This is a genomic window from Nesterenkonia rhizosphaerae (assembly GCF_039544555.1).
GTDB lineage: Bacteria > Actinomycetota > Actinomycetes > Actinomycetales > Micrococcaceae > Nesterenkonia > Nesterenkonia rhizosphaerae.
In genome coordinates this window covers 1-48915 of the sequence record NZ_BAABLW010000005.1, presented here as the reverse complement: position 1 = coordinate 48915, position 48915 = coordinate 1, and the positions used below count along the sequence as shown (strand labels likewise).

The window sequence follows — 48915 nt, the reverse complement described above, 5'->3', positions numbered from 1 at the left end:
GTTCCTCTTCAACACTGGTGATTTCCACGCCTTCGGGGCCAAAGCTGTCCACCCCGGTCTGAATTGTGGTGGCGTCCAGACCTGCAAACACGGGGTCTGGGACACCATAGGAAGGCTCCAGGGTCCGTTCTCCTGTCATCGTGAGAGTGAGCACAGCTATGGACTCCTCGATAGCCTGGTCTGAGCCATACGGAGCGACGGCGGCATGTCCCTGTGGAGTGATCCGGAACGGGTGGGAGAGGGTGCCTTCAGCCATGGGGCTAAGAATGCCGCGGGGGGCGACGCTAGGTGGGGACGGGGAAACAAATGAGCCTCACCCCCGGGGTTCCCAATCCAGCCCAGGGGTGAGGCTCATGCGCGCGGCAGGCTAGAGCTGCCACTCCTCCGCTGAGGTCTCGTCGTCCTTCGGTGTGAGGTTCCGCAGCGCCAGAACGCTCAGCACCAAAGTGCTGATACCAGCAATGATGCTCTTGACCTGCTCGATAGCCAGCCCGGCAGCGCCAGCAATGCTGACCGCAAGGCCGGGGCTAAAGACTTCGGCGATGGTCAGGCCCACCACCAGCACGCCGACGACGATACCGACAACGTAGAGGGCCTTGCGGGTCGCTCGGTCCTCCAGCGACTGGGCCAGCTTGGCCTTGTTTTCAGTGCTCACTGTGCAACTCCTTAGTTGTATGCGGGGCGGATGTTGTTAAGCCACTCGACAATGGCCCACCAGGTCTGAGCGCCGGGCTGGCCGTCAATGGCCCCCTTGTAGTGCCCCTGGGATGCCAGGTAGGCCTGGAAGCTGGCCCAGATGCTGCGGGGGTTGCCGTAGGCGTTGTTGTTGCCGTAGCGGCGCACGTCGGCACGCTCGGTGAACCGGCGATGGCGGGCGCGCATCCAGGTGCGGATTTGCTCCTCCAGCCGCCATTTGGTGTTCCCCTGGGCGGGGTAGCCCGCGCGGCGCAGAGATTCAGACAGAGCTGCCTTCACCGCCACTGTTACGGTGTCGAACCAGTTATCTAATGGCAGACCGCGGGCACCAGTGAAGGGGTTGCTGCGAGCCTGGAACGGGTTGGGGTCAATCTTCCGTCGCGGCCATGAGGTCTGCCCGGAGAGGTTCACCGGCCCGCTGGTCTTGGAGCCTCCGGTGTTGCCCTTCGCTGGCGTGCTGGCCCGTCCGGGGATGGTGAGCTTCTGGCCCACCCGGATCAAGTTGATGTTAGCGATTCGGTTCACGGAAGCCAGATCGGAGATAGACACCCCGTGTGCTGCCGCGATCTGGGAGAGGGTGTCGCCAGCGCGCACCGTGTAGGTCTGGCCCGGTGCCACGGTGTTGCCTCCGCCGACAGTCACAGGAGCGGTGCCGCCGATGTCCAGCAGGCCATCTGGGATGATCCGCCGGATGGGCTGACCCGCGCAGGAGGTGGAGTTGCCAGCCAGGTTGCCGTGGTCCACCGGTCGGGTGCGCAGGTTCGGGAAGGCGTTGCGCTTCAGGTGAGCGCCCAGAGCGCGGAAGGCCGCGCGGGCCGCAGCAGAAGGCGCCTCGTTGTTGCCCACAATGAACAGCACGCCAACGGCGGTGAAGTTGTTGTTTAGGGCGTGCGCAGTCGCATGGGTGTGCCCTGAGCATTCAAAGATGCGTCCTGCCTGGTCAATCGCGTAGTCATAGCCCAGGTCAGCCCAGCCGTTCACGCTGATGTGCATGGACCGCCAGCCGCGCAGACGTGCGCAGGACTGCGCCAGGGTTTCCACACCAATGGTGATGTTGCCTACCGCAGGGTAGTGCGGGGCAATGATCACGACGTTTGCAGGATTGCGGCGCCGGTTGCTGATTCGCGTGAAGCCCTTGGGCTGATTGGTCCAAGTAGCGCGGGGGTGAATGGTTGCCATCAGTCGCCCTCACCTTCCAGCTCAGCCTCAACGCCGATGTCCTCGTTCTCCGGGATAGCGATGGTGGGGATGTCCAGAGGGTCGCCCAGACCCTGCTCAGCGTCAGCGTCGTAGTCCTCTAGCTCAGGTGCGGGGATATCTTCGTCGGTCGGGTCGCCGCCCAGCGTGTGGGTCGGCTCTAGCTGGTCCTCAGGGGGCAGTTTCGCCACGGGGGCCTCCAGGATTGGTCGGAAATGTCGTTCCGTGCCCTAGTAGGCGCTCCTCGGTTCCTCAGGTGGGGGACGTGCTAGTCGGCGGCCTCTTCGCGGGGGTCGTAGTCCCGCCACGCGGGCTTACCCGATGGTGGTTCCGGGTACGGAGGCATGGCCTCCTGTGGCACCTGGCGTTCTGCCAGCATTCCGATTAGCCGGGATGCGAACTCTTGGACCCTGCGCCGGTAGGTGGCTTCCCATTCCCGCAGGTCATAGTGGTAGCGGCGCTCAGCCTCTGCCAGATCAGTGCGACGCTTCAGGGTGTTGTTGCGCTCACGCTCTTGCTGTGCCCGCCCAGAGCGCCATTTCCGGAACTCTTGCAGCCCGACAACAGCGAACCCGCCGGCACCGAAGACGGATGCCACGGCGGGCCAAATTAGGTTCCAGTCCATTCAAGTGCCCCTCCCTCCAAGATGTGCGTGTGCGCTGTCATTTGCCGGGCTGGTACGAGTAGGGCCAGATGTAGCCCAGTCGCCCCAGGAACAGCAGAATCAGCGCGGCCACAATCAGGCTGATGGGCCACCGGTTGCCTGTGTCAGCGGCCAGCGCCAGCATGAACTGGGTCACCGCGTACACCCCTAATCCACCCAGGCATAGGATGAGGAACGGTTTCTCAACCATCCATTTCCCCTGCACGCAGGCCCGGGCGGCGAAGGTCGCGCCGACGAGACTGAACCAGCCCCAGAGATGGACCATCCAGCCGGCGGACCCCTCAATGGTGTTTGGAGGATTCAAGACCACAGTGAGCCCGGCAAGAGCAACGACGACGTAAGCCCCGGCATAGGTCACTGTCATGACCGCTGGGTTATCAAAACGCGTCCAGAATGCTCTGGGCCACCACTGGCCAGATGGGTGAGGTTGAACCATGGGGCCATGGTCCCCATCCCTTGGCTCAACGTGGGGGACGACGGAACCGACAACAAAGATTACGTCAGGTACTTTTGCCCCGGCGCGGCTGCCCATCGCCACAGCTACCGCCCGTGGAGCCGTCCACCACGCCGATATTCAGAGCGTGGTCAATGGCATGGCTTCCACTACCGCTGCTGGCGGCACGCTGGTGCAGCGCGCCAGCAACGGCCAGTTCACCGTAGGAACCCCAACCGCCTCTACCCATGTCGCCACTAAGGGGTATGTGGATTCCGAAATCGGCTCCCGAGCATTCACGTTCCAGGGACGCCGCGGCGCCAGCATGAACACCCTCACCAGCGAGGGCTTCCACTTCATTGAAGGCTCCAACTCCAACATGCCCTCAGGCGTGAGCACCTCCGGCGTGCTCCTGGTCCTTCACGGTGGAAACGAGGGGGACAGCGTGGCGCAGCTGTTCCTCAACTTCTCCCGCAACACGATCTACTACCGGTCCCGGCACAACGGAACCTGGCAGGCTTGGAACAACCTCCGCTCCTACTAGTCGGGAGGGCCTATGGCAGCAGAGCGCGCCACCCATTCCAGCCCTGGGTATGAAAGGTCCGGTAATAGAGGTTGTTGCGCGCGAAGCTCATGAAGAGCTGTGTGACGAATCCTTGGGAACCTTCGCCGGTGAGGACCAGAAGCATCCCCTGGGTGCCGACTGGGTTGTCCGTGTTGGCGCTGGGGATGTGGTAGAACCCTGCGTTGGTCAGGTTGTTGAGCCGGGTGGTGACGTTCCCTCGCCAATTCACAGTCTGAGCGACTATTTCACTGTCCACGTATCCCTTGGTTGCTACGTGGGTGCTGGATGTCGGCGTCCCTACTGTGAACTGGCCGTTGCTCGCGCGCATCACCAGGTTGTTTCCGCTGCCTGCGGTGGTTGAGGCGCCATTTAGCAGGGCGAAGTGGGCCGCGCTGAGTGCTCCCTGCGCGCTGGAGGTAGCGGCAGGCAGCCGCGCCGGGGCAAAAGTACCTGACGTAATCTTTGATGTCGGCATGTTCGGGATGCGGGCCAGCGCTAGGGTGCCGCTCGTGATGTTCCCAGCCGCATGGTTATGGCTAGAAGCGGCGCGGGTAGCTATCTGGGCGTCAACGTAGCGCTTAGTGGCTGCGTCATCAGGTGCGGTGGGGTCGCCTACCTCGATTCGCCGGGTAGTTGCCCCGCGCCGGACCAAGGTATCACCGCCACCGTTCCACGACGCGTCCGCCAGCATGGCGAAATATGCCGCTGGGATAGCGCCCTGCGCAGTTCGGGTTGCCGCAGGGAGGCGGGCCGGGGCCAGCGTGCCGCTGGTGATATTACTAGCGGCGTGATTATGGCTAGAAGCTGCCCGTGTGGCGACCTGGGCATCCACATAGGCCTTATTCGCTGGATGAAAAGTGCTCACGGGGTCCAGAACCGACAGGTGGCCGCTGGCATCCCGCATCACGATGTTGCTGCGCCCTGCATTCGTGTACGCGGCACCGTCTAGAAGACGGTAGTGAGCCGCGCTGAGTGCTCCCTGCGCGCTGGAGGTAGCGGCAGGCAGCCGCGCCGGGGCAAAAGTCCCGCTAGTGATATCTCCAGCAGCATGGGAATGAGACGCTATCTGAGCGTCAACGTACTGTTTATTCGCGGCGTGAGTGCCCACATTCGGGTCTTGGGTGGCCAGTCGTCCGCTGGCGTCACGCATGGCCACCGTGGAGGCTGTGGAGTTAGAAGTCGCACCGGCCAGAAGCTGGTGGTGCGCGGGGCTTATGATGCCCGCAGTGCTGCTGGAGGCGTTGGGGAGCCGCGCCTGTGAAAGGACACCGCTGGTGATGTCACTGGCGCTGTGAGAGTGGGAAGCGATCTGGGCATCCACGTAAGACTTGGTAGCGGCGTGCGTGCCCGCAGTCGGGTCAGCAATGCTGGCCTGGCCGGAGGCGTTACGGCGCACAATCGCGGAAGGCTCCAGGCTTGCGGTAGCCCCGTCCAGGAGTGCTTTGTCAGACGAACTCATTGCACCATGGCGGGTCGATGTCACAAGCGGCAGCGGGTGAGTGTGGTCGGCGCGGGCCGCGCGTTCACTAGTGCCCTCAGTGCCCACTGAAGCCCCTACGGCGATGGCCTGCCCGACTCCACCCGATCCGGTGGTGTTGACCTCCTCCCAGGCGGTCCCGGTGTCGTAGAAGAGACGCCGGCGGTCGGTAGCCCAGTAGAGGCGGCCACTGGTCTCCGGGGCCGGGCGATCAGCGAAAACACCTTGATCTGTGATGGCCGCAAGCCGGTCCAGCAGCTCCATCCGGGCATTGAATTCTTCCCGGGTGGGGTGCGGGTCGTTGCCGCTGGTGTACGTGTCAAGCCCTAGCCGGCTGGTCTGCTCCTGTGCCATACCGGCATGGTCGCGGGACCGGCAGCAGGTTTGGGGGACGCAGTTACCGGCTGATCACACCGCTGATAATGAAGTCATCCCGACGGCCCTCAACCGCCAGCAACACCACCCGATCCCGCACCGCTGGGCGCTCCCCCACGTACTCCAAAGGGCCATGCCACTCATCCCCAGTCAGACGTGGAATGACCACGTAGAGCCCATCCCCTTCACGGTCGGCCATCACGGTGCCACGCCACACAGAAGGGACCATGTTGTCACCGCGGGACCGTCGCTCATCCCTTCGCTGGTTCACCACCATGCGCTCCAGCGCGCTCATCAAACAACCTCCCCGTAATAGACACCAGGCACCTTCAGCACCTGCGAGTATCGGCCAGGCTCCGGATGAGCTACATAGGCCAGCTCATCCCCAGCGGTCTCGATGACCCGCCCGTCTCCAGTCGTCAGACCCAGCCGCCCGTCCTGGAGCACACACACGCAGGCACCCAGGTCCATAGCGCCGGGGCGGGCCCCATCCCGTCGCAGACGGACCAGTAGGGCGCCGTCCTCATCAGGGAGGCTCAGACCGAACTGCGCCAGGGCAGAACTCACCGCCTCAGCAACCTCCACCTTTGTGATCTGCTCATCCCGCAGCACCTGGTCTACCTCACGGCCTGTGAGATAGGCCAGACCCACATAGGGGTAGACCTCCGCGAGCACAAACCCATTCCACACCTGGGGTCTCATCACTTATCGTCTTTCGTTGGCTCAGGGGTCGGGTTCACGAAACGCTTGCACGTCAGTTTCACCGGCTTAGTGATGGACAGCGAAAAGTCCACTTTCGTCACCATCCAGGAGCCATTAGCCCGGCCCATGTTTCCCTCTAGGATCAGCTCATCGCCGGGCCGGAAGGTGTCAGCGTCGGCGCTAGTGAGCCCAACAGTCAACTCCTGGTCTTTCCGCTGGGCCGCGTCCTTGAATCCAGGCATACCGTCCATGCCTTCGCTGTACTCATTCCAGTTCTTCCAGTTCAGCCTGATCTGCCGGCGGCCTGCGCGGCTGGCAAGCCATGTGGGGCGCGCGAAAATCAGGGTGTCACCGTACTCAAACAGCAGCCGCCCAGTCTCCCGTGCAAGCTGGGTCATCACATCCCAAGTGCTATCCGGGTTGTCCCCTTCGGCCTTCTCGCGCACAATCTGGCGATTCCCGATGTCAGGTTCCACGATGTGCTTCATGCCGGCAGACTGCGCGCACTGCTGCACCCACCGGGTCACTGGGTAGCTGCCCCAATTCTGCTCACCGGTCTGATTCTGGAGTCGCTGGACGTAACGGCTTGGCGCCCGGACCTTCACCGATGGGCCAGCATTCTCCGGTTTGAGCTCTACAGCAGTAACGCGGCCTACCCACTTGTCATAGGTCAGGATCGTGCCTATAGCGAAGGTGCCGCGCCGGAAAATAGCCAGGTCGTCGTCATCTGCGAACGTGAAATCAAGCTCCGTGATCTGGCTGGTAGATGCGGAGAGCTTCGCAGAAGTGCAGGCACCCACCAGGTGGGCCTGGAGCCCTTGCCCTTTGAGCTTGACCTGATGGAGCCGGTTGTTTGCACCGATGGTGGACGTGGTAGACACCAAGGCTCCTAGCGTGGCGGAAGACGGAATTTCTGGCCGGGATAGATGAGGTTGGGATTCTTGATCTGGCTGCGGTTGAGGTTGAAGATTTCTGGCCAGCGCATGGCGTTGCCCAGTTTCCGCAGAGCGATCAGGCTGAGGCTGTCCCCAGACTTCACCGTGTACGTGGACCCTACTGGCTGGCGGGCAGGCGGTTTACGGCGCGGCGGCGGTGTCCGCGAGAGCTTCACCTCCGCGTCTACCAGCTCGACCAACTGCCAGTGCAAGGTCACCCGGGACATCCGGTTATCGGGGGTTAGCTGCTCAACGTCAACGTTGAAGCTCTCTACTAGCCACCAGCCCGCGAAGACCGAGGGCATATTGGTGAAGCGGACAGCGACACCGCGAGCTGGGGCACGCCGGAGCCGGTTCAGTTGCAGGTCTACGCTCCGGTGCCAGTCGGTATATCCCAGTCTGGTAGAGAACCCGATCTGCCGTGCCTGCTGGCCTGCCACCCTGGTGAGTGGCTTACGGCCAGACCGCGGGGTCCGCTCCACCTCAGCGTTGTCGCCGCGAAGGGTGAAGCTGTTGGGCACCACAGCCAAGGGCAGACTGGCACTACCGTCGCGGAACTGCGCGGTCACCTGGCGCGTATTGGTGCGCCCGTTGATGATTCTCAGCCGGGGCATCAGTAGCTCTTTCGTGCGAGGTCGTTCATGTACTCCTCCAACTCGGCCCGGATGCGCTCGGCAGTGTCCTCCGGGTCTTCCCCGGGCTGGACCATCACACTGATCTGGATGGCACCGGACTGGATAGTGATGTTCTGGGAAACCCCGGTCTCATTCGCTCGTCCCTGCACGAGGTAGACGACATCTGAATCAAAGTTGACCGGAGCGGTGCGCGGCTCGTAGTTGCCGGAGAGCGCCCCGCCACCGGAGAAGGCCATCAGGCCAAGGTCCGCGGGGTCGCTGACAGCTCCAGACCGGACAGACGGGCCCGCGCCGGCTGGGCGGCCACCACTGTAGGCCCGGTTCATGGCCATGATGTTCTGATGCCCAATGGCTGACGCCAGCTCTGGCACCAGGACCGCCTCACCTGGGGACAGGATGGCCGGAACCGTGTCACGCCCGGGCGCGTACCCAGGGACACTGCCACCTCCAGCGAAGGCCATAGGCGCACCGACGACGCCGCCACCAGCCAGGGCGTGGGTGACCACGACGCCGCCGCCTGCGAAGCCAAGAATGCCGCCACCGGCGAAGCCCAGGAACCCGCCAATGGTGCTCATGACCCCGCTGGCTTTATCCGCCAGCCCGGAGAAGAACCCGGTGACGGTCTCGACGGCCCCAGAGACCGCATCAAGCGCACCAGTCAGGGCACCGCTCAGGAAGTCAGCCAGTCCACCGAGGGCATCAAAGAGGCCCTCAATGATGGGCATCATGCCCTCCATCGCCCCGGCCAGGATTCCGCCAAGGACCGAGGCCACCAGCTCAATGACCGGGATCAGCGGCTGAAGAACCGCCAGCATGAACTCGGTAAAAGCGATGATCAGCGGAAGCACAGCCCCCAGCACCGTCAGCAGAAGGCTCACCAGGGACGGCAGAACAGGCAACAGGGCACCAAGTAGCTGCATGGCCAAGGTCAGGACCACCTCAATCAGCGGCATGAAGGCCACCACGAGCTGGAGAACCACATCGATGATCAGCGTCAGCAGCGACATCAGCGGCGGGAGAATCGGCAGCAGGGCAGCCAGAATCTGAACGGCCAGCTCCGCCACCATCTCAACGACGGGCATCAGCGCCTCAAAGAGCATCAAGGCCACATCCACCAGCACCAGCAGAAGCTCTGAGAGCGGCTGAATGGCAGGTGTCAGGCCCTCGATCAGCACCGCTGCAAGCTCAACGACGGTCTCCACCACCGGCATCAGTGCCTCCACCAGGGTGAGCACAATCTCAGCGGCAGCCTCGAACAGAGCCGTCACTACTGGCAGGAGTGGAAGCAGTGCAGTCAACAGAGTGATGGCTAGCTCAGCCACCGTTTCAATCACAGGCAGTAGCGCCTCTACAAGGCCGACGAATACCGGGGCCAGGGCGAGCACAATGTCACCCACGGTTCCCAGGACCGCAGAGACGATGGGTAGCAGGCCAACCAAGACGTCAGCGACCAGGGTCACCACTTCAGCGATGATGGGTGCGAGCATCGCCAGCACCTCAGAGAAGACCCCTAGCAGTTGGGCCAACACAGGGGCGAAGGCGGTTACCAGTTCAGCGACCAGCCCCAGAACCACCACCAGGACGGGGGCCAGCGCTGCACCAACGTCCATGAAGGCGGCTGCCATGATCGGCGCAACCTCCTGGACCGCTCCCAGGAGGGACGTGAAGGCATCCGAGAAGGCCGGGCCTAGCTCTGCGCCAGCGGACACCAGCCCCTGGATGATCCCCGCGATTGGGGATAGCTGGAGGAAGCCGCTGATCATTTCAGACAGGCCGCCACCGGAGAAATTCAGATCAAACCCGAAGGCATCGGCAAGGGCTTCAACTACCCCAACCCCGTCCTCCATCGCGTCACGGACCCCTGCCATCCGATCCGAGAAGCCATCCAGCCACTCAGAAGCATTGGCAAGAGCTGGGACCAGTACCCCCGCGATCACAGACCCTGCGGCCTTAAAGAGCGGGTTGACAGAGGAGATAGCGCTACGCAGCGACTGGAAGAACGTCACCATGGGGCCGCCCTCACCGAAGAGAGGGGACACCAGGGATTCACCCAGGCGGCGCACCTGGGTCAGGACATTACTGAAGGCTCCACGAGTAGTCTCACCGGCGGCCTGGGCGGCCCCCTGAATCATCTCGATACCAGCGGCGGCCTCCAGGAACGCGGCACTGGTGATCTTTCCGCCACTGGCAGCGTCACGCATCTCATCTACGGACATGCCCAGCGCGTTAGCGATCTGGGATAGTGGCACGCCGGCCTCAGCCATGCGCTGAAGCTCACCGCCGGTCAGCTTTCCGCTTGACAGGACATTCTGGAAAATCGAGGACATCTGCTCCAGCGGCACCTGGGCATGGGCCGCGAAGTCTGCGATAGTCCCAATCGTGTCTGGGATCGAATCAATTTCCAGGTCCATGCCGTAGAGCGTGGAAGCCAGTTTGAAGCCCTCAGGGTTAGCGAAGACCGTCCCGTCGAACGCTTGATCTACGCCGTCCATCAGGAACTCGACTTCGGAGGGCTCTAGACCCATGCGGCCCATCTGGACTGTGGCGTCCTCGGTGGCCATTGCGCGCCCAATACCGCCGTGAAGGGCCAGCCCGGACACTGCGGCGACCAGACCGCCACCGATCACCCCGACTAGGGTTGTGGCTTTCTGAACAGCCGAACCTAGGGCAGACGTGATGTTCCCAACGATGGAAGCCCCCGCGCTCACAGCGGAGCTTGCGATCCCAGCGACACCGGACGCCAGCCGCCCAGCGGGCCCCATAGCCCGCGAGAACCCAGAGCCGATGCTGCTAACCGCGCTAGTGGCCTTCCGCGCGTACCCACCAAGAGAGCCCAGTAAGCCGGTGGATTCCCGGGCGGCAAAATTAGCGTTCTCGAAGCCCGCAGTGAAGGTTCTCACCCCGGCAGTGCTGGCCGATAGGGACCGGCTCACAAAACCACCAAGGGAACCCATCCGCCCGGCGAAGCTAGTCACCGCACGGTCCGCATTACGGAACCCAAAAGTGAAGTTCTTAACAGGCCGCACTGCCCCGGAGAAGGTGCGAGACATGGCACCACCAAGAGTGCCCATTCGGCCTGTCAGGGCAGATGCCGCAGCCTGCGAGCTGCGAAGCCCTGAGATGAAGTTTCCCGTAGACCTGGCGCTGTTGCGCGCCATCCGGGTGACGATGTTGTCGCTGGCTTTCACCTGCTGGTAGACGCTCTTTATCGCGCTACCGGCCCGGGGCATCCCCTGGGTGAAAGTTCTAGTGAGGTTCTGGGCTGCCCGGCCCATGAAGGCGAGGGCGTTACCGCTCCCCCGGGATGCGCTTTCAACCCCGCGCTGGGACTTCCGGGCGGCCTTCTCTACGTCCTCAGCGGCCCGGCGGGCTTTCTTGGACAGATCAGAGAGGGGTGCAGAGGCTTCGTCCCGCAGTTCCGCAGTCAGGACTACGCGTTCCTCAGCCATCCGTCACCCCTCTCCGGGCTGTCGCTCTCACCGGCGGCGACCCCGTGAGGGTTTACGTGCTGGTCGCCGGTGAGCTTGTGCTTTCTTCTTCTGTTCTTCCTGCTGTTTCTTTGCCTGTTCGTTCAGGTGCAGGGCGGCGCCTAGCCTGGCTGCCTTCCGGTTCAGGTCCGTTTCTTCCAGCACGATCACTGGGTCAATCTCCAAGGTCTTGGCGATGTTGACGGCGGCCCTGAAAGCCGGACTGGTGACGAAATGCTGGGCTAGGCGTTCTTGGGGTCCACGATGGCGGCGTCCTCGTTAAATCCGGCCTGCTTGTAGAGGTCGTTGGCCAGGCTGATGGTGTAGCCGTCGCCTAGGAATTTCCGGACCGCATCCAGGGCCGTGAACACGCGGAACATCTCCAGGAACTCCTCAGAGCGGAAGGTGATGGGATCACCCTTCTGGTCGGTGACGAGCTGCCCGCGCCGGTAAATACCGGTGTTGCGCTCCACCAGTGGCATTCCGGCGATCTTCGCCAGGTCAGCCTGGGAAGCGTCCTTCTTGCCGTTCTTGGTGCCCGCGTTCTGGTAGCGCTTGTAGTCGTCGGTGGAGATGTTGTTGGTGAATTCGACTTCCCAACCTTCGCGGTCCTTCACCTCGTAGCGGATCGTGCGGGTGATGTCCCGCTGCGCTTCCCGGCCAAGTTCCTCCAGGAGGCTGGGGCCGGCCTGCGCTGCCGTGTCTTCCTCGGAGTAGGTGGAGTGGACCGGCGCCGGTGTGGCCACGCGGGGGTCGTTTTCTTCCACGGCTCCGTAGGTGTTGATAGCCATATGTTTCAGGGCTCCTCAGTCAATGTCTCGGTGTCTCGGTACACCCCTCTTGGGGTGATGCGCTCAGAGTGACTGGGCTGGTAGACGCAGTGGGGGACGCACCCTCTCCAGGCCACTGGTGAGAGTGCGTCCCCTTCTATGTGCCGCCCCCGAGACCACGGACGGCGGCTTAGGTTCCCCGTGTGGGGAGGATCAGGCAGAGCCGACAGTGGCGAACGTCAGCGTCAGGTCTGCGGGGTCAGCAGAGCTTGCGTCTGTCTCCGGCGGGGTGATGCCGATGAGCAGTACGCCGTCATAGACCTCGGGCTTTCCTACTGCCACCATGTCCGCGTCCAGCGGCTGCTTGGTGATGGTGGTGCGGTGGCGGCCTACGCGCTTCTTCAGGCGGCGAATCCACGGCTCGTCCACCACCGGGTCATAGGTGCGGACCACTTCAATGTCCTCATGGGTTGCTGGGCCAGGCAGCAGGTCCGGAGTCGTGGAGCCGCCGGAGTAATCGCGGGTGTATTCAGCAGTAGCACCGCCACCGCTCATAGCCCGCCAAGTGCCCGGGATGTTGTCGATGCGGATCAGGAAGAGGTTCTGGGTAGATTTCATGGCTGAGGGGTTCCCTTCGGTCAGAAGCTCTCAGTGAGCGGGACTTTGACGATTTCGACGTGGATGTCCGCAGCGGTCGGGCTCAGCCGGACCCCAATGTCCACCCGCACGCTGTTCTCCGCAGAGAGAGAGGCGGGGTTGTTGGCGGCGTTGACGGCGACGCTGTAGCCGGGGTCTTCCTCTTCGCCGTCCACCACGCGGGCGTAGACACCGCCAGCGCGCGCGATAGGCGCCAGGATGGCCTCCACCGCGCCCTCGACCCGGGACAGGAGATAGCCGCGTCCGTCGATGGTCTCGAACAGCAGTGGCTCCAGTGCCTCAGAGACCTGGACGGAGAGGTTGTTGAGGAAGTCGCGGGAAGAGAGGTCTTTGAACTCTTCCTGCACGGTGAGGGAACGCCAGTTGTAGAGGCGCACGCGGTTGCCGGTGGTGACGATGCCGTTGACACGGCCAGCGGAGAGGCGCAGGTTCGCCTCAGTGCTGACGGGGGTGTGGGTGCCGATGATCCAGCGGGCGCGGGATGCGTCACCTGCTGCGCGCTGCCAGATTCCGGTGTCACGGAAGGCCCGGGCGCGAGCTGCTGCCACATAGCCCTCAGGGCTGATGGTGCGGGTGCTGGACCCGTCCGGGATCACGATGTGCGGGTAGAACAGGCCGCCGTACTCCTGGGAGGTGCTGAAGGTGCTGGCGAGCTGGATAATCTCCGGGATCGAGGCATCACGGTGACCTGCCAGAGCAGCGATCTTGTTGGAGCGTGCCGCGTAATCCAGAAGCTCCTGGCCGATGAGGTTGGCGGTGTAGCCGGGGACAGCGACCATGCCGCCCTGCCCCTGTCCCTTGGCCTCGTCCAGGGCCTGGATAATCCGCTCAGTGGTGACGTTGGCGCGGTCGTCATCGCCTCCGTAGAACTCGAATTCGCCCAGCGGGAGGCTCTGCTCGGCATTTGCTCCCCCGGTGTCAAGGACGCGGACCACGGAGGTAGAGCGGGCCTTGTCCACCAGGTCCGGAACGTTCACCACGTCGCGGAAGACCGCGATCAGCTCGTCACGGTCGTAGACGTGGACCAGCGCGCCATCCGCGTTCTCCGGCTGGGTGATTTCTACCCGCCACTGATTGGCGAAGGCTCCGGGCTGGGTAGCCTCGAAGCGGGCCATGCTGATGGTCTCGCCGGGCTCCTCTTCCGATCCTTCGGTGGTGAACTGGATATCAGCAGATGCGGCTTGTGAGCCCTCACCGACGACGCGCGAAACGATCAGCTCAGAGCCCTCTTCCTCAAAGAAGGTCCGCGCGGTGTCGAACAGGGCAGATGCGTAGCTGGTGCGCTCACCAAAGGCCTGTGCGTACTCGCCCAGGTTCCGCACAGAGACGGCTTCAGTGACGGGGCCGCGCTGGGTAATGCCAGCGACGTGAAGGACACCGGCGGGGGCGCCGGTGTTGGTAGGGCCGGAGCGTGCGCTGGTATCAACGCGTACGCCGATGTGCTCTGCAACCATTGGGGTTACTCCTCTTCCTGGGCGGGGTCGTTTGCGGTGAACTCGGTAATGAGGGCTTGGATGTCGCTACGGCCCAGGCCGGCCACCTCACTGGCGGGGATGCCGATGGCTACGGCGTAGTCAGCCCAGACCTCCGTGCCTGCGTTGCCAGGGGGAGCCTGAAGCTCCTGCGGCTCATTGGTGGCGGTCTCTTCCGGCTCCGTTGGCTCCTCCGGCTCGGATTCCTCCAGTTCGGATTCCGCCGACTCAATGGGGCCCCAGGCGATGAGCTGGCCGGACTCCACCAGGCCGTAAGTGGTGGGGTCTTCCAGGTCGCCTACAGCGGAGGTATGGCCGGCGATCTGGTGACCGGCAGAGGTGTAGACAACCTCGTAGGGGCCAGGGTTGTGGACGCGCTGTAGATCGGTCATGCGGCCAGATTCGGGGGCCAGACATGCCGGTTGGGGGACGGTGCCCTGCGAGAGCTTTTTAGGGCTCCCCGATCAGCGCCGGATGAATCGCCACAGTGCCAGGACCGCGCGAGGGCTGGGCGGCAGGGACTCGCTCCTGGGAATGCACATCTATGAGCGTGTGAGACTCCAGAAGGATTTTTCCGCCTTCATCTGCACCCATGAATTCCTCACGCATCGTCAGCGGGTGGAAAATAGCTTGCTCGGCGCGCTCTTTGTCCCGCCAGATCGTGCGGTTCCGCATCAAGAGCAGCCGCAGCGTGTCTAGGAGGTTCCGCCGGGCCTCTTCGGTGAGTCCGTAGTCGGTTCCCATAACGTGCTGGGTGATCCGCAACCGGTAGGCCCAAGAGAACTCGTCATATTCTGCGGAAACCTCGGTCTGCCGGGTTGTGGCCCGCACATCGGTGTTCTCCAAGGTGACCATGATGGACGGGTAACGGTTGAGCGCGATGACATCCACCCAGGTGGGGTGAATATCCCGAGAGTTGGGGACCACCACGGACCCGACAGGTATGCCCTTCATCTGCTCCAGGAGCCGCGCGGTGGGCTCCAGCTCCCGGCGTAGGAGCTTCACCAGGTGCTCAACAATGTCTCTGTTGCCGATCACGCTGGGACTCCTTCAACAATGAACTTATGGAGGACGCTGGACATTTGCTTATTCATGCTGCGCGGCGGCTTCCCTATGAGCGTGCGGGTGGGGTTATTGCCCATCCCGTGCTGGTGGTAACGGGCACGGTCTAGAGCGGTTCCAACGATCATTCGCTGGCTACTGATGTGCTCTACGCCGAAGGGCCGCTCTGTGAGGTCTGCGCGCAACTGCCCGTCCCGGACCATGATTGGCTTTCCCGGGTGGGTGCGGGCCTTGGCTGCGGCGTACTGCGGAGACAAGGGCTTCCAGAGGCCCCCGTAGTAGCCACCGGTCCTGTCGAACTGCTGCCGCTGTGCCTTCCCGAAGATGTCCGCCATTTCTTCAAATGCCGGCTGGGCGTTGCGGATGCGGTTGGCGAAGCGCTCCAGGGTGAGGCTGTAGGGGGTCATCCCTGCCCCGGAGAACCGGAGCACTGCGCCTGAGAGCATTCGGGGGCTCCTTAGTAGCGGGTGTGGAAGTCGTCGGGGAACGCCGGGGGCGGGAAGCCGCCAGCGGCGCTGAGGGAGCTGCCGGTGTCTTCCGTGTCGGCTTCTGCTAACAGCTCCTCCAGCGTGGAGACAAGGCCGTCCAGCCCCTCCCGGTAACGGGTCCAGAGCACTTCCCCATAGCTGACCTGGGAGTTAGTGCTGGCGCGTGCCGGGTAGTGTGCGTCCACCACGTAGGCGGCAGCTCCTACCGCAATGACGGACTGGGCCGCGGTCTCCAGGCGGGTCCGGGCCTCTTCTCCTAGCCTGGTGCGGCGGTTCAGACGCACATCTACCGATGCGGCAACGTCTTTAATCCACTGGATGATGTCGGAGTCCTTGATGCTCCGGGTGACCCCAGCGGCAGGGCTGTATACGTTGTCTGCCTGGTAGGTGGCGTTGGTGTCTACATGAGCCGCGAGGGCGAGCACCTGGGTTTTTGTGACTCCCCAGGTGCCCGCCTCGGACTGCTCAGTGGCGTTTGCCATCGGGCCCCTATTCGGCCAGCTTCAGGAGCTTGAAGCGCACGCCGCGTTCCACCAGCTCAGCAGAACCCTTAATGGTCTGCCCCTTGGTGGCCCAGCCGGGGCGACCGTCCTTGTAGGTGAATTGGAAGAGGTCCACCAGGACGATGCCCTGAGCGTCGCCGGTGCCGGAGTCGATTACCTCACCGGTCTGCTTCACCTTCGGCGCTTGTGGCTCCGGGGTGGCGGCGTTGACCGGCTTGGCAGCCTGGACACCTGCGGCGATGTTGGCCAGCCGCTCTGCGCGAGACAACTGCTCCCCATCTTCCGGGGTCTCCGTGTCGGTGTCGCCGGCGGGGGCGGTGTCGCCAGTGCTCTCAGCGGTTGCACCCTCATGGGTGGCCTGCTGTTCGGCACCGGCTTCCGCCCCCGCCGGATCACCTGGCTGGAGGTTGGCCACGAACTCCTTGATTTCGTCGCGCCCTAGGCCCGCCAGGTCTTCATCCGTTGCGCCCAGCGCCTTGGCGTAATCCGCCCAGATGTTGGTTGCAGCGTTCCCTGCCGGGGCCTTCGGGGTTTCAGCGTTCTCAGCCACTCAGATCACTACTCCTCAGGCGGTGAAGCCGGTAATGCGGGTGATGGACTTGGGATCGGTGATGATCGGGACCATGGAGCGCCAGCCCTGGAGGACGCGCACCTGGCGGCCCGGCAGGTCGTAGCTGTAGGTCTGGACGCCGCCCTCTTCATCACGCACGGAGCCGGAGACACCGCGCTGAGCCAGGTAGATTTCGCCCTGGCTTACCCGGTTGGAGGTGATCCACTCCAGGCCGACAAGGCCGTCCAGGGAGGGGTTCAGAACCGGGTTGTCCGCCCGGGACTCACGCGGCAACTGCTTGCGCACACGCTCCTGGCCCAGCAGGTAGCGGTGTGCATCGTTCGGGTTGATGATGGCGGTGTCAGCCTCATAGCCCAGATCGTTGTCATTGATCTGAGAAATAGCGGCGTAGAGGTTGCCAATCGGGTCAGCGGACTCCTCCAGCCAGCCCGCGGAAACACCGTAGGTGTTGATGTGCGGGTTGGCAGTGATGGCGTTGACGCAGACAGCGTTGACGCGCTTGATGACCAGCCGCTGAAGCAGGCGCATCTTCTTCTGGAGAATGTCCCGCTCGTTGCGTCGGATGGCCTCGAAAGTAAGCTCCACCGCGCCACCGAACTTCTGCACCTTCGCGGTGCGGGGTGCGATCTGCTCCCCGTCTACGATGGGGAACTCACCGCCGGGGGCGATTGCACCGACTTCGCGGGAACCTTCCTCAGGGAGGCCGGTCACCTCGTCGTAGACAACGGCGCCGTTATTGGCTGGCCCCTGTCCCAGCAGGTAGTCCGCGATGGTCTGCCCGCGGGTGAGGTTGTCCAGAATGCGCCGGACCTCGGTGGGGTTGTTGATGAAGTCCTCGACCGTGGGGGCCTGGACCTGCTCCGGGGGGTAAACAGACATTGTGCTTTGTGCCTTTCCAGGTAGGTGTGCGGTCGGGGTTACTTCAGGAGGACGTTGACCGTGCCGCCCTCAGCGGCGTTAGTCAGCGCCACACCAAGGCGGATGAACGGGCCCTCAGCGTTCGCGGCGTCGGCGGGCAGAGCCACGCCATCGGCACCGGCGATCACGTCAGTGCCAGCGGTGATGTCGTCACCGGCCTCCACGGGGACGGCACCAGCGACATGGACATGGACGTAGGAGTCGTAGCCACCTGCGACCTTGTCGTGTGCGGTCACACCGATGGCGCGGCCATTGGGCTCCGCGTAGTTGATGCGGGGGTTCTCGTTGGAACCGCCAGGGACGGCGTTGACGAACCGGCGGCCCCGAAGATCAGCGGCGGGCGCACCGGTGATGTCCTGGCCAGGCTTGAAATAAGGGATTGAGATGTTGCGGGGCATTACTGAGCGCCTTCCTTATCGGTGGGGATGTTGAACCAGCCGTCGTAGACCTTGGCGACGTTCTGGTCATGGATGGCGGCGCCGTCATGGGCGGGCTTCGCCTTTGCAGACCCCAGCTCTGCGTGGGCCAGGGCCGGGTTTGCGGGGAGAGAGTCCAGCAGTTCAGAAGTGCCCTGCTCGTCCTTCTTGAAGGAGCCGCGCCACTTGCCTTCGGCTTCGGGGCTGATCTTCCCGGCGCTGAGCGCGGCGTGGATCACCTCGTCCTCACGGGCCTGCCGCTTTTCCTCGCGCAGCTCTGCGACCTCAGCGCGGGTCTGAGACAGCTCAGACTGCATCTGGGAGAATGCGGACTTGGTGACGGGGATAATCTCCTCAGGCAGGCCACCGTTCTTGCTGGCTGCGACCTGCTCCGGCTTCTCCTGGGCCTCAGGCTGCCCCTGAGACTCATCGGGTGTGGGGGCCTCAGAAGTGTCCGCCTCAGCCTGGGAGTCCAGTGCGGCGTACACCTCTTCCTCGGTGGCGTCCTCACCCAGGCCAAGCGTCCGGCGGAGCACCTTCAGCCGGTTCTCATTGAGAGCCATCTCGCCCTCTCCTTCGTTGTCGGGGGTTTCCGCCACCGGGCTGGCGGCGCTGAGGCCAGATTCGTTTTCCGCGTGGCCCAGTTGGGGGACGGTGGCTTCGGGCGCATTTACTGGCTCGAAGGTGTGCCGAACCGTGACCTCTACGGGGTCGCCGGCCCATGTCGCTGTGCCGTCGCTGGCGATGGAGTAGGGCCGCTGATAGGTACGGGAGGGCCAGGCATCGTCTTCGTAGAAGGCGTGTGTGTCGGTCCAGTCGATGAGCCAGAAACGGGCGTATTCGCCCTCAGCGTTGATGGACCGCACTGCCTGGCGCAGAGCCTGGTCCAGGGTCTGCTGTGTATGGCCACCGGGCAGGGAGAAAGCCGAAGGGGCAGAGAGAGCGGTGCGGCGGCCTGAGAATCGCAGCCGCGCGCCCTTCTGCTTGGCCCGAGCAGCGAACTCGGAATGAACATCAGCCAGCCCCTGGACCGCCGGGGCAGAGGCCCCCAGGAGCGCCAGGCCCGTGAGGACTGCGGGGAACAGGTGCATGGTCGTGCCGGTCTCGTCCCGCAGCTCTACGTCAAAGTCCACCTCTACAGACCGCTGCGGGTAGGCACTCTTCTGCTTGGCCGCCAGGCTCTTAGGCGCGTTCACCCAGTCCCCCAGGAGGGTGTACTGGCCGTTGCCGTCGTCCCGGACGCGCAAGTTGTCGATCTGCCCATAGACCGGTTCGCCATCCCAGTCCGGATTCTCAAAGCGGGGATCTGTGTGGCCGATCTTCACCACGGCCAGCGGCAGGAGCTTGCTGGCCCAGGCCTTCACGATGTTTTCCAGGACGTCCAGGGTGATGCTGACTTCACCGGTGGAGGCGTCCCAGGTGCCGGTTTTCAGCAGCTCGATGCCGCTGATGGTCACGTATTCCTCTTCATCTGCCATGGGCTCAGGCTGAAGAAGTGAGAGACCCAGTTGGGGGACGAGGGCATAGAAAAGGCCCGCCACCAGATCGGTGACGGGCCTGAAGGTTGTAGCGCTTACGTTTCGTTGTAGAGGAACACCAGTGTGCCGCGGCAGCGGGCCCCGCCCTTGCAGTTCAAAAACTGGCCATGAGGATAGTCAGCGCGGGCATCGGCCAGGGTGGCGTAGTCTTTGCCGTCCACATCTGCGCAGTGCTCACAGACCCTGCCGTCCATGATTTCTGAGGCCCAGATTTCATCCGGCTCCAGCACCTCGGCGGAGTCGATGCGGCCCCGCCCGCCGGTCTGGTTGATGGCTTGGTTGGCCTCGTCCCTAGTGCCGTCCACCTTGATGGTGTCGAAGACCTGTTCCATGCGTCCGGGCTCGATGGCTGGCTCTAGGAGCACTGCGGGCCGCGTCAGTTCGGCCTCCACCTTGGTGGTGATTCGTCGCCAGGGGTGTGAAGCCACAGCCAGCGCCTGAGGTAGAAGCACCTCCGGTGTCAGCTCCAAGGGCTGGATTGGGGCCCGGCCCTGCGCCACCGCCTCCTGGATGGTCAGCACACTCACGGCGGTGTAGACACCGGCTAGGACTGTGGCAATCTGACCAGCGGCGGCCTGCTCGGTGGCAGCTATGGCCGGCGGCTGATTCGTGACGACGTGGTGAATGAGTTGCTGGGCCTCTGCTGGGGTGATAGTTGCACGCGCCTCCCCGAAGACCTCCAGCATCAGCAGTCGGCGGGATTCCCCGTGCAGGTCACCTATCAGAGCCTCCAGTTGAGCCAAAGCACCGTCCAGGATGTCCTCATGATCTGCGAACCGGACCTGAGACCGAAGCTCCACGGGGGTCAGGGGCCGGGCTGCTTTCTTGGGCGCGAGCCCCTGAGCTTGCTGCTGTTCAATCAGCTCCTGGTCCCCTTCAGCTTCTAGGGCGAGCAGTAGAGCCAGGAGCTGCTTCTGCGCAGGTGTAGGCATGGCTCAGCTCTCCTGGGCAGTTCGACGCTGGCGGCGTTGCCGGCGCTGTTGGGCTACTCTCTCCGCCAGTGCGTCCAGAGTCTCCTGGAACTCTTCATCATCGTCCTCTGTGCCCTCACCCGCCGGGGGCGCGGGGATGGTAGATAACTTCGGATAATCCGGGGTCTCGGGGGTGCCGGGGGTACGCGGTCGGCTGGTCTCGGAGTCTTTTTCGGGCAGTCCGTACCGGGTGCGGGTGAAGGCCTCCAGCTTGTCGTCAGGCTCAATGATGCCTGCACCGACGAGACGCGCCAGGCCATCCACCGCAATGCCTCGGTTAGCTTTCAGGTCGCCAGCGGACAGCTCCGGGTAGGCCTCATCTTCCCCGAAGTTCCAGACCACCAGGTCACGGATGATGTGTTCTGTAGCGGTCTCCGCGATGTTGTCAGCCAGGGACTGGAGGCTATCCATGAAGATGTCCAGGAACGTCTCCCCCAGGCTGCGGGCCCCGTTCTCATGCCCCAGGTCTAGGAAGTTCGCCAGGGCTGACCGGGCTATCTCCTGGTCGTGGTACTTGATGCGTGGAATGAGGTCTACGGTGGTGCCCTTGACCCCTAACATTTCAATGTCCCAGTCCTTGGGGATGGCACCACCAGACGTAGCCCCGGCTCTCATCTGCTGGGCGAAGGACTCAGCGCGGGATTTCTCCGCCCTGTCGCCGTACTTGACCACGGGGATGCCCATGCCATTGCGCTCAGCGACCTGAGCGTCAATCTTCAGTAGCACGTCTTTGATGAGCCAGTTCTTATATGCCTGCCGAAGGATGCTGAACCCGGTCCAGTCCGCGCCTTCCTTCTCGTTGACGTACATGACGAGCCGGTCCACGGTGATTTCTACCGGCTCGGTGCCGTCTACAGGCATCTGGCTGATGCTCTTCAGCCCGCCGTCACGCTCTGTTGTGATGCGCTTAATGGTCGCCGGTGGGCGCGGTGCCAGCTTCCGCAGGTGCCAAATCTTGCGGTCCCCCATATCCGCCTGCTCAGAGGTCGGGTCTCCAAGCTCATAGACCTGCTCGAAGCACGCGAAGCCAGCCCACAGCATGGTCCGCACCGCCTCAGGCAGATGAGCGGCCCATTTGACCCCGTTGCGGCGGCGGCGCCCTTGACGGCCCTCTCCTGGCTTCGGGAGTCCCAGCTCAGTGCGGACCAGCTCCACTACTTCGGGCCGCACTCCCTCAGTCTGAAGGTGCCAGTGAGCTTTATTGATAGGCAGGGTGATGGCCTTGATGACGCTACCGGCGTGGGAGTCCTGCCGGCGGAATCGGTCGTAGACGGCCACAGACTGCGGGAACTTCAACTCAAAGTTGGTCTCTAGCGGCGCAACAGCGTAGGTGCCGCGCGGCGTGCCAGCGGCCCCATGGGGGTACAGGTTGGGCGTGATGCCGCCGGGCTGACCTAGTTCTCTATGGGGTGCGCCTGTCATATGCCACAGGCTCGTCCCCCCGGGGGTCTCGGTGGGGGACGAGCCTGTGGTGGCTTGTTTTGTTCCCTGTGTTACTGGATTTCGTTGACCAGTTGCCGGAGGGTGTTTGCTGCTTCGCCGGGGTTCTTGATGTATTTAAGTTCTTCGGTGCCGGAGGTGGTGTGAACGGTAAGTGTTCCGCCTTTGAAGGGACTTTCCGTGGCTGTGATGTTCTGCACCTTGCTCATGTCGATGTTGACGTAGCTCTTGGCGACGCGGCCGCTCTTTTGGGTGATACTGGTGCCGCTTACCGTGGTCTTCACACTGTTCCATTTGACCCAGATGAGCAGTGTGGGGATGAAGAAAAGTATCCAGCTCCATGCAAGGGACCAAAGCACAGGGCGGGCGTCCTTTTTGATTTTCATTTGAGTGTCCTTTCAAGGCGGTGCGTGACGCTCCTACCTTATCGGGAGTCCCCTCAGCGGCATTGTTTTGGGGCTCGTACCGCTGAGGGGTCCGCGTGGGTGGTGCCGGTGGTTGAGTGTGGCTATTGCTGCTGAGCTGTCATGTCGTCGCACCATTGGAAGATGGCGACGGCGGCCATCGTTTCTAGGAATATGGTGTCGTCTCCTAGGCGGTGGCGTTCCCTCAGGGTTTCGTTACTGAGTTGCTCGTAGGCTTGCTTGTCGATCCAGACTGTGAGCCCGAACTGGTCGTCACGTTGCTGGATCGTGTCCACATTGAGGCTCATATAACGGCCTCCTGCACATTGGGTAGTTGTTGCCGGGATATGACCACTCGGGTGAGGTAGTTGGATATGGCCTCTTGGGCGATTATCTCTGGCTCAATGCGCAGCCAATTGTCATCTGAGCGGCGGGCAGCTTCGGATATAAGTGTGTTGTACTCGTAGGTTGGGAGCAGTAGGCGCAGTTCTATCAGATTTCGGTTGATCTTCGGGGTTTTCTTTTTCCTGAAGATGCGCATGATTAGACCTCTTCCAACGTGGGCTGGAGTGGAGCAGGCGCCTGGAGACCAAGTTTGCGGCGGATGAAATCAATGCCGGCAGGCTGAACCCGGGTGGTGTAGCTGGTCCCCCGGCTGCCGTCTCGGCGCTCGAATTCGTAGCTGGTGATGCGGAAGTACTTCACGTACTCGGAGTAGGGAGTGTTGCGCATGTGCCCCTTGGGGATCATCACGCCGGCGTTGCGGAGCATGTCCCAGAGTTTGGCCTGGGAGAGGCCGAACATTTTGCCTACGGTGCCGATGCTGTAGGTGCCGTCTCCGTCTAGGAACGCGTCGTAGGCCTCAGCTTTGGGGGTCAGTGCTTGGTTCTCGGCTTTGAGCTGTGCGACTTTCGCGGTGGTGATTTCTAGGGCGCGGGCCACAATCTCGTCCGGGGTAAGCTCCCGGCGCTCTGCTGTGCGGAGGGTCTGCGCCATCCGGTAGAACTCATCAACCAACCGAATTTTGAACTGCCTCACGGTGTCGTTGTTCCGGGCGTAGGTCAGGAGCAGTGTGGCTTGGTGTTCGTTCAGGAACGCCACGCGCCGGTTCTGGTCGCCGCCGGGGGTCTCAAAGGTTTCGATTTCAAATCTGACCCTTCCGAACCGCTCAAAGTCGGCCCGGTACTTGTCCAAGTTCTTCAGGACAGAGTTGTGGTCTACGTCCAGGCCTTCGGCCACGATGAGGGAGGTCGTAAGAAGTTCGCCGTGTTCTTGGGTGACCAGGTTCATGCTTATGCCCTTCCTGATTTGGTGGTGAATCGGAGTGCGGGGAGGTAGTGCAGCATGTTGGTGAGTGCTGCTATGGCCTGCTGGGGCACTACCCCGTTGCCGGCGGCCCGGATTTTGTCGTTCCGGGTGATGTCTGGGGTGTCGCATATCCAGCCTGCGGGGACGCCCATCATGAACTCTGTGAAGTGCTCACTGAGTCGGCGCTTACCGCGGGGCGACAGCTCCGTGGGTGCCGGTGCCGGTCGCCCCAGGACGCGCTCCCACCGGGCAACTGCGGGCGTGTAGTCCCCGAAGTCGGTGTAATGCAGCCGTGTCGCTAGGTGGGTGGAGCGTTCAGGGGGTCGTCCGCTGGTGCGGGGTAGACCAAAGTCCGCATCTCCGGCTTTCGGGGTAGGCAACAGGTTCCCGATGGCCGGCAGATCGAAGTGCCCGGCGCTGTCCCGTTGATTGGGGCCGCCTTTGTCCCCGTGTGAGGCTCGGGGAGTCGGTAGCAGGTGCATTGACCGCAGTGGCGTGCTGTTCCTCTGGGTGTCAGCGTCGCTGGGATTGTGGCCGTCCGTGGTGAGTGGTGTCGGCAGCAGGTGCTCCACCACGTCTTGGATGCTGACACTGTGACCGCCAGCGCGGCGCTTGTCCGGGTGCTGGGAGCCTCCATTGCTGCCCAGATTCGCCTGCGGTGTCGGCAGAAGTGCTACCGGGGTAGCTGATCCGGTGCCACCAGATGCACCAGTTGGGATGAAAGTCTGAGCGTCTGCCCCCGCTCGGCGGCTACCTCCGGATGGAGCATACCCCCGCCCGTCTCGTCGGCCATCATGGTCCTCAGCAACGGCGTCTCTTCGCCAGGCGAGGATGAAGACGCGCTCTCGTCTGTGGGGTGCCCCGACTGATGACGCGGGTAGAGTGCGCCATTCCGCGTCGTACCCGAGGCTGGCCAGGTCTCCGAGAACACGTCCGGTTGCCCGAAGATAGGCGTCTCCGGGTGCTCCCAGCAGTCCCGGCTCTGATTCCACTGCGCTGTAGGCGGCTGCTGAGTGTGCTCCACGGACGTTCTCCCAGATGACGAGGGTTGGCTTGATGGTGGCGATAGCTTCCCGCATGGCTACCCAGAGGTTGGAGCGGGTGCCTTCGGTCATTCCTGCGCGCCGTCCTGCTGCGGATACGTCCTGGCAGGGTGAGCCTCCGCTGATGATGTCTACGGGCTCCACAGCGGCCCAGTCGATGGCCGTCACGTCCCCGTGGTTCGGGACTCCGGGCCAGTGGCGGGCCATGATTTTGGAGGGGGCGGCTTCGTATTCGGCGTACCAGGCAAGGTCGGCGTTGAAGATTTGCTCTACGGCGAGGGCTAGGCCTCCGTAGCCTGAGAAAAGCTCGGCGTGGGTGAGTCGCCTGGCAGGCAGGGCGGGGTGCATTGAGGTGGCTCTCTATTGCGGTGGTGGTTGAGTGTTTAGCGCGGCTTGGCGGGCCGACTGAAGCTGAGCTTACGGCAGGTTTTGGCATGGTCGCAATGGGGCACGCCGTTTTTATTTCGCGCGGCCTGAGCTTTAGCTGGGTGATGATGAATGATTTTTCAAAATTTGATGGATGGGTGAGGTAGAGCTGGGTGACTAGTTGTTTTGGGGTACTTTGCTCTACTTTGCTTCGGATGTGACTTGGCCAGTGACTTGCGAAGTGACTTCTGATGTGACTTCCTGCCCAGTGTTTCCAAGGGATCAGGGGCACTCCCCCGTTTCGCCTGTAGGGACTCCTGAAGTGACTCCCGGTGTCACTCCGGTAGTGACTTCAAAAGTCCGTGGCAACACATGAATCTTCCGCGCTGGGATATTTCTAGAACTCGGCCTGAGCGATCCGGTACGTCTCCATTGGGTCCATGGTGTCTACGTAGTCATCAAGCCCGTCGAGGTTGCTGAACTTTCCTTCCAGGTGCATAACTCCGTACCTGATGGCATCGGCCAGGTGGTCCTCTGCGCTGGTGTCCAGGTCTTCGGGGTTGGTCTTGGAGCGCGGCAGCGTGGGCAGGGTGCGGATGGTGTCCCGGCAGGTGTTGTAGACCAGGAACCGGGGCTCCCCGTCTTCTCGGATGCGCAGCTTTTCATCCAGCAGCGCCCACCCCGGGATGCGGGAGTTGTTCGCCTTGATGGGCCGCCGGTTGAGGACCGTCTGGTAGGCGTGCGCCTGGGAACCCACCGGCGGTGAGCCGTCTTTGGTCTTGTGCGCCCCCGCGTCTTGCCTTGACCACATCGCAGGGTCGGCAACCACCTCAATGGGCTCCCCTGATGCCTCCTCTTCATCCTTTGACAGATCACGAATCAGCTCAGCCTGCTGCACCGGTGTCAAGCCCTTCGCGTAGGCCTCCCGGTACTGGATAATCAGCCCGTTGCCTAGCTTGCACAGCCAGACCGCGGCAAAGGGCGCTTCATGGCCGTAGTCCACAGCGATGACCTTGCGACCGGATAGCAGGCTGATCGGGAACAGCTCGGGTTTAAGGACGTGCTTGTTTTCCCGCCAGGAGGAGAAGCGCACACCATCCAGGACACTCCAGTCACCGTCCCTTAGTGCCCGCCGGAGGTCTTCAGGCAGACGGTTCAGGGTCTTTAGGTAGTCCTTGTTCAGACTGGGATTATCGGTGGCGCGCGCGGGGATGTAGACCCTAGTGCCAGGTTCGGGGTCTTCCTCTGAGGGTTTCGGTCTCCAGACTTTTTCCGGAGGGTATGGGTCCACGAATCTGCGCTTAAGCCACATGAGGCCTATGCCGGTGGGGTTCGCGGTGAGGATGCGGCGGGGAAAGAGCCCTAGGGCTTCCATGCGCTCTGCGACTTCTCCGGAGGCTCGGAGACGCGATTCTAGGTAGCTGTAGTGGTTCTCGGGGAACTGGCTGGCTTCCTCGAAGATGACTAGCTGGTATTCGGGGCCTTGGTAGTTCTCTAGGTCACCGTCCTTGTCCAGGTAGCCAAGTTGGATGACGGACCCGTTCTTGAACGTGAATTCGTACCGGCTGGCGTGGAACTTCGCTAGTTCCTCCGGTATCTCTTCCAGCAGTTTCGGGAGGACGCTGCTCTCCATCTGCTTGAAGGTCTTCCGCAGGATGAGTACGCGAACACCGGGCACTCGCAGGCACAGGAGGATGGCCTCGGCGCGGGCAAACATTGACTTGCCGCCACCGGCTGCACCGCCATAGAGCAACTCATCTACCTGGGCGCGGTGCGCCTGGAGCTGTTTGGGGTGCGGCCTGTACTTGAACTTGACTGTGGTGGCCCGTCTCATAGCTGGGAGGTGTCTACTTCCGCCTCTGGCTCGGTGCGGCCTGAGTTGTCCAGGCTGGGGTCAAAGACCGCGATGATGTCACCGCCGGTGTTCAGGTTCACGTCCTTTGGCGCGTCTAGGCCTAGGTACTTTGCGCGGCGCTCTTTGGCTTTCATCACGCGGTCAAATGCGTCCCTGTCGCCTTTCAGGGCTTTGGCCAGGAAGACGCGCTCTAGCTCGTCAATAGACTCCAGCTCCTGCTTCAGCACGTCCTCGGCGGGTTCACGCTGGAGGTCTTTGAGAGCCTTCTGGATGTCTTTGTAAGCGTTGGAACGGTCCCCGTTGTAGTGCTTGTCTGCGATCTGCTGATAGGTCATGCGGCGGGCCCGCATCCGCAGGGCATCGGCGCGGCGCAGTTCATACTTGGGCGGCTGGCGCTTCCGTGGCACGGTGGTCCTCCTGTGTGGTCTGAGGATCACAGGATGAGAGGGACCGGTGGCCTATTGGGGGACGCGGGGGTTGCGCACACTCCCCTACTGCGCTAATCTCTTATTAGCGCACGGGTTGCCAGCCCGGAAGTAAACTCAACCACCAAGCACCAGTGACCCCAAGGAGCCGCAATGAGCACCCTCACCGCAGAGCAAATCAAGACCAACCTCCGGCTGACCAAGCGCCAGGCAGAGACCATCAAGAAGAACCTGGACAAGCACAATCTCAACAGCCGCCTCATCGAGGATGGCGTGATGATCTGGGCACCTGGGAACAAGCCCTACCGGGTCATTGATGACCCAAGCGCCCCCACTGATGAGGTCCGTCAGCTCAACTATGACGGTGCCCTGGAGGCCATCAACTACTGCCATGAGCAGACTTCCTAAACTTCCCCGCTCGGCGCGTGACTACCACCACGCCGAAATCTCAGGAAAACAGGAAGAAAGGATGGTGATGGCGACAGCCCCCAGCTAACATGCCTAATATGACCGTAGCGCAAGACAGGGGGCGAAAGCTCTACACACACGAAGTAGCAGAAATCCGCAGCGTGAAGACTGCAACAGTCCGTGTGGACCTCGCACGCGCCCGGGCCAACCGGAAAGGCTACGGGAAGCATCAGACGTACAACCGACCTGGCATGGACTTCCCAGAGCCAGACGGCTACGACATGCGCAGCCCGTGGTGGTGGGAATCCACGATCCGTGAATGGATGGACAAGCAGCCCCGCCGGCGGACCTCGTCCCAAAAATGAATCCACACACAGAGAAGCCCCTCGCCACACGGTGAGGGGCTTCTCGTGGCTCCGGCTACCCGTGCCGGGGGTGAGCATCCAGTAGATACCCCAGGTTCTCCGCGCGGGTCTCTCCCCCATAAGAGTCCAGGGCATCCGCGAACCGCTGCCGCAGCTCCGGCGGGCAGGTGATGGTGAAGCTGGTCAGGGAGTCATCCCCACCTTCAGCGTCCTCCTCACCTTCCAGCTCATCGGGGTTGATCCCGGCCAGCAGTTCGTCCAGATCGTCGCTGGTGAATCCGGTGCCATCCAGGCCACCCTCGGAGGCGTTAATGTCGCCCAGCAGCTCAGCTAGCTCCTCATCGTCATACCCAGACACGTCGTTAGCGCGGTTGTCCACGGCCACGATCCGGGCTGCGTCGGCATCGTTGACATCCACGTAGGTGGCAGCAACGTGGGTCCAGCCCAGTTCTTTGGCGGCCTTCACCGTGTGGTTGCCGGCCAGGATTTCGTTGGGTCGCCCGGTGTGGGTGCCCTTGTTGACGACGATAGGCCGGTACTGGCCGTTGACCTCCAGTGACTGCATGATGACGTTCAGGTCACCCTGTCGGGGGTTCTTCACATAGTGCTCCAGGTCGTCTATCGAGACGGCTAGGTCTTGGATGGCTTCATGAATCTTGGTTGGGTTAGTGGTCTCGGCCACGGTGCATCAGCTCCCAGGTGGGTTGCGGTGTCGGTGGCCCCAGGGTGGGCCTCCACCGTCCTGCCTTGGGGGATGCGCGGGCACGAGAAGACCCCCGGAAGCTGATTGCACCCAAGCTGTCCGGGGGTCGATCACTCGCACCACAGATGAGAGACGCAGAATCTCGCCTGTGACTTCACACTCCCATGGTCTACCGCGCTGTAGGGGGAACTAGGCCGCGGGGAGTAATTCGCGGTCATTGAGGACATCCTCGGTGCTGAAAAGGGCTTTCATTTCTTGCCGGGCGATTTTGCGGGCCTTGCGGCGCCGTTTCGGTGCGGCCAGCTCACCGGCCTTTACCAGCAGTTCCGCGTCTTTGTGGTCGCGTCGGCGGGCCCGGACGGTGGCCCCGGTGGATTGCTGGGGGTTGGCGGGGTCTGCCAGGCGAGCCAGGTGTGAGGGGTAGCCATTGGCGGAGAACAGTGGGGTGCCCCGGACTCCGGGCCGGTCATGCTCTTGGTACTCGTGCGGGCCTGCCTGCGCCAGGGTCGCGTCAACGTCGAAGAGTGGTTCTTGGATGACTTCGCTGGCCAGCGCCATGGCGGGCCTACGGGCTCCACTCTTGGATGCCAGGGCCCTGGTGAGCGCCACGGGGATGTCGTGCTCATTGTCCAGGATTCCGGAGTCGTAGAGCATCGTGAGCGCATCACGAACCCCCAGGAGCCTGTTTTGGTCCAGCGTCATGGTGGTGTCCGCGATCCGTGCCCGGGCTTCCAGGGCCAGGTGAACGGCTTCGGCTACCACCTCAGCGGGGTAGGTCTCTAGAGCGGCCTGGCCCAGGACTAGGAAGCCGTGGCCATGGCAGATGACGCATTCAGGGTCTACTAATTCTTGACGACGGCGGGCGCATACGGGGCAGAGTCGGCGCATATTGGAGCCTCATGGGTGCGGTGAACAGGGTGCAGTGTTCGTTGCCGCAGTCCCCCCAGACCAGCCCGATGACCTAAATATAGCGCCACAAGACACACATATGGTGGTGCTAAAGACAGTTGGGCGTGTCTGGTGATAGCATCAGCACCAGCAGCGCCGTTCTTCCACAGGGTGTTGCGTTGATGAATTCCATAAGAGAGCCCCAGCCAGGGAATCCCCCCACCCGACCGCTGCCCGCTTGCCGCAGTTGTCCCCCGGCTGGGGTTTCTCTTTGCCTACCGGACTTCTACGCGCCGGAGCTTCCCGTTGAATTTGGCCACCACCCGCACCTGCGTGCCAGGCGGCCAGCCGTTGTCCTCTGCGACGGCCACAAACCGCTTCAGATCATCTAGGGTGATGCCCGCAGGGTTCTCATAGTGGAACCCGACACCAGGCCGGGCAGGCTCCCCGCTGGGTGTTTCGTCGGGTTCAGTGTCCAGCTTCCAAGCCCGTTCCGCTGGGGTGTCAAGCTCTGGGGCGCGGACATAAAAGGTGCCGGTGGCCTTGACTTTGATGCGGTCCTCACTGGCGGTGTCGGCGCTGGACTCCATGACTTCACCGTCGTGGGGTCCGCCGTAAAACCTATCTGCGAACACGCGCGGCCTCCTGTTTCTCGTGCTCTTTCTGAAGCTCTTTACGTATGGCCGCGGGCTTGTTGCCGGTGCGGCGGGCTATCTCCTCGATGGACACACCCAGGCTGAGCAGGTAGCGGATGTCCTCTGTCACAGGCCCAGCTCCTGCTCGGCGGCGCGCAGGTTGGCTAGCCGGCGGCGGACATGCTCACGTTCACTGTGCAGCATCTCGGCATAGTGTCGCACCTCATCTAGCTGAGCGCGCTCTCTCTTGCGCTTTGCAAAGAGCTTATTGAGGTGCTTCTCCCGGGCCTTCAGGACCAGGGGAAGCTTGAGCCTCTGGACTTGCAGGTCCGTGCCGGCCAGGTGGGTCCGCATGGCCTCTACCGGGTCTGTGATCACCGGTCCTGAGCGGACACCGAAGGTGCGAATCTGAGGGTCATTACTGTCCAGGACGTTGAAGTCGTCCTCTGCCAGCTTCCGGCCTAGCTGCTTGGAGGCTAGACGATAATGCAGCGGGGTCCGGTATGGGGAGAGAGCCAGGAAGAGATCAGTCAGGGCGGCGAGGACAAGGCAGTAGAACAAAGCCACGCCTACGTAGTATCCAAGGTCGTACATAGTCACGTTTACCACCCGTGTCCGGTGCGGAGCCCTGCCCGCTCTAGGCGCGCCCGAAGGTTCGGCATGGCGCGGGGGTCACTGGGCGTTGAGCTGGTGAATATCGGGGCGTGCCGGAGGTCTATGGGCAGGAACTTCCAGTGTCCCCTCCTCGTGGGTTCGACTTCCCACCCTGCGGCTCGTGCGGCCTTGGCGAGCTTCCTTAGCTCTTTGGTCATGTGTGGCATGTGCTGGTGTCTTCTCTAGATCAGTGCGCCGTCTCGCATGACTTCCCAGGCGGATTCTGCGGCGTCGTAGCGGGCTTCTTCGGAGTGGTCCCTGGTGCAGGTCGCCATGGGCGGCGCGTCCTCGCATTCGTCGGGCCGGTGTTCGTGTTCCAAGGCGAGAGCGGCCAGGCACTGAGCACAGGCCACTTCGTTGGCCCAAAGGTTGTCTACCCACTCATTGGTGGTTGGCATGTCGCACCGTTCGCAGTGCCGCCCGGGGTGGTGCTCTCCGCAGTCCTGGCAGAGCTTGATGTGGTGCGTCATACGGCACCTGCCGTCTCTGGGACCAGGGAATGGTTCTGGATGCTCAGGTGGCCGCCGGCGAAGCGCTGGATGGCGGCGGCGAGCTGGGCGGGTGTCACGTCCAGGGCATCAGCCACGTTGATGATCTTCTGGTGTGGCTGTCTCTGGATCATGGGGATGAGCCCGCGCTGGTGCGCCTCTTTGATGTGCTTCTGGGCTGTGCGTGCGGACATCCGGAAACGTCCCTGGACTTCGGCGCGTGCGGGGTATCCCATTGCGGCGGTGGTGTTGTAGACCCGCGCAATCTCTACGAGGCTGTGGCGTCCGCTCATGAGTTGTCCTTTGGGGTCCAGGTCGCCCAGTAGTTCGCGCGAGATTCGTGGTGCTCGGCGTCCCTGCGGGCCTCGTGCAGGGCGGCGGCGTGATCAATGGCGGAGTCGATGGACAGGCCCGGACGTTTGCCCCTGGGGATGTTCAGGTGCCCGTGGTCGAAGGGGCCGCGGGCCTCCTCGTCACGCTTGACAGCTGCTTCCAGCTTGTCTGCGCGGCGGCGGGCTTTTTCGGCTTTCCGGCGTGCTGAGCGTTCACGGGTGGCGCGCCACTGTTCTATTTCGTCGGCTGTGCGCGTGACTGCGGGCCGGGGGCCGCTCATCTTGTCCATGTGGGCATCGGTGAATCCGGCGGCTTCCAGGGCGGCGATCTGGGCCTCTTTCTGGGCGTTCTGCTTCAGCAGTCCCAGGGCCAAGGGTGTGTAGGTGGTGCCGGGGATGGGTGGGGCGGGCGGGGTCCATTCGCTCTGCACCTTCTCGGCGGTGGTGTTCATGATGTGGTCGAAAAGCGCCTGGAGTTCCTGCGGGGTGTCGCAGTCCTGGGCACGCTTCTGGAGGGTGGCTGTCATGGTGTTCTCCTGTGTGGTGGTTGAGTGAGGAGGGGTTGGCGGACCCCTCCTGTTAATGCGATATTAGCGCATTGGCTATAGTCGCGCAATAGACCTATTCCGCACGACGATATAGGCGCACAATCACCTGATGCGGACCATTGACAGGCTCTCGGCGGTTATCAGGCCCGACCACCCGGGTGTCGTTGTCATCCGCGAGCACACCGGCCTTCACCAGGCCGTCAACAATCGCCTTGGATGTCGGCATGAGGTTGTTGACTTCGCGCCGGTGATTGGTGGGGTATCGGTAGTAAATGACGATGCGGGCCCAGTCCAGGGGTTGGCAGTTAGCGGCGGCTTTGGCTGCCAGGCGCTTCCATATCTGAGTGCGGCGGTTGCGCTCGTACGGGTATAGGCGGTCATTCATGCTGAGCCGGGTTTTTGCCCAGGTGTGCCCCGTGAGGTCTAGCCGGATGGTGCGGTGGAGAATGAGCCCGGTCTCGCCTGCCAGGAATGGGTCAACGGGGCCGGTGCAGTTCTCGCAGAGGTGGGCTTCGGTGGTCATGGCGGCATAGTGCTGGAGCTGGCCAGCGCACAGGGGGACGGTCGCGTGGCCACCCGCTCCACCGGTGCCGAGCTTTACCCGCGCAAACCTTAGCGTCGCTCTTGAGTTGCCACACGTAAACTCTACGGGTAGACTATAAGTGTTCCCACCGAGAGGGGGTGAACTTGGGAAATGAATAAGGAAATGAGAAAGCTCATCAAGGCCCTGGAGGATGCAGGGTACGAGGTGGTCTACACGAAGAAGGGACACCCGGTAGTCCTCGACCAGGAGGGCCGCAGGGTCACCACCTTCTCCGGAACCCCCAGTGATCGGCGCTCCTGGCTTAACCAGTTAGCACCGCTGAAACGCAGAGGGTTCGATTGGCCGCCCAGAAGATGAGTAAAACCCCCGGACCGGAGATAGAGCTAGTACCTCCGGGCCGGGGGCCTCATTCCCTCATTATCCCAAAGCCCCCACCAACACGAAAGGGCCAATAATGAGCACGGAAGAATTCAACATCACCGCAGAAATGGCGTACGCCAGCGCTGAGGGCGACACAGACACCATCGTGGACAGCCTCATTGACTACGGGATCGCCCTGGGTGAGTCCGTGAGTAAGCGCCAGTTAGTCACCATCACCGTTCCCGCACCTCACCTGAAGGGTGCCATCACCACCGGTATGGCGCTTATCTCCGAAGCGGCAGGCGATATCGTCAGCCTCCAGGCCATGAGCACCCAGGCTTTTGACGAGACCGCGGGCATCATCTTGCACCCTGCTCCCCTGCTGAGCGTTCAGGAGTTCGCCCAGAAGCTGGGCACCTCGCGGCAGAACGTTGTGCAGCGCATCAAGCGCGGCAGCCTGCCCGGCGTGATGATCGGCAACACCTGGATGCTCCCGGCTACAGCCTTGCCGGACGCTAAGCCGTTCGGCGGCAAGCACGAGACCGTAGAGGAGCTGACAGCACAGTTGCAGACCCGCAGCGCGGAGCTGGCCAGCGACAGCCTGAAGGCCAACACCGAGGAATGGCACCGCCGCAGCCATGAGAACGTGCGCACCCAGTCCAAGCTGGCGTTCCTGAAGGCTGAGGAGTTCTTTAAGTCCGAGAAGGCCCACAAGGGTCAGGAGACCCCGGAGAACTTCCGGGAGGCGCTGAACCACCTGGGCGACCTGCTGAATGCAGTACATGAGCTTCTGCTGGAGGTCGGTGACCACCCGGACCCGAAGGACTGATACACCAGGGCTTGCACCTTCCCGCTAACATGTGTTAGTATAGAGTCACAGGCAGGGAAAAGAACCCAGCCCAAACCGGGAAGGAAACCCAACATGACCCCCAACGCACTCAGCCAGCGGGTAACCCAGCTCACCACCCTCCAGCTCATCGCCCTCGTTGACTACATGATCGAAGACGCCAAGGGCGATCTGAAGAACATCACCGGTGACAACTGGACCGTCTACGATGCCGTCAGCGCCGAAATTGAATCCCGGCTGGGGATTGATGCGGATGGACTCCCCCGGGTCCACAAGGAGATTCCCGGCTACTACAGAGAGCTGTACGTGAAGCTCCGCTACGGAAACCACTAGCCAGACTGAAGGCCCCAACCACTCCCCCAGGTGGTCGGGGCCTTCACCTTTCCCGTATTGCTCTAGTCGCTAACATGTGTTAGTATTGGAGTATCGGCCAGGGACCAACCCAGGCGAAACAGGGAAAGGAACCCAATGACCAAGCACCCAGAGCAGCGGCCAGCAGTAATCGCCCAGCGCCTCACCCTCACCTGGGACGCCAGCCCCGTTCAGTACACCGACGACAAGCAGGGCGAACTGGCAAAGGCAGTGAATGAAGGACGGATAAGCCTCCGCCGGGCACTTGCCAAGGGCTACCAGGTCGGTCAGGGCATTAAGTAGCCAAGAGCCCCGGTTCGCACAGCGGGCCGGGGCTTCACCACCCCCAGAAACTTGCCACGCCCACTAACACATGTTAGTCTTTACTTATCGCCAGGGAACAACCCAGGCCCCACGGGAAAGGAACCCAGACATGAAGACCCAGAACCACCTCGGCCCCGCAATCCTCCAGGCCATCAAGAGCGCCGACAAAGACGTAAGCCTGTTGACGCTCTCGAATAATTCCGCCGTGCGCAACGCCGCAGGCTACCACTCCGGAGGTCTCAGCACAGAGGAATTCCTGGCCGCGCTCCTGGCCGAACTTAAGTGGCTGGACCGCGCTGGACGCATCAGCGCCAACTACTCGGTCAAGCGCAAGACCGGCACCCCGTTCCCCTTCCCAGATTGGGGAATCACCTTCTATGAGTCCCGCAGCTACCGGGCCGCCTGACACCTACTAACCCACTGCCCCCGGCCCCACCAGGTCGGGGGCTCCACCATAGGAGAGACTAATGACCATGACCCCCGAGAAGTTCCGCTCCCTGTGCCAAGTCGCCGGCATTTCCCGCGCTGACCTCGCAGACCGCTTCCCAGAGGTGAACCCCGACAACCTGCGCAAGTGGTGGACACGCACGTCTCCCCCGACTGCTGCTGTGGACTGGGTGCGCGAGCAGATCACCGTGGAAAAGGCCGTGGAGGCCCGGAATGCCACCAAGGCGGAGTATGAGCGGCAGCAGGACATTCTGGCGCTCACCGTGGCGGATGCAGTGGAGAGTGGCGCCTCGTGGGCAAGTCTGGGGCTCCGCGGTCCGGAGGTTCAGCGGCTGCTGGTGCGCGCTAAGAAGCTGGATGAGCAGGGCTAACCGTTCCCCTTGCCCACCGCGCTAACATGTGTTAGTATTGTGGGGAAGGCAGGGAAAAGAACCCAGCCACCTAGGGAAAGGAACCCACCATGCAGCTCCGCGAACTCGTCACCGAGATTGAAACTCTCCTCCAGCTCCCCGCCCCCAAGGTGGACAAGCTCGCGTCCGCCCGTGAGCGCCACACCACCGGCATCACCGCGGAGGACCAGTTCCAGGCCCACCACCAGGTGATGACCCAGTACCTGCGTGAGGCCCAGGACAAGGCTCTGGAGGAAGCCGTTGAATTCCTCCGCGTCACCGAATCCGGGGAGTCCCTGAACCCCTGGGCCACCCTGGAGCACGCTCAGGAGTGCATGAAGCTCCACGCGAACATTCAGGCCTTCTGGAACTGATCCCCGGGCACAGCTCAGGCCCCTCACTTCCTTTGCGGGAGGTGAGGGGCCTGAGCGTTTCCAGGACCGTGCTGGCACACGAACCCCAGAGGTCGAACAACTGGGCAGTCAGGAGGACCGGGACTCTATGACGAGCCCTCCCGAACTCTACGGCGCAGCGCCGGCGGGATGGGGAGGGTAGCTAGAAAAGTGCGGCCTGCTCCACCTGTGCGGTCTCCGGAACCTCTGGCGCGCGGCTTCCCCGATCCCCGTAGTCCTCAGGGCCCAGTGTCCATCCCTGGCCTCTCCAGTCCAGCACGGTGGTGTGCAGACAGTCCGGACACCGGGAGGCGAATAGTCGCCGTGGCCGCGCCTTGTGGCGCCCCAGGGGTGAGTGCCGTAGACGTTTCCCCTTGGAGAAGAACACTCCCACCTTGTGGAGCGTTGGTGTCAGAGAACCGCACTCATGGCAGGCAAGGAAGTCATCGACGTGGAAGCTCAACGATGTCCTGAAGCTCCGCCAGTGTCGTCCCCAGTCGATGGGGTATCCGTCCCAGAACAGCGGCAAACCCGGGCGGCTCATCCGCGCATTACTTCTGGGACTGGGTGCCCTTCTCCCCCGGGCTGGCAGTAAGACTGATGCCGCCGTGGCAGTGAGCAGTCCGGGATGTGCCCGCCATACTCCTCACCCTCTGGCCGCATCCCATAGGAGGGGCTGCCGCACTTCTGACACTGACCCAAGTCCTCATTGGGTCCCTGCGGCCCACGGTGCGGCCCGTCTGGGCAGACCGTGCCAGGCGGCAGAGGGTTGAACAAGTGGTGTGGCTCCTGTGGGTCCAGATCGTCGGGCGGCTCCGCTGAGAGCTGGAGGCCGACGACGACGGGCCATGCCCGTGGAATCTTCGGGGGCACCCACTCAGCGGTGAATTCGGTGGCCGGAACCTCCAGCCAGGTGCCATCCTCACGGATAAGGGCTATCCCCGGGGTGATCCCATCAGCACCCATGAAGGTGTTGTTAACACCCAGGACGGTGCGGGTGTGGCCGTCTGGTGTGGTGATCTTCCAGGGCATCAGTCGCCCTTGCCACTGTTGACCAACACGGGGATAACCCGGTCTTTGCCCACCAGTTCCTCTGCCTCCTTGATGGGGTCGCGTCGGGCCCACCCGACGGAGAGGTCTGGGATGGTGTGCTGGTCGCCGTGCTGGGCGCTGATAGCAGCCACCCAGGCCCGCACGCTGGCCTCCTGGGCTTCTCTGGTCATGGAGGGGGCCAGGCGCAGCTCTGGGAGGTCCGTGACCCAGGGGCAGGCCTCCACGATGTGCGGCTCCACATAGGTGCCGGCGCGGGGCAACTGGTGAGTCATCAGGTTGTCATCCAGCAGCCCGTTCAGGGCCTGGTAGACCTCGCCCATGTCGCAGGCTAGGCGTCCGTCTCCCCGGCTGATGACCTGGCCGGTGGTGAGTGTCATTTCAGCCATGGGTCAGTCTCCTGAGGTGTTTTCGAGGTGCGGGATGATCACGGTGGGCTTATAGGTGACCTTGTAGTGGTCTGCGCTCACGTTGGAGGCGTCCACCTGCTCCACGAAATAGGTCACGTTGTCAGAGAGTCCCAGGTGGTGACGCTTGTAACCGTCCTCGTGCTTGCAAGTCACGGTCACCTGGGGAGTCTTGCTGTCGCCGGATCGTTCGATCTGGCAGTAGCCTTCTACGCTCAGCAGGTACTCGTCCGTGATCCCATTGACGAAAACAACCTGCCTCGCCACGTTGAAGTTGTTGGCTTCTTTCGAGATGTTGCGGTTGGCTACGTCCGCGTCGTCGCAGGCGGTGAGGGCCAGCCCTGCGGCAAGCAGGAGGCCGGCCAGTGCGGTCTTTCTCATGGTTCTCCTTGGTGGTTGAGCGTTGGCTTAGTCAGTGTCCCCGGGCTGGTCGGGGCCCGGGGGGATGGGGTGCTTGTCAGCTCCTCCGTTCGTATTCGTCAATCAGTTTTGTGGCGTAGTCGGAGCCGTCTGGGTGGCGTTCCATTTCTTCGTCTATGGCGTCTTCAAGCTCTCGGGCACTCATCAGGCTGGGGTTGGGCTTGTTCTTCATTCCTGCTCCCCCGTCTCCTGGTAGGGGTTGGCACTTCTCCAGACCCGGTAGTAGCGCGGGTCGATGCCTATGCCGTGACTGGACTTCACGCGCTCGACGCATTCGTTCCAGGCTTCAGCTTTGGCTTTGCGGATAAGCTCAGCTACTTCCGGGGTTGCAGGGTCTAGATAGCCGTCCACGCGGGACAGGTTCAGCATCCAGGCGTCCCCGGGCTTTAGGGTTAGATCCGTGTTCTCGACGTGAAGAAATGAGCCCTTGATCCTCATTTTCGTTTCCGTCACGGGCAGCTGCTTACTCATCATTGTTTCCCTTCTCAATCTGGTCGGCTTCATTGAGCATGTCTTCCGCTGCCACAGCCTGTATTTTGTAGCCCAGCGCGTCCGGGATAGTGATTGCGTACTTCTCCACCGCTTCTCGCAGCGCCTCGGCTTTGGCTTTCGTGGTCACGTGGGTCAGGTAGTTGCGGTGTAGCTCGTCACCGTCCATGGTGCTGATCTCTGGGATGTGCATTCGACGGGACCACTGCCATTCGTCCAGGGCGGTCTTCACGTCCTCATCGGTCGGCGTGTACTGGGCAGATAGCTGATCACTCATAGCTCAGCCCTCTGTTCTCCAGGTAGGCGCGTGCTTGGAGAGGGGAGTCACCTGGGTTGTTCTTAGCGATGATTTGCCTGGCATGATCCGCGCTGTAGATGACGCCACGGGTACAGGGAGAGGACATGATCACTCGGTCAGGGTGCTCCGTGGTGGGCCGCGGTAGTTCGCGGATGTAGAAGCCGCTCTCACCTGATTTCGAGGTATTGAAGGTGGGTTCCTTGTGGTGGAATCCGATCATGTTCACCATCAGGTGTATACCTCCAGGATCGACTCAACGGTCGGGCAGGGGTAGGGGATACCGTCACCGTAGGCGCTCATGCAAGCTGAGCAGTCGTCGTACTCATCCCGCTTGTGCAGCTCCAGTAACTTCAGGAGGGCGGTGGTGGCTTTCTCCCAGCGGATGCTGGCCTGCTCTGCGAAGATGCCCATCCCGTCAGGCAGACCGTAGGCGAGGGTTTCACCGCGGTGATCCATGAGGATGGACTCTGCATAGTCACCATTCTGGTTCTGCCCGCCCCATGGCTGGAACGTCAGCGGGAAATCGTAGTGCTCGGTGGCGGCCTGGATGGTGTTCTTGTCGGCCTCCAGGCGGACGCGCAGGTCGTCGGTGCTCATGCGGTAGCCCCCTCGATAGCGTCGCGGATGTCGGCGATGATGCGTCGATGTGTCCCGACGGTGGACCATGCGCGGCTTGGGTTTACGTCTCGCCTCTTGCTGACGGCGTCATTTATCGCGTCGTAATCGGAAACGGCCTGGGCTTCTAGCTGTTCCAGTTTCGCCAGCACGGCTTGTACTTGTGCGTTGCGCTGGGGCAGGTCGTTCCAGGAGTGGGCCAGGCGCTCCGCGTCGGGGCGGCTCATGCCGTCAGCGACCACATGTGAGAAGAGCAACAACTCTTCAAACTCGTCGTCGGGCTCATACGCCATGACACCGTGCTCCCCGGTCTCCGGCATGGCATCAACATAAAGATGCAAGTCTGTGGCGGCGTCGATGATGCGGCGTTCAGCCTTCAGCTGCTCTGTCAGGTCAGTCATCGGTTCTCCATTCGGTGATGGGGGTCAGGTAGGCGGGCTGGATGTGGCCGGCGCAGACTGGGTAGGCGGGTCCGTCGCCGTCCCAGGGGCGCATGATGGCCACGGCGGGCTTCTCACAGGGGGCGTGCTCTCCGTCCTCTATGACTCCCTGGTGGCACCCCCAGTCGATGCGCAGAGCCTTGACCAGGACCTCAGTCAGCTCAGTCATCAGATGTTCACTCCGTTTCGGCGTAGCTGCCAGATGCAGTCCTCGCAGGTGGTGGTGTCATGGTTGGTGGTGAATCTTGTGTCGGCGTACTGGCCGGCGGACACGTCCCATGCGACTGAGCGGGGCACGGTTTCATCACAGGCGGCGTTGGTACTCCCGTACGGTGCGAAGTGCCGGCGCTCAGGCACGGTCGGCCTCCTTTGTTGGGTGGATGATGGTGAAGTCGCCGTCCAGGATCTGAGCGAGCTCGAAAGATGAGACGCAGTTGTCGTCTCCGTAGGCGCGGTACCAGTAGGGATCCCCGTACCCAGTGATGCCGTAGGTCTTGCCCTGCTGCCAGGCGTGGCCGTTGCTGTCGAGGATCACAGCGCCAGGAGGCAGCTTGTCGAGTTGCATCTGCGCTTTAGCGAGCTTCGGCGGAAGCGAGGATCGCAGAGCACTTTTCTTCTCGCTCGCGGTGAGCGCTGGAGTCCACGACATCACTCCTCCAGGTAGAACCCAGCGGCACGGAACGCGGCACACATGTGGTCCCGCAGCTCCTGCTTCTGGTGGTCGCTCAGGTTGTCCCAGTGGGGGGCTAGGAAGTGCCTGATGCTCTGCCAGTGCGCCTCCGTTGCCTGCTCTACTTGCTCAGCGTTGATGGTCCCCTTGCGGACATGGGCTGCACGCTCAACCGGCCATCGGTACAGCTCGGCGGCTTCGGCCTGTAGCTGTTCAAGCGTTGCCATGGGTGTCTCCTTCGGGTGCGTCGTAGAGCACCGTGAACGGCGCCAGGAATTTGGGGAGGCCGTCACTGCTGACCCCGGTGAGCCTTAGGTGTAGGTGCCCGGCGTGAACTTCTCGGACTACCCCGTCGCGGTCGCGCACCACTGATCCGGGGGTCAGCCCTGCAATGGTGTCCACCTGCCGGGGGACGCGGGTCTTGGCGTCCCCTTCGGTCAGGCCCAGACGGGCGCGGAGCTGACCTTGGATTTCCTGCTCCATGTTCGGCATGGCCTTGGTCCGCTTCGGCTCGGCGGTCATCTCGTACGTGTGGAGAAGGTCCAGGGTGGCGATGAGGTTGGCGGTGCGCTGCTCATAGGCGACGGCGAGGGTGGCCTGCGCCTGTGAGTCCAGGACCACGGCGAGCATTGTCGCGTCCGTCTCCCCTTCTCTGGCGATCCATTCTCGGAGGTCTCCGGTAGTGAACTCAGCATCCTTGGCGTGTGGGTTTCCGGGGAGGGTGTTCATGGTGTTCTCCTGGGGTCTTTCTGGCCTTCTTCGTGTCCGGCTGCCCATGCTTGAATGACGGGCCGGACCCGGGGCTGGTGGATGCTGGTGGCGATGCCGCCGGTGCGTGTGCGGCATTTCTGGCCGGGCCATGCGCCGCACCGTGGGCACCGGTTGTGTTCTAGGGCGATTTCACCGGGGGTCTGGCTCATGCGCCCTCCTTGGGGTGACGGTGATGGTGACCTCGAAGTCGCCAGCTAGCCCTTCCAGTGATTCCTGGAGCCTGTCCCAGGCCTCGTGTTCGGTGCGGAGCATCAGGCAGCCGCCCACGCCTCCGCATTTGTTCGTGTCTGGGTGGACTGATTCATGGCCGACGATCAGGTCTAGGAGGTTCTTTAGGCCATGGGTGAGAGTGGCGCTGGCGTTTCTGGCTTGGTACTGCTGGGCACCCTTCGCCTGTGAGGTGGTGGTCATACGTTCACCCTTCCGTGGTCTGAGCGGGTGCAGCCGCGGCGCTGGCATTCTGGGCATCGGCTGATGTCGCCGTAGTCGTCATCAAAGTGGTCGGCGGTGTCGCCGTCTGTGGCGTCGCTGCTCCAACTGACTTTGCAGCGTTGACACCGGAAGCTGTCCCCGTCGTGGCTGACCTCTTCCCAGCAGCCCGTGCAGGTTGGGTAGTTCCAGCTCAGTGTTGGCAGGGCGGTGCGACCCTCGGCCTCACGGCGCCGTTTGGAGCAGTGGCACAGCAGGAATCCCTCCGATGTGGAGTGCTCACAGTCCTGGTCGTGCAGGCCCTTGGCCACCTCGGCGTCATGTTCGGCGCGGACGCGCTCCAAGAAGTCATTCATGGTGACCATGGGGCACCTCCGTGGGGGTGGTTGCGTATGCTTCAGCACGCAGAAAGGGGGTGCCTTCGTTGATGGCCCCTTCTACTTTGCCGCGGTGAACCCGGAGGGTGGAGAGTTCGACTGTGGCACCTCGCCGGTGAGCGCACAGCAGGACATCGGTGACGAGTCGGCCTAAAGTGTGTGCCTCAGCCTCGGGGGTTTCGAGGTCACGGGCATTCCTGGTAACACTGACAATCTGCCAGCCTCCCATTTCCGGGCTCACGCTGGTCATGGGGTGGTTCCTCCGTGATTTGGGTCGATACCTAGGAGTCGTTTCTTGTAGTCCTCCGGGATGTCAGGAACGCACTGGGGCGGCCATCCCGCGCCCGGGGGCTCGTCGCTGTCCCGGATGAGGGTGACCTGTGCAGGGACGCTAGGGAAAGCCGCATAGGCGTCCACCACGAGGTATTCGACCCTTCCCGCTCCGGTTTCCCGGTTGAGGACCATCTGGTGGCTGTTCGCTTTGTCTACCTGCCCGGAATAGGCCAATAGAGAGCCGTCTGTGGGGTAGGTGACGGCGACGAGTTGGCCCTTCTTCAGCTCGGTCCAATGGATGGTCCGGGGAACGGCTGCACCGAGGTCTTTCTCTAGTTGCTTGACGGCGAGGATCAGCCAGTCGGCGTCGTCTGCGAGCTGGTGGAGCAGGCTGGTGGCGTCGTCGGGGAACGCGCTGGTCTCTGCGGGCCTGTAGGTCTTGGCTTCGCGCCACCGGGTTTCGATTTCTTTGAGCTTGCTGCTGAGGTCACTCATTGGTGGCCTCAATCGCGGCCTCGAAGACTTCGCGGAGCACGTCAGCGACGATGTACTGGGCGGGGCTGGTCTCCTCGTCTTTCCCGTAGTCCTGGGCGGCGGTGAGGAGCGCCTGGAGCGGTCCGGGCTTCTGCTCCTCCTGGGCCGGAGCCTGCTGCTGGTCACTGGCCGGGGTGGCTGCGGTGTTCCATTCCGCGTCTCCTGGGCGGGTCAGGAGTGCGATGGTCTCCGCGTCGCCTGCAAGACAGTGGATAGCGGAGTTCCGCAGGAAGTAGTCACCGTCTGCGCCCATCTGGACCCGGCAGATGTTCCAGCGACCCCTATAGCGGACGATGACTTTCATGTCTTCGGTGAGGTCTGAGACCTTCAGGATGGGGAGGTTGCGGGTTCTCTGGAGGCGAAGCTCGTCATCTAGTGCCCTGATCTTGTTGTGAAGCTCAGCTACTAGGTTCTCGATTGCGTTGGATGCGTCGATGATGTCTGCGGTGGCACGTTCGTAGGCCTGGTTAATGTCAACTACGGGGACATCTCCGCGTAGGGAGCCTTGGGTGATGGCCTGCTGGGCGAGGTGCGCGGATTCTTGGCGGCGCCCTGATTCGAGCAGTTTTAGGGTCAGGTCACTGATGTTAGACATGGCGGTCTTTCGTTGTGGTGGTTGAGTGGCGCTTTGGTGTAGGGGCTGGCAACCCCTTGCGCTAATCCAATATTAGCGCGTACATGGCGGGAGGTCAACCATTAGCCACCTCCAACAACACATCCGCATGACACGGCAACCCCGGCCCACACCAACACGCCAAATCCCTCCCCCGCAACGGCCCCAAAACCCCAGGATCAGCCGCCAACCACCACTCCAGCGTCCACTCCCGGAACATCTCCGCGGCCACCCGGTGAGCCTCCTCCTGCGACTCACAAGACCGCTCAAAATGCCCCGTCTCACTGTTCTCAACATCCCACCGCCACCGGGCAGGCTGACCACCCACAGGCCGGTTCTCCAGCCGCCGGCGAATCACCCACGGGTTACCCCACCGACTAGTCCGGTCCACGATCACCGCACCCTCAGGCAACCGCCACCCACGTTCACGCTTTCGCTGCACCCGCACAGGTGCCCGCTCATCGGACAAAGGTGATCACCCCAATGACCAGGCCAGCGACCACCGCACCCTGGATAGCCCGGCTCACGAAGGTCTCCCCCAAGGTCTTCCGGGCGACATGCAGCAGCAGGAACATGCCCGTGAAGCAGACGAAGTAGACAAGCCCAAACTTCACACCAGCTTCAAGCGCCTCCAACAGATCACCCACGGGGCTCCCCCCGTCTCGGGAGAGCGATGAGAAGGGCCCCGGTGAGGCTGATCACCGCGCACATGACGATGCTGTGGGGCGCCACCCAGGCCGTGGCGACCTCCCACGTCACAATGACCAGCATGTGAGCGGTGAGAATCCCCCACGCCAGCAGGATCACCCAGGCGATGGTCTTGCCATGCCGTAGGGCCCTCTCCAGGGGCAGCTCATGGGTTCGTGGCTTAGTCATTGCTGTCCTCCAGGGTGACCTCAACCGTGTGCTCTACGTAGTCGATTTGGACATCTCGGGTCTTGACGCGCTGGGACTCGATGACCTTGCCGTCTCTGATGATGTCCACCAGGTGGACGTTCAGCCATTCCAGCCGGAGAGATTCATCGGTGACTAGGTTCTCGTACGTGTCCGCGTCGGCTTCCACTTCCACACCTAGGCAGTGGTAGACAGCGGCGTCGGTGGTGATCTTGTATGCCATGGGGGTCTCCTTAGTGGGCGAGGGCGAAGTCAGACTGGCGGCGGCGGAAGGGGTTCCAGTTAGGGCTTTTGGCGCGGCGGTTTGCGTCCCGGTCGGCTGCTGAGAGCCGGTCTGCTTCGGCTATGGCTTTGTCCCATTCCCGGGCTGGGAAGGTCTTGACTCGTTGGCCTGATGGGCGGCGCACATCCCACCAGGAGCCGTTGCGGGTGACGGTGTAGTTCGTGTTGCGGCTCATGTTCCGGTTTGCCCTCCGGTGAGTTGGTTGACGTAGGCGTAGTAGGCGGTGCGCGCCTTGTGGGTCTTGTGACCCAGAGTCCTGGCTTCTTGCTCTGCGGCGCGGGCTTCAGGGGATTCCCTGGGTAGGTCGCAGGTCATGCCCCGGTGGAGGGCATCAGCTTGGGCGGCGTTGACGTGGGCCACGTGTAGGGCGTTCATCTTCTCGCCCTGCGCCTTCGTCAGGAGCGGGGCTGCGTCAGTCATTGCTGGTCTCCTTGGGTACGTCCAGTAGTTTCTTCCAGCGCAGAGAATCAGCACGAGCCGTAATGAGGGATCGGGCGATTCGGGTTTCTAGCTGGTTGCCGAAGCTCTCGTATGCGGATGCCACGGTGAGCAGCACAGGAAGGTCAGGGTCCTCGGGGCCGAGCGTCTCGGTCAGGCGGAACCGATGCTCGCCCGACTTCTTGTTGTGGAAGGCCCAGCGCTCTAACCGAGTCATGACCTGCTGCAGCTCAAGGTGTTCATGGAGCACCTCTTGGAGCAGGGAGTGCAGTTCTGGGTGCGTTTCGCTTAGTTCTTCGTTGATGCGCTTCCATGCTTCTGCCCGGCGTTCTTTGATTTCTTTCAGCAGGCGTTTGTAGGAGGCGAGTTCACTGCTGGTCGCGTAGTCCGGTTCGGCGTCAGTCATCGGTGGCCTCCTTGTAGGTGTACGGGTGGGCTCTGCGGTCGTCCAGGTTCTGAAGCTCCTCGATGGTGAGCGGCCAGTTCGCTGGGCGGTGCAGGGTGATCCAGTTATGGCGTTCCAGGTGCCGGCGGCAGACTCGGAAGATCAGGACGGTGCCGCGCTGGGTTCGCGGGACAAAGTCGTCCTTTGCGTGGATGGTGGCTACCGCCGTGTTGTTGCAGTCTGGGGCGGTGCAGGTGTCCCACTTGGCGCGCTGGGAGAACAGCATCAGGTGCCGTCCCCGAAGAGTTCGGCGTGCTTGGTGTCGCGGAGCTGTTCGGCGTATTCGGTAGCCAGGTAGCGCGCGCAGCGCAGGGCATACCGCCAGGTAGCGACAGTGGACATTTCCTTGCCCCTGTGGTCGTAGATGCCCCACCGGCCCGCTGGGGTTTTCCTGACCTCGTACCGGCCCGGGAGGGGGCGTGTCTGGGCGACGCAGTAGTAGCCGAATACGCCGGTGGCTGGGTCTGGTGCGGTGATCCGTGTGCGGGGGTTCATCCAGTCCACTTCCCGCCGGTACTTAGCTGCTCTGCGCGTCGCGGCGCGGACGGTGGCCCACACATCTCTTAGCGCTTCACCGTGCAGGGGGTCGCTTTCCATGAGGAATTCGGCGTAGGTCTGCTGTGGGGGCTCGGTCGGGAACACCGGGCCTAGGTCCGTGAAGCTGTCCATGTGCGTGATCAATGGCGGAAATTCTGCGCGGCTCATCGGGCGCCCCAGAGGATCGTGAAGGGGTGCGCGTCGGGTTCGTCTTTGTCGCACCGGGTGATCATTGGGTCGCCGTCAGATTCTGGGCCAACGTAGGGCTTGCACCAGACGTGTTCGATGTCATCCACCCACAGGTTGGGGTCTTCAGGGGCGTCGCCGCCAATCTCCCGGTCGTAGCGTTCAATCTCGGCGGAGAACTTGGCTTTGTCCTGGTGCCCGTACCCGGAGATGTAGGCGTTCTCGTCTTCTACGAACGGGAAGGGCGCCACCCCGTCCTCTATGACGACGTTCTGCCAGTCGTCGGGGTTGATCCTGGTGGCGGGCGGGACTTTTTCCAAGCGCACGTCACGGGCTTTGGAGCCTTCGGCTGGGCCGACGATGCCGCTGGTCTCCATGCGGTTCATGAGCTGCTGAGCTTGAGCAAAGCCGATTTTGAGGCGGCGCACCAGCATGGAGACTGAGCCGAACTGGGTAGAGACCACGAGTTCCACGGCCTGCTGGTAAAGCGTCTCGGTGTCGGTGGTGGTCACTGGGGGTCTCCGTTCTGTGGGCGTGAGGGCTTTTTTGGGTCCGCGCATTAGGCCACCAGTTGCAGGAGCGCCACGGTGATGAGGGCGATGATGAACCCGGCGAGGGTGGCGAAGATCAGGAGGCAGCAGGCTAGGGCTTGCCGGTCGCTGTTGGGGGTGTAGGGGTTCACTGGGTGGCCTCCTGGGTGCCGGGCAGGTGGAGGACGTTGAGGGGGCCACCACCCGCGCGGTTGCGTCTGTCCATAAGCGCGTCATGGACGGCACCGTCAGCGAACTGGTCAAGCAGTTCACTGTTCAACTCGGGAAAGATGACCTGCTCGTTTTCGTTGCAGAAGTACGCCTTCATGGCCTCCACCGCGTCGCGTGCGCCACGCTCAAAGTCGTCCGGTTCGGTGGGCAGTTCGGGTGTTGGTTCGGGTTCCGGGGCGTCAGCCAGCAGGACGGTCTCATGGGTGGGCATGTAGCCTTTTTCGCCGATCACGAGCGTGTTGGCGAAGTAGGAGGAGGCCCGGACTTCCCCCACACGCCATTGGTCCGATCCCTCTGGCTTGACGGCGGCCCACTGGCCTTCGCGCAGCTCGTCGGCGGTGATCACGCGGGGCACGTTGACGTTGAGTGCGCAGTTCACACAGCCGGAATTCTCATGCCACAAGGTCAGCTTCGCCAGCATCGCGTTGAGCAGGCTGTCGTCAGCGTCGTAGCACTCTTTGAAGAACGGGTGATCCGCGATTTCACGCCAGGCTCTGATGACCTTCTGGTCAGACATCTCCTGGGCTGGGTCTTTGGGGGCTTCTGCCGTGGGCTCACTGGCCGTCAGGATGTCCGGCACCCGAAGGATAGAAGTGCTCTTGCCGCGGTCCTCATCTTCCCGATATGTGATGACGTTAGTGGCGGCCTTCAAAGTCTCGTGCTGGCTGCCCTTCGCTGCGAGAGTTGCCGCCGTTTCCGCGCGGAAGCCCTCCAGCTTGTCCGGGAAGACCTCCACAAGGTGCTGGCGGGTCACTGTGCTGGTGGTTTCAACGAGGAACTTAGGCATTGTCGGCCTCCTCCTCAGTGGAGTTGGCCAGGTGCGCCTGACGGTGCTTCAGAAAAGCCTCAGCCCGCTGGTGCCTGCCCTCGTCGCGCATCCGGTGAATCGCCAGATCAAAATGCGCCTGCCCAGACTCAGCGGCGAACTTCTTCTGATCCTCCGTAAGCTCCGGGGAATCCTCAGGGTCAATGAGATTTTCCTTCAGCGAACCCTGGGGGCCGTCCAAGCTGGCCGCAGCCCGCCGGGCCCAGTCCAGAAGCCACTCCCGGAACTGGGTCACCCCCTCCATCGCGGACTCATGATCAACCCGCACCAGGGTCTGCACAGCATCAGAGGACGACGGGCCCGGAGTCAACACACGGGCCAAGTCATACTGAGCCCGCAACAGTGCCGCCTCCTGGACACGCTCCAGCAGCAAATTCAGAACCTGCTCGAACTTCTCCGCAGACAACGGCTCAGCAGGCTCAAAAGACTCAGAAGAGTCCAGGGGGCGCTCCGCCTCATCCTGGATATGGGTATGGGTATCAGGCATTACGGTCTCCAAAAAACGTTGGTGGTTGAGTGGTTCAGCCCTTGGCGGGGGCCGGTACGTCCTAGCTTACAAGCTTGACGCGCATATTGCGCTGCTTATCGGCATAAAATTCTGCGACTTCTCGCGCAAGCTCCTCACGCCGCTCCTCCCCGGTATCCGGAGTCTCAAAAAAGGCCCCATGAATGGCTTCAATCCGGGCAAGAACCTTCTCCCGCGTGATCGGCTCATCCAGAATCGCACGCAAGCTTTCCCGTATCGCCGCTATATCCCTCTCTCGCGCCACAACACGCGCCCGGTAGTGGTTCACTTCCTGGATGTGGCGTTCGCGGGCGAGAGCGGCGCTGGCGGCTTTCTCTGGGGTTTCTGGCTTGTCTCCTCGGTAGTTGTATCCGGGCATTGTGGTTTGCCTATGTGTTGTCTGGGTTGGTGGTGATGGTGATGTAGGGGCGGTTGTCGATTTTGGTGCGGATGTTGGGGTGGAGTCTTTGGTAGGCGGTGGTGGGGATGGTGTCGGGGAAGTCGTCTAGTTTCCAGCATTCGGGGCAGTTTTGGGCGAGTCTGCCGGCTTTTTTGTGTTCGGGGATTGGGCAGGGCTGGGGTGTGGGCTTGCTGGTGGGGGTGTTGGGGTCGGTTTGGGTGGTGTG

Annotated in this window: 85 protein-coding genes (1 of these 85 only partly in view); 10 read left to right on the top strand and 75 right to left on the bottom strand. The window is 62.6% G+C overall.

Annotated features, from left to right (window positions below; translation table 11 throughout):
* The 6 genes from ABEA23_RS04520 to ABEA23_RS04495 all read right to left on the bottom strand — a co-directional run.
* Window positions 1-256, bottom strand: partial view of a GPW/gp25 family protein gene (locus ABEA23_RS04520; protein ID WP_345476881.1) — the 5' portion only. The gene continues 80 nt to the left of window position 1, outside the view; the window shows 256 of its 336 coding nt (coding positions 1-256); it begins with the start codon at window positions 254-256; the stop codon falls past the left edge of the window.
* Between the two features lie 111 nt (window positions 257-367).
* Window positions 368-655: a hypothetical protein gene (locus ABEA23_RS04515; RefSeq protein WP_345476880.1), complete on the bottom strand. Its 288-nt coding sequence runs from the start codon at window positions 653-655 to the stop codon at window positions 368-370.
* An 11-nt stretch (window positions 656-666) separates the two neighbouring features.
* On the bottom strand, window positions 667-1875 hold the full coding sequence (locus ABEA23_RS04510) for a LysM peptidoglycan-binding domain-containing protein (RefSeq protein WP_345476879.1): 1209 nt from the start codon (window positions 1873-1875) through the stop codon (window positions 667-669).
* Window positions 1875-2084: a hypothetical protein gene (locus ABEA23_RS04505; RefSeq protein ID WP_345476878.1), complete on the bottom strand. Its 210-nt coding sequence runs from the start codon at window positions 2082-2084 to the stop codon at window positions 1875-1877. Before ABEA23_RS04505 ends, ABEA23_RS04510 begins: the two co-directional genes overlap by 1 nt.
* A gap of 77 nt (window positions 2085-2161) precedes the next feature.
* Window positions 2162-2518, bottom strand: coding sequence for a hypothetical protein (locus ABEA23_RS04500; protein WP_345476877.1), 357 nt, complete (start codon window positions 2516-2518; stop codon window positions 2162-2164).
* Window positions 2519-2555: 37 nt separating this feature from the next.
* Window positions 2556-2921, bottom strand: coding sequence for a hypothetical protein (locus ABEA23_RS04495; protein WP_345476876.1), 366 nt, complete (start codon window positions 2919-2921; stop codon window positions 2556-2558).
* 229 nt (window positions 2922-3150) lie between these two features.
* Between ABEA23_RS04495 and ABEA23_RS04490 the strand changes: the two genes are divergently transcribed.
* Window positions 3151-3534, top strand: coding sequence for a pyocin knob domain-containing protein (locus ABEA23_RS04490; RefSeq protein ID WP_345476875.1), 384 nt, complete (start codon window positions 3151-3153; stop codon window positions 3532-3534).
* A 10-nt stretch (window positions 3535-3544) separates the two neighbouring features.
* On the opposite strand, the gene ABEA23_RS04485 is transcribed toward ABEA23_RS04490, so the two are convergent.
* The 25 genes from ABEA23_RS04485 to ABEA23_RS04365 form a co-directional block, all read right to left on the bottom strand.
* Window positions 3545-5386, bottom strand: a complete 1842-nt coding sequence (locus ABEA23_RS04485; RefSeq protein WP_345476874.1) for a pyocin knob domain-containing protein — start codon at window positions 5384-5386, stop codon at window positions 3545-3547.
* Window positions 5387-5429: 43 nt separating this feature from the next.
* A complete protein-coding gene (locus tag ABEA23_RS04480; protein ID WP_345476873.1) occupies window positions 5430-5702 on the bottom strand; it encodes a hypothetical protein in 273 nt (90 codons plus the stop codon).
* Window positions 5702-6112 (bottom strand): hypothetical protein, encoded by a 411-nt coding sequence (locus tag ABEA23_RS04475; RefSeq protein ID WP_345476872.1) that lies wholly within the window; start codon window positions 6110-6112, stop codon window positions 5702-5704. Before ABEA23_RS04475 ends, ABEA23_RS04480 begins: the two co-directional genes overlap by 1 nt.
* Complete coding sequence (locus ABEA23_RS04470; RefSeq protein WP_345476871.1) at window positions 6109-6990, bottom strand: hypothetical protein; 882 nt, start codon at window positions 6988-6990, stop codon at window positions 6109-6111. The genes ABEA23_RS04475 and ABEA23_RS04470 overlap by 4 nt, the downstream gene beginning before the upstream one ends.
* An 8-nt stretch (window positions 6991-6998) precedes the next feature.
* Window positions 6999-7658 carry a LysM peptidoglycan-binding domain-containing protein gene (locus tag ABEA23_RS04465; RefSeq protein WP_345476870.1) on the bottom strand — a complete coding sequence of 220 codons (660 nt, stop codon included), beginning with the start codon at window positions 7656-7658 and terminating at the stop codon, window positions 6999-7001.
* Window positions 7658-11128 (bottom strand): tape measure protein, encoded by a 3471-nt coding sequence (locus tag ABEA23_RS04460; RefSeq protein WP_345476869.1) that lies wholly within the window; start codon window positions 11126-11128, stop codon window positions 7658-7660. The genes ABEA23_RS04465 and ABEA23_RS04460 overlap by 1 nt, the downstream gene beginning before the upstream one ends.
* A 260-nt stretch (window positions 11129-11388) precedes the next feature.
* The gene (locus ABEA23_RS04455) at window positions 11389-11937 is read right to left on the bottom strand and encodes a hypothetical protein (protein ID WP_345476868.1); all 549 of its coding nucleotides are present in this window, start codon (window positions 11935-11937) and stop codon (window positions 11389-11391) included.
* Between the two features lie 192 nt (window positions 11938-12129).
* Window positions 12130-12534, bottom strand: coding sequence for a hypothetical protein (locus ABEA23_RS04450; RefSeq protein ID WP_345476867.1), 405 nt, complete (start codon window positions 12532-12534; stop codon window positions 12130-12132).
* A gap of 20 nt (window positions 12535-12554) precedes the next feature.
* Window positions 12555-14027, bottom strand: coding sequence for a hypothetical protein (locus ABEA23_RS04445; protein WP_345476866.1), 1473 nt, complete (start codon window positions 14025-14027; stop codon window positions 12555-12557).
* A 5-nt stretch (window positions 14028-14032) separates the two neighbouring features.
* Window positions 14033-14437: a hypothetical protein gene (locus ABEA23_RS04440; protein ID WP_345476865.1), complete on the bottom strand. Its 405-nt coding sequence runs from the start codon at window positions 14435-14437 to the stop codon at window positions 14033-14035.
* A 58-nt stretch (window positions 14438-14495) separates the two neighbouring features.
* Window positions 14496-15083, bottom strand: a complete 588-nt coding sequence (locus ABEA23_RS04435) for a hypothetical protein (RefSeq protein ID WP_345476864.1) — start codon at window positions 15081-15083, stop codon at window positions 14496-14498.
* Window positions 15080-15553, bottom strand: coding sequence for a phage virion morphogenesis family protein (locus tag ABEA23_RS04430; protein ID WP_345476863.1), 474 nt, complete (start codon window positions 15551-15553; stop codon window positions 15080-15082). Before ABEA23_RS04430 ends, ABEA23_RS04435 begins: the two co-directional genes overlap by 4 nt.
* A gap of 11 nt (window positions 15554-15564) precedes the next feature.
* Complete coding sequence (locus tag ABEA23_RS04425; RefSeq protein ID WP_345476862.1) at window positions 15565-16077, bottom strand: hypothetical protein; 513 nt, start codon at window positions 16075-16077, stop codon at window positions 15565-15567.
* A gap of 7 nt (window positions 16078-16084) precedes the next feature.
* Window positions 16085-16648 carry a hypothetical protein gene (locus ABEA23_RS04420; protein ID WP_345476861.1) on the bottom strand — a complete coding sequence of 188 codons (564 nt, stop codon included), beginning with the start codon at window positions 16646-16648 and terminating at the stop codon, window positions 16085-16087.
* Between the two features lie 15 nt (window positions 16649-16663).
* Window positions 16664-17548 (bottom strand): phage major capsid protein, encoded by an 885-nt coding sequence (locus ABEA23_RS04415; protein WP_345476860.1) that lies wholly within the window; start codon window positions 17546-17548, stop codon window positions 16664-16666.
* Between the two features lie 38 nt (window positions 17549-17586).
* The gene (locus ABEA23_RS04410) at window positions 17587-17985 is read right to left on the bottom strand and encodes a capsid cement protein (RefSeq protein ID WP_345476859.1); all 399 of its coding nucleotides are present in this window, start codon (window positions 17983-17985) and stop codon (window positions 17587-17589) included.
* Entirely contained in the window at window positions 17985-19481 is a 1497-nt protein-coding gene (locus ABEA23_RS04405) for a phage protease (protein ID WP_345476858.1), read from the bottom strand. Before ABEA23_RS04405 ends, ABEA23_RS04410 begins: the two co-directional genes overlap by 1 nt.
* A 95-nt stretch (window positions 19482-19576) precedes the next feature.
* A complete protein-coding gene (locus ABEA23_RS04400) occupies window positions 19577-20473 on the bottom strand; it encodes a structural protein (protein WP_345476857.1) in 897 nt (298 codons plus the stop codon).
* Window positions 20474-20476: 3 nt separating this feature from the next.
* Window positions 20477-21934: a phage portal protein family protein gene (locus tag ABEA23_RS04395; RefSeq protein WP_345476856.1), complete on the bottom strand. Its 1458-nt coding sequence runs from the start codon at window positions 21932-21934 to the stop codon at window positions 20477-20479.
* A 71-nt stretch (window positions 21935-22005) separates the two neighbouring features.
* A complete protein-coding gene (locus tag ABEA23_RS04390; protein ID WP_345476855.1) occupies window positions 22006-22338 on the bottom strand; it encodes a PH domain-containing protein in 333 nt (110 codons plus the stop codon).
* Between the two features lie 122 nt (window positions 22339-22460).
* Complete coding sequence (locus ABEA23_RS04385) at window positions 22461-22664, bottom strand: hypothetical protein (protein ID WP_345476854.1); 204 nt, start codon at window positions 22662-22664, stop codon at window positions 22461-22463.
* A 235-nt stretch (window positions 22665-22899) separates the two neighbouring features.
* Window positions 22900-23646 carry a phage antirepressor KilAC domain-containing protein gene (locus ABEA23_RS04380; protein ID WP_345476853.1) on the bottom strand — a complete coding sequence of 249 codons (747 nt, stop codon included), beginning with the start codon at window positions 23644-23646 and terminating at the stop codon, window positions 22900-22902.
* A 2-nt stretch (window positions 23647-23648) separates the two neighbouring features.
* Complete coding sequence (locus ABEA23_RS04375) at window positions 23649-25055, bottom strand: DNA cytosine methyltransferase (protein ID WP_345476852.1); 1407 nt, start codon at window positions 25053-25055, stop codon at window positions 23649-23651.
* A gap of 415 nt (window positions 25056-25470) precedes the next feature.
* The gene (locus ABEA23_RS04370) at window positions 25471-26907 is read right to left on the bottom strand and encodes a phage terminase large subunit (protein WP_345476851.1); all 1437 of its coding nucleotides are present in this window, start codon (window positions 26905-26907) and stop codon (window positions 25471-25473) included.
* Window positions 26904-27335 carry a hypothetical protein gene (locus ABEA23_RS04365; protein WP_345476850.1) on the bottom strand — a complete coding sequence of 144 codons (432 nt, stop codon included), beginning with the start codon at window positions 27333-27335 and terminating at the stop codon, window positions 26904-26906. Before ABEA23_RS04365 ends, ABEA23_RS04370 begins: the two co-directional genes overlap by 4 nt.
* A 171-nt stretch (window positions 27336-27506) precedes the next feature.
* Here ABEA23_RS04365 and ABEA23_RS04360 point away from each other — a divergent pair, with 171 nt between their 5' ends.
* Together ABEA23_RS04360 and ABEA23_RS04355 are read left to right on the top strand one after the other, a co-directional pair.
* Window positions 27507-27761, top strand: coding sequence for a hypothetical protein (locus tag ABEA23_RS04360; RefSeq protein ID WP_345476849.1), 255 nt, complete (start codon window positions 27507-27509; stop codon window positions 27759-27761).
* Window positions 27762-27859: 98 nt separating this feature from the next.
* Complete coding sequence (locus ABEA23_RS04355) at window positions 27860-28126, top strand: hypothetical protein (RefSeq protein WP_345476848.1); 267 nt, start codon at window positions 27860-27862, stop codon at window positions 28124-28126.
* Window positions 28127-28181: 55 nt separating this feature from the next.
* On the opposite strand, the gene ABEA23_RS04350 is transcribed toward ABEA23_RS04355, so the two are convergent.
* From ABEA23_RS04350 to ABEA23_RS04310, 9 genes are all read right to left on the bottom strand, one after another.
* Entirely contained in the window at window positions 28182-28808 is a 627-nt protein-coding gene (locus tag ABEA23_RS04350) for a ParB/RepB/Spo0J family partition protein (protein WP_345476847.1), read from the bottom strand.
* 210 nt (window positions 28809-29018) lie between these two features.
* Entirely contained in the window at window positions 29019-29717 is a 699-nt protein-coding gene (locus tag ABEA23_RS04345) for a hypothetical protein (RefSeq protein ID WP_345476846.1), read from the bottom strand.
* A 275-nt stretch (window positions 29718-29992) separates the two neighbouring features.
* Complete coding sequence (locus tag ABEA23_RS04340; RefSeq protein ID WP_345476845.1) at window positions 29993-30352, bottom strand: hypothetical protein; 360 nt, start codon at window positions 30350-30352, stop codon at window positions 29993-29995.
* Window positions 30339-30482, bottom strand: coding sequence for a hypothetical protein (locus ABEA23_RS04335; RefSeq protein ID WP_345476844.1), 144 nt, complete (start codon window positions 30480-30482; stop codon window positions 30339-30341). The genes ABEA23_RS04340 and ABEA23_RS04335 overlap by 14 nt, the downstream gene beginning before the upstream one ends.
* Window positions 30479-30919, bottom strand: coding sequence for a hypothetical protein (locus tag ABEA23_RS04330; protein WP_345476843.1), 441 nt, complete (start codon window positions 30917-30919; stop codon window positions 30479-30481). The genes ABEA23_RS04335 and ABEA23_RS04330 overlap by 4 nt, the downstream gene beginning before the upstream one ends.
* 269 nt (window positions 30920-31188) lie before the next feature.
* The gene (locus ABEA23_RS04325) at window positions 31189-31404 is read right to left on the bottom strand and encodes a hypothetical protein (RefSeq protein WP_345476842.1); all 216 of its coding nucleotides are present in this window, start codon (window positions 31402-31404) and stop codon (window positions 31189-31191) included.
* Window positions 31405-31472: 68 nt separating this feature from the next.
* Window positions 31473-31787, bottom strand: a complete 315-nt coding sequence (locus tag ABEA23_RS04320; RefSeq protein WP_345476841.1) for a hypothetical protein — start codon at window positions 31785-31787, stop codon at window positions 31473-31475.
* A complete protein-coding gene (locus ABEA23_RS04315; RefSeq protein WP_345476840.1) occupies window positions 31784-32353 on the bottom strand; it encodes a hypothetical protein in 570 nt (189 codons plus the stop codon). The genes ABEA23_RS04320 and ABEA23_RS04315 overlap by 4 nt, the downstream gene beginning before the upstream one ends.
* Before the next feature lie 94 nt (window positions 32354-32447).
* On the bottom strand, window positions 32448-32897 hold the full coding sequence (locus ABEA23_RS04310) for a RusA family crossover junction endodeoxyribonuclease (RefSeq protein ID WP_345476839.1): 450 nt from the start codon (window positions 32895-32897) through the stop codon (window positions 32448-32450).
* A 183-nt stretch (window positions 32898-33080) separates the two neighbouring features.
* On the opposite strand from ABEA23_RS04310, the gene ABEA23_RS04305 reads away from it, so the two are divergent.
* The 7 genes from ABEA23_RS04305 to ABEA23_RS04275 all read left to right on the top strand — a co-directional run bounded on the left by ABEA23_RS04305 (window position 33081) and on the right by ABEA23_RS04275 (window position 36010).
* Window positions 33081-33275, top strand: a complete 195-nt coding sequence (locus ABEA23_RS04305; RefSeq protein WP_345476838.1) for a type II toxin-antitoxin system HicA family toxin — start codon at window positions 33081-33083, stop codon at window positions 33273-33275.
* A 97-nt stretch (window positions 33276-33372) separates the two neighbouring features.
* Window positions 33373-34107: a helix-turn-helix domain-containing protein gene (locus ABEA23_RS04300; protein ID WP_345476837.1), complete on the top strand. Its 735-nt coding sequence runs from the start codon at window positions 33373-33375 to the stop codon at window positions 34105-34107.
* Between the two features lie 93 nt (window positions 34108-34200).
* Window positions 34201-34458, top strand: coding sequence for a hypothetical protein (locus tag ABEA23_RS04295; protein ID WP_345476836.1), 258 nt, complete (start codon window positions 34201-34203; stop codon window positions 34456-34458).
* 135 nt (window positions 34459-34593) lie between these two features.
* A complete protein-coding gene (locus ABEA23_RS04290) occupies window positions 34594-34779 on the top strand; it encodes a hypothetical protein (RefSeq protein WP_345476835.1) in 186 nt (61 codons plus the stop codon).
* Between the two features lie 130 nt (window positions 34780-34909).
* Entirely contained in the window at window positions 34910-35206 is a 297-nt protein-coding gene (locus ABEA23_RS04285) for a hypothetical protein (protein WP_345476834.1), read from the top strand.
* A gap of 61 nt (window positions 35207-35267) precedes the next feature.
* A complete protein-coding gene (locus ABEA23_RS04280) occupies window positions 35268-35618 on the top strand; it encodes a hypothetical protein (protein WP_345476833.1) in 351 nt (116 codons plus the stop codon).
* A gap of 89 nt (window positions 35619-35707) precedes the next feature.
* Complete coding sequence (locus ABEA23_RS04275) at window positions 35708-36010, top strand: hypothetical protein (protein WP_345476832.1); 303 nt, start codon at window positions 35708-35710, stop codon at window positions 36008-36010.
* Window positions 36011-36191: 181 nt separating this feature from the next.
* Here the strand turns inward: ABEA23_RS04275 and ABEA23_RS04270 are convergent, their stop codons facing one another.
* The 35 genes from ABEA23_RS04270 to ABEA23_RS04110 all read right to left on the bottom strand — a co-directional run.
* Window positions 36192-36572: a hypothetical protein gene (locus tag ABEA23_RS04270; RefSeq protein WP_345476831.1), complete on the bottom strand. Its 381-nt coding sequence runs from the start codon at window positions 36570-36572 to the stop codon at window positions 36192-36194.
* The gene (locus tag ABEA23_RS04265; RefSeq protein ID WP_345476830.1) at window positions 36569-37060 is read right to left on the bottom strand and encodes a hypothetical protein; all 492 of its coding nucleotides are present in this window, start codon (window positions 37058-37060) and stop codon (window positions 36569-36571) included. The genes ABEA23_RS04270 and ABEA23_RS04265 overlap by 4 nt, the downstream gene beginning before the upstream one ends.
* Window positions 37060-37467, bottom strand: coding sequence for a DUF7736 domain-containing protein (locus ABEA23_RS04260; protein WP_345476829.1), 408 nt, complete (start codon window positions 37465-37467; stop codon window positions 37060-37062). Before ABEA23_RS04260 ends, ABEA23_RS04265 begins: the two co-directional genes overlap by 1 nt.
* 3 nt (window positions 37468-37470) lie before the next feature.
* On the bottom strand, window positions 37471-37866 hold the full coding sequence (locus tag ABEA23_RS04255) for a beta-sandwich lipoprotein (RefSeq protein WP_345476828.1): 396 nt from the start codon (window positions 37864-37866) through the stop codon (window positions 37471-37473).
* A 76-nt stretch (window positions 37867-37942) separates the two neighbouring features.
* Window positions 37943-38077, bottom strand: a complete 135-nt coding sequence (locus ABEA23_RS04250) for a hypothetical protein (RefSeq protein ID WP_345476827.1) — start codon at window positions 38075-38077, stop codon at window positions 37943-37945.
* A complete protein-coding gene (locus ABEA23_RS04245) occupies window positions 38074-38358 on the bottom strand; it encodes a hypothetical protein (RefSeq protein WP_345476826.1) in 285 nt (94 codons plus the stop codon). The genes ABEA23_RS04250 and ABEA23_RS04245 overlap by 4 nt, the downstream gene beginning before the upstream one ends.
* A gap of 10 nt (window positions 38359-38368) precedes the next feature.
* Window positions 38369-38671, bottom strand: a complete 303-nt coding sequence (locus ABEA23_RS04240; protein WP_345476825.1) for a hypothetical protein — start codon at window positions 38669-38671, stop codon at window positions 38369-38371.
* A complete protein-coding gene (locus ABEA23_RS04235; protein WP_345476824.1) occupies window positions 38664-38921 on the bottom strand; it encodes a hypothetical protein in 258 nt (85 codons plus the stop codon). The genes ABEA23_RS04240 and ABEA23_RS04235 overlap by 8 nt, the downstream gene beginning before the upstream one ends.
* Window positions 38921-39289: a hypothetical protein gene (locus ABEA23_RS04230; protein ID WP_345476823.1), complete on the bottom strand. Its 369-nt coding sequence runs from the start codon at window positions 39287-39289 to the stop codon at window positions 38921-38923. Before ABEA23_RS04230 ends, ABEA23_RS04235 begins: the two co-directional genes overlap by 1 nt.
* The gene (locus tag ABEA23_RS04225) at window positions 39286-39708 is read right to left on the bottom strand and encodes a hypothetical protein (RefSeq protein WP_345476822.1); all 423 of its coding nucleotides are present in this window, start codon (window positions 39706-39708) and stop codon (window positions 39286-39288) included. The genes ABEA23_RS04230 and ABEA23_RS04225 overlap by 4 nt, the downstream gene beginning before the upstream one ends.
* Complete coding sequence (locus ABEA23_RS04220) at window positions 39701-39916, bottom strand: hypothetical protein (protein ID WP_345476821.1); 216 nt, start codon at window positions 39914-39916, stop codon at window positions 39701-39703. Before ABEA23_RS04220 ends, ABEA23_RS04225 begins: the two co-directional genes overlap by 8 nt.
* 180 nt (window positions 39917-40096) lie before the next feature.
* Window positions 40097-40396 carry a hypothetical protein gene (locus ABEA23_RS04215; protein ID WP_345476820.1) on the bottom strand — a complete coding sequence of 100 codons (300 nt, stop codon included), beginning with the start codon at window positions 40394-40396 and terminating at the stop codon, window positions 40097-40099.
* Window positions 40396-40644, bottom strand: coding sequence for a hypothetical protein (locus ABEA23_RS04210; RefSeq protein ID WP_345476819.1), 249 nt, complete (start codon window positions 40642-40644; stop codon window positions 40396-40398). Before ABEA23_RS04210 ends, ABEA23_RS04215 begins: the two co-directional genes overlap by 1 nt.
* Window positions 40631-41146, bottom strand: coding sequence for a hypothetical protein (locus ABEA23_RS04205; RefSeq protein WP_345476818.1), 516 nt, complete (start codon window positions 41144-41146; stop codon window positions 40631-40633). Before ABEA23_RS04205 ends, ABEA23_RS04210 begins: the two co-directional genes overlap by 14 nt.
* The gene (locus tag ABEA23_RS14220) at window positions 41143-41337 is read right to left on the bottom strand and encodes a zinc finger domain-containing protein (RefSeq protein WP_425577113.1); all 195 of its coding nucleotides are present in this window, start codon (window positions 41335-41337) and stop codon (window positions 41143-41145) included. The genes ABEA23_RS04205 and ABEA23_RS14220 overlap by 4 nt, the downstream gene beginning before the upstream one ends.
* Window positions 41318-41599, bottom strand: a complete 282-nt coding sequence (locus ABEA23_RS04200; RefSeq protein ID WP_345476817.1) for a hypothetical protein — start codon at window positions 41597-41599, stop codon at window positions 41318-41320. The genes ABEA23_RS14220 and ABEA23_RS04200 overlap by 20 nt, the downstream gene beginning before the upstream one ends.
* Entirely contained in the window at window positions 41596-41982 is a 387-nt protein-coding gene (locus tag ABEA23_RS04195) for a hypothetical protein (protein WP_345476816.1), read from the bottom strand. Before ABEA23_RS04195 ends, ABEA23_RS04200 begins: the two co-directional genes overlap by 4 nt.
* On the bottom strand, window positions 41966-42244 hold the full coding sequence (locus ABEA23_RS04190; RefSeq protein WP_345476815.1) for a hypothetical protein: 279 nt from the start codon (window positions 42242-42244) through the stop codon (window positions 41966-41968). Before ABEA23_RS04190 ends, ABEA23_RS04195 begins: the two co-directional genes overlap by 17 nt.
* The gene (locus tag ABEA23_RS04185; protein WP_345476814.1) at window positions 42241-42762 is read right to left on the bottom strand and encodes a hypothetical protein; all 522 of its coding nucleotides are present in this window, start codon (window positions 42760-42762) and stop codon (window positions 42241-42243) included. Before ABEA23_RS04185 ends, ABEA23_RS04190 begins: the two co-directional genes overlap by 4 nt.
* Window positions 42755-43396, bottom strand: coding sequence for a hypothetical protein (locus ABEA23_RS04180; protein ID WP_345476813.1), 642 nt, complete (start codon window positions 43394-43396; stop codon window positions 42755-42757). The genes ABEA23_RS04185 and ABEA23_RS04180 overlap by 8 nt, the downstream gene beginning before the upstream one ends.
* A 94-nt stretch (window positions 43397-43490) precedes the next feature.
* Window positions 43491-43805, bottom strand: coding sequence for a DUF4326 domain-containing protein (locus tag ABEA23_RS14215; protein ID WP_425577112.1), 315 nt, complete (start codon window positions 43803-43805; stop codon window positions 43491-43493).
* Between the two features lie 67 nt (window positions 43806-43872).
* Window positions 43873-44061, bottom strand: a complete 189-nt coding sequence (locus tag ABEA23_RS04175) for a hypothetical protein (RefSeq protein WP_345476812.1) — start codon at window positions 44059-44061, stop codon at window positions 43873-43875.
* Window positions 44054-44290, bottom strand: a complete 237-nt coding sequence (locus tag ABEA23_RS04170) for a hypothetical protein (RefSeq protein WP_345476811.1) — start codon at window positions 44288-44290, stop codon at window positions 44054-44056. The genes ABEA23_RS04175 and ABEA23_RS04170 overlap by 8 nt, the downstream gene beginning before the upstream one ends.
* Window positions 44283-44531 carry a hypothetical protein gene (locus ABEA23_RS04165; protein ID WP_345476810.1) on the bottom strand — a complete coding sequence of 83 codons (249 nt, stop codon included), beginning with the start codon at window positions 44529-44531 and terminating at the stop codon, window positions 44283-44285. The genes ABEA23_RS04170 and ABEA23_RS04165 overlap by 8 nt, the downstream gene beginning before the upstream one ends.
* Window positions 44532-44541: 10 nt before the next feature.
* Window positions 44542-44766 carry a hypothetical protein gene (locus ABEA23_RS04160; RefSeq protein WP_345476809.1) on the bottom strand — a complete coding sequence of 75 codons (225 nt, stop codon included), beginning with the start codon at window positions 44764-44766 and terminating at the stop codon, window positions 44542-44544.
* Window positions 44763-45011: a hypothetical protein gene (locus ABEA23_RS04155; RefSeq protein WP_345476807.1), complete on the bottom strand. Its 249-nt coding sequence runs from the start codon at window positions 45009-45011 to the stop codon at window positions 44763-44765. The genes ABEA23_RS04160 and ABEA23_RS04155 overlap by 4 nt, the downstream gene beginning before the upstream one ends.
* Window positions 45004-45435 (bottom strand): hypothetical protein, encoded by a 432-nt coding sequence (locus tag ABEA23_RS04150; protein ID WP_345476806.1) that lies wholly within the window; start codon window positions 45433-45435, stop codon window positions 45004-45006. Before ABEA23_RS04150 ends, ABEA23_RS04155 begins: the two co-directional genes overlap by 8 nt.
* Window positions 45428-45700 (bottom strand): hypothetical protein, encoded by a 273-nt coding sequence (locus ABEA23_RS04145; protein ID WP_345476805.1) that lies wholly within the window; start codon window positions 45698-45700, stop codon window positions 45428-45430. The genes ABEA23_RS04150 and ABEA23_RS04145 overlap by 8 nt, the downstream gene beginning before the upstream one ends.
* On the bottom strand, window positions 45700-46179 hold the full coding sequence (locus ABEA23_RS04140; protein WP_345476804.1) for a hypothetical protein: 480 nt from the start codon (window positions 46177-46179) through the stop codon (window positions 45700-45702). The genes ABEA23_RS04145 and ABEA23_RS04140 overlap by 1 nt, the downstream gene beginning before the upstream one ends.
* Entirely contained in the window at window positions 46176-46709 is a 534-nt protein-coding gene (locus ABEA23_RS14210) for a DNA translocase FtsK (protein WP_425577111.1), read from the bottom strand. Before ABEA23_RS14210 ends, ABEA23_RS04140 begins: the two co-directional genes overlap by 4 nt.
* A 47-nt stretch (window positions 46710-46756) precedes the next feature.
* On the bottom strand, window positions 46757-46879 hold the full coding sequence (locus ABEA23_RS04130) for a hypothetical protein (RefSeq protein ID WP_345476803.1): 123 nt from the start codon (window positions 46877-46879) through the stop codon (window positions 46757-46759).
* Window positions 46876-47745 (bottom strand): hypothetical protein, encoded by an 870-nt coding sequence (locus tag ABEA23_RS04125; RefSeq protein WP_345476802.1) that lies wholly within the window; start codon window positions 47743-47745, stop codon window positions 46876-46878. The genes ABEA23_RS04130 and ABEA23_RS04125 overlap by 4 nt, the downstream gene beginning before the upstream one ends.
* A complete protein-coding gene (locus ABEA23_RS04120; RefSeq protein WP_345476801.1) occupies window positions 47738-48271 on the bottom strand; it encodes a hypothetical protein in 534 nt (177 codons plus the stop codon). Before ABEA23_RS04120 ends, ABEA23_RS04125 begins: the two co-directional genes overlap by 8 nt.
* A 61-nt stretch (window positions 48272-48332) precedes the next feature.
* Window positions 48333-48668 (bottom strand): hypothetical protein, encoded by a 336-nt coding sequence (locus tag ABEA23_RS04115; RefSeq protein WP_345476800.1) that lies wholly within the window; start codon window positions 48666-48668, stop codon window positions 48333-48335.
* Between the two features lie 10 nt (window positions 48669-48678).
* Window positions 48679-48915 (bottom strand): hypothetical protein (locus tag ABEA23_RS04110; RefSeq protein WP_345476799.1); only part of this gene is annotated, 237 nt, incomplete at its 5' end.

Excerpts from the sequence above, each read along its gene's own strand:
- ABEA23_RS04160 (WP_345476809.1), bottom strand. The coding sequence starts at position 44,766 with ATGAGCCGCAACACGAACTACACCGTCACCCGCAACGGCTCCTGGTGG.
- ABEA23_RS04270 (WP_345476831.1), bottom strand. The coding sequence starts at position 36,572 with ATGAGCCGCCCGGGTTTGCCGCTGTTCTGGGACGGATACCCCATCGAC.
- ABEA23_RS04125 (WP_345476802.1), bottom strand. The coding sequence starts at position 47,745 with ATGCCTAAGTTCCTCGTTGAAACCACCAGCACAGTGACCCGCCAGCAC.
- ABEA23_RS04225 (WP_345476822.1), bottom strand. The coding sequence starts at position 39,708 with ATGACTGACCTGACAGAGCAGCTGAAGGCTGAACGCCGCATCATCGAC.
- ABEA23_RS04380 (WP_345476853.1), bottom strand. The coding sequence starts at position 23,646 with ATGAACCTGGTCACCCAAGAACACGGCGAACTTCTTACGACCTCCCTC.
- ABEA23_RS04295 (WP_345476836.1), top strand. The coding sequence starts at position 34,201 with ATGACCCCCAACGCACTCAGCCAGCGGGTAACCCAGCTCACCACCCTC.
- ABEA23_RS04290 (WP_345476835.1), top strand. The coding sequence starts at position 34,594 with ATGACCAAGCACCCAGAGCAGCGGCCAGCAGTAATCGCCCAGCGCCTC.
- ABEA23_RS04150 (WP_345476806.1), bottom strand. The coding sequence starts at position 45,435 with ATGACTGACGCCGAACCGGACTACGCGACCAGCAGTGAACTCGCCTCC.
- ABEA23_RS04315 (WP_345476840.1), bottom strand. The coding sequence starts at position 32,353 with ATGACAGCCACCCTCCAGAAGCGTGCCCAGGACTGCGACACCCCGCAG.
- ABEA23_RS04390 (WP_345476855.1), bottom strand. The coding sequence starts at position 22,338 with ATGAAAATCAAAAAGGACGCCCGCCCTGTGCTTTGGTCCCTTGCATGG.
- ABEA23_RS04180 (WP_345476813.1), bottom strand. The coding sequence starts at position 43,396 with ATGTCTAACATCAGTGACCTGACCCTAAAACTGCTCGAATCAGGGCGC.
- ABEA23_RS04345 (WP_345476846.1), bottom strand. The coding sequence starts at position 29,717 with ATGCGCCGACTCTGCCCCGTATGCGCCCGCCGTCGTCAAGAATTAGTA.
- ABEA23_RS04480 (WP_345476873.1), bottom strand. The coding sequence starts at position 5,702 with ATGAGCGCGCTGGAGCGCATGGTGGTGAACCAGCGAAGGGATGAGCGA.
- ABEA23_RS04455 (WP_345476868.1), bottom strand. The coding sequence starts at position 11,937 with ATGGCTATCAACACCTACGGAGCCGTGGAAGAAAACGACCCCCGCGTG.
- ABEA23_RS04280 (WP_345476833.1), top strand. The coding sequence starts at position 35,268 with ATGACCATGACCCCCGAGAAGTTCCGCTCCCTGTGCCAAGTCGCCGGC.
- ABEA23_RS04155 (WP_345476807.1), bottom strand. The coding sequence starts at position 45,011 with ATGACTGACGCAGCCCCGCTCCTGACGAAGGCGCAGGGCGAGAAGATG.
- ABEA23_RS04440 (WP_345476865.1), bottom strand. The coding sequence starts at position 14,437 with ATGACCGATCTACAGCGCGTCCACAACCCTGGCCCCTACGAGGTTGTC.
- ABEA23_RS04485 (WP_345476874.1), bottom strand. The coding sequence starts at position 5,386 with ATGGCACAGGAGCAGACCAGCCGGCTAGGGCTTGACACGTACACCAGC.
- ABEA23_RS04230 (WP_345476823.1), bottom strand. The coding sequence starts at position 39,289 with ATGAGCACCGACGACCTGCGCGTCCGCCTGGAGGCCGACAAGAACACC.
- ABEA23_RS14220 (WP_425577113.1), bottom strand. The coding sequence starts at position 41,337 with ATGAGCCAGACCCCCGGTGAAATCGCCCTAGAACACAACCGGTGCCCA.
- ABEA23_RS04200 (WP_345476817.1), bottom strand. The coding sequence starts at position 41,599 with ATGACCACCACCTCACAGGCGAAGGGTGCCCAGCAGTACCAAGCCAGA.
- ABEA23_RS04235 (WP_345476824.1), bottom strand. The coding sequence starts at position 38,921 with ATGGTGAACATGATCGGATTCCACCACAAGGAACCCACCTTCAATACC.
- ABEA23_RS04210 (WP_345476819.1), bottom strand. The coding sequence starts at position 40,644 with ATGGCAACGCTTGAACAGCTACAGGCCGAAGCCGCCGAGCTGTACCGA.
- ABEA23_RS04375 (WP_345476852.1), bottom strand. The coding sequence starts at position 25,055 with ATGCACCCCGCCCTGCCTGCCAGGCGACTCACCCACGCCGAGCTTTTC.
- ABEA23_RS04320 (WP_345476841.1), bottom strand. The coding sequence starts at position 31,787 with ATGAGCGGACGCCACAGCCTCGTAGAGATTGCGCGGGTCTACAACACC.
- ABEA23_RS04205 (WP_345476818.1), bottom strand. The coding sequence starts at position 41,146 with ATGAACACCCTCCCCGGAAACCCACACGCCAAGGATGCTGAGTTCACT.
- ABEA23_RS04360 (WP_345476849.1), top strand. The coding sequence starts at position 27,507 with ATGAGCACCCTCACCGCAGAGCAAATCAAGACCAACCTCCGGCTGACC.
- ABEA23_RS04185 (WP_345476814.1), bottom strand. The coding sequence starts at position 42,762 with ATGAGTGACCTCAGCAGCAAGCTCAAAGAAATCGAAACCCGGTGGCGC.
- ABEA23_RS04410 (WP_345476859.1), bottom strand. The coding sequence starts at position 17,985 with ATGCCCCGCAACATCTCAATCCCTTATTTCAAGCCTGGCCAGGACATC.
- ABEA23_RS04305 (WP_345476838.1), top strand. The coding sequence starts at position 33,081 with ATGAGAAAGCTCATCAAGGCCCTGGAGGATGCAGGGTACGAGGTGGTC.
- ABEA23_RS04395 (WP_345476856.1), bottom strand. The coding sequence starts at position 21,934 with ATGACAGGCGCACCCCATAGAGAACTAGGTCAGCCCGGCGGCATCACG.
- ABEA23_RS04240 (WP_345476825.1), bottom strand. The coding sequence starts at position 38,671 with ATGAGTGATCAGCTATCTGCCCAGTACACGCCGACCGATGAGGACGTG.
- ABEA23_RS04165 (WP_345476810.1), bottom strand. The coding sequence starts at position 44,531 with ATGGCATACAAGATCACCACCGACGCCGCTGTCTACCACTGCCTAGGT.
- ABEA23_RS04490 (WP_345476875.1), top strand. The coding sequence starts at position 3,151 with ATGGCTTCCACTACCGCTGCTGGCGGCACGCTGGTGCAGCGCGCCAGC.
- ABEA23_RS04370 (WP_345476851.1), bottom strand. The coding sequence starts at position 26,907 with ATGAGACGGGCCACCACAGTCAAGTTCAAGTACAGGCCGCACCCCAAA.
- ABEA23_RS04450 (WP_345476867.1), bottom strand. The coding sequence starts at position 12,534 with ATGAAATCTACCCAGAACCTCTTCCTGATCCGCATCGACAACATCCCG.
- ABEA23_RS04495 (WP_345476876.1), bottom strand. The coding sequence starts at position 2,921 with ATGACAGTGACCTATGCCGGGGCTTACGTCGTCGTTGCTCTTGCCGGG.
- ABEA23_RS04445 (WP_345476866.1), bottom strand. The coding sequence starts at position 14,027 with ATGGTTGCAGAGCACATCGGCGTACGCGTTGATACCAGCGCACGCTCC.
- ABEA23_RS04285 (WP_345476834.1), top strand. The coding sequence starts at position 34,910 with ATGAAGACCCAGAACCACCTCGGCCCCGCAATCCTCCAGGCCATCAAG.
- ABEA23_RS04500 (WP_345476877.1), bottom strand. The coding sequence starts at position 2,518 with ATGGACTGGAACCTAATTTGGCCCGCCGTGGCATCCGTCTTCGGTGCC.
- ABEA23_RS04215 (WP_345476820.1), bottom strand. The coding sequence starts at position 40,396 with ATGTCGTGGACTCCAGCGCTCACCGCGAGCGAGAAGAAAAGTGCTCTG.
- ABEA23_RS04425 (WP_345476862.1), bottom strand. The coding sequence starts at position 16,077 with ATGGCAAACGCCACTGAGCAGTCCGAGGCGGGCACCTGGGGAGTCACA.
- ABEA23_RS04325 (WP_345476842.1), bottom strand. The coding sequence starts at position 31,404 with ATGCCAACCACCAATGAGTGGGTAGACAACCTTTGGGCCAACGAAGTG.
- ABEA23_RS04115 (WP_345476800.1), bottom strand. The coding sequence starts at position 48,668 with ATGCCCGGATACAACTACCGAGGAGACAAGCCAGAAACCCCAGAGAAA.
- ABEA23_RS04355 (WP_345476848.1), top strand. The coding sequence starts at position 27,860 with ATGACCGTAGCGCAAGACAGGGGGCGAAAGCTCTACACACACGAAGTA.
- ABEA23_RS04220 (WP_345476821.1), bottom strand. The coding sequence starts at position 39,916 with ATGACTGAGCTGACTGAGGTCCTGGTCAAGGCTCTGCGCATCGACTGG.
- ABEA23_RS04465 (WP_345476870.1), bottom strand. The coding sequence starts at position 7,658 with ATGCCCCGGCTGAGAATCATCAACGGGCGCACCAATACGCGCCAGGTG.
- ABEA23_RS04265 (WP_345476830.1), bottom strand. The coding sequence starts at position 37,060 with ATGCCCTGGAAGATCACCACACCAGACGGCCACACCCGCACCGTCCTG.
- ABEA23_RS04405 (WP_345476858.1), bottom strand. The coding sequence starts at position 19,481 with ATGGCAGATGAAGAGGAATACGTGACCATCAGCGGCATCGAGCTGCTG.
- ABEA23_RS04145 (WP_345476805.1), bottom strand. The coding sequence starts at position 45,700 with ATGCTGTTCTCCCAGCGCGCCAAGTGGGACACCTGCACCGCCCCAGAC.
- ABEA23_RS04255 (WP_345476828.1), bottom strand. The coding sequence starts at position 37,866 with ATGAGAAAGACCGCACTGGCCGGCCTCCTGCTTGCCGCAGGGCTGGCC.
- ABEA23_RS04430 (WP_345476863.1), bottom strand. The coding sequence starts at position 15,553 with ATGCTCTCAGGCGCAGTGCTCCGGTTCTCCGGGGCAGGGATGACCCCC.
- ABEA23_RS04510 (WP_345476879.1), bottom strand. The coding sequence starts at position 1,875 with ATGGCAACCATTCACCCCCGCGCTACTTGGACCAATCAGCCCAAGGGC.
- ABEA23_RS04190 (WP_345476815.1), bottom strand. The coding sequence starts at position 42,244 with ATGACCAGCGTGAGCCCGGAAATGGGAGGCTGGCAGATTGTCAGTGTT.
- ABEA23_RS04120 (WP_345476801.1), bottom strand. The coding sequence starts at position 48,271 with ATGCCTGATACCCATACCCATATCCAGGATGAGGCGGAGCGCCCCCTG.
- ABEA23_RS04415 (WP_345476860.1), bottom strand. The coding sequence starts at position 17,548 with ATGTCTGTTTACCCCCCGGAGCAGGTCCAGGCCCCCACGGTCGAGGAC.
- ABEA23_RS04275 (WP_345476832.1), top strand. The coding sequence starts at position 35,708 with ATGCAGCTCCGCGAACTCGTCACCGAGATTGAAACTCTCCTCCAGCTC.
- ABEA23_RS04400 (WP_345476857.1), bottom strand. The coding sequence starts at position 20,473 with ATGCCTACACCTGCGCAGAAGCAGCTCCTGGCTCTACTGCTCGCCCTA.
- ABEA23_RS04250 (WP_345476827.1), bottom strand. The coding sequence starts at position 38,077 with ATGAAGAACAAGCCCAACCCCAGCCTGATGAGTGCCCGAGAGCTTGAA.
- ABEA23_RS04260 (WP_345476829.1), bottom strand. The coding sequence starts at position 37,467 with ATGGCTGAAATGACACTCACCACCGGCCAGGTCATCAGCCGGGGAGAC.
- ABEA23_RS04170 (WP_345476811.1), bottom strand. The coding sequence starts at position 44,290 with ATGACTAAGCCACGAACCCATGAGCTGCCCCTGGAGAGGGCCCTACGG.
- ABEA23_RS04460 (WP_345476869.1), bottom strand. The coding sequence starts at position 11,128 with ATGGCTGAGGAACGCGTAGTCCTGACTGCGGAACTGCGGGACGAAGCC.
- ABEA23_RS04140 (WP_345476804.1), bottom strand. The coding sequence starts at position 46,179 with ATGAGCCGCGCAGAATTTCCGCCATTGATCACGCACATGGACAGCTTC.
- ABEA23_RS04310 (WP_345476839.1), bottom strand. The coding sequence starts at position 32,897 with ATGACCACCGAAGCCCACCTCTGCGAGAACTGCACCGGCCCCGTTGAC.
- ABEA23_RS04195 (WP_345476816.1), bottom strand. The coding sequence starts at position 41,982 with ATGGTCACCATGAATGACTTCTTGGAGCGCGTCCGCGCCGAACATGAC.
- ABEA23_RS04300 (WP_345476837.1), top strand. The coding sequence starts at position 33,373 with ATGAGCACGGAAGAATTCAACATCACCGCAGAAATGGCGTACGCCAGC.
- ABEA23_RS04385 (WP_345476854.1), bottom strand. The coding sequence starts at position 22,664 with ATGAGCCTCAATGTGGACACGATCCAGCAACGTGACGACCAGTTCGGG.